Genomic DNA, 56,491 nt, shown 5'->3' with positions numbered 1-56,491 from the left:
CGACGCGGTGCAGTACGTCGACGCCGGGGGCCGGCCGGTACAGGCGGGTGTCGATGCCGTTGTGGACGACGCGCACCCTGGCCGGGTCGAGCTGCGGATAGCAGCCGAGGATGTCGGTGCGCATCCCGTGGGAGACGGCGATGACCGCGTCGGCGGACTCGATGGCGGTGCGCTCCGCCCAGCCGGACAGCGCGTAGCCGCCTCCCAGTTGTTCGGCCTTCCAGGGGCGCAGGGGCTCCAGGGAGTGGGCCGTCATCACATGGGGGACGCCGTAGAGCAGCTTGGCGAGGTGGCCGGCGAGGTTGGCGTACCAGGTGTGGGAGTGGACCAGTTCGCGCCCTTCGAGCGCGGCCGCGATGGAGAGGTCCACGGAGAAGGTGCGCAGCGCGTCGTTGGCTCCTTCGAGGCCCTCGCAGGGCCGGTGGCGCACCAGTCCGTCGGATGCGCCGTCGCCCCAGGAGTGGACTTCGAGGTCGGTGAGGGCGCGCAGTTCGCGGGCGAGGAACTCGACATGGACGCCGGCCCCGCCGTAGACGTCCGGCGGGTACTCGCGGGTCAGCAGCCCCACTTTCACGCCTGTCCCCCTGACGTCGCCCGTGACCGACCGTCCTTTGATGGTCACGTACTTGAGGCCGTGGGGGAAGAGCACGGCAGGGCACGGTCCCTTTTCGCCCGAAGGTGGGGTTTAGGTGGAGATTCGGCATGTCTGTGACGCGTGAACCGTTCCCTGATCGGGTGAGATCCCGCACCCGCAGATCGTTTCTCGCCCTGACCGCCGCCGCCTCCGCACCCGTTCCCGCAGCGCTCCCCGCGCATGCGGCCCCGGCCGCCGACCACCCCTCGTCCGCAGCCCGGGCCCTGGCCAGACTGCGTGCCGGAAACCGCCGGTACGCCGCGCTCCGCGCCCGCCATCCCCGTCAGGACGAGGAGCGGCGCCGTACGGTGGCCCTCTCCCAGCGCCCCTTCGCCGTTGTCCTCGGCTGCATCGACTCCCGCGTCCCGCCGGAACTGGTCTTCGACGTCGGCCTCGGCGATCTCCTCTGCGTACGCACCGCGGGCCCCTCCCTCGACGAAGCCGCCCTCGGCTCACTGCAGTTCGGGGTGGAGGAACTGGGGGTGCGCCTGGTGGTGGTGCTGGGGCACGAGCGGTGCGGCGCGATCTCCGCGACGGTGGAGCTCGCACGGACCGGCACCACGGTCCCCGGCCATCTGGCGCGCGTGGTCGACGAGATCGCCCCTGCGGTCTGTTCGGCGCGAGCGGCGGGCGGGGACTGGGTGGAGAACGCGGTGCGCGCCCATGTGGCCCGGGTCGGCCGCACGCTGGCCGGAGATCCGGCCTTCTCGCAGGCCGCGGTGGTCGGAGCCCGCTTCGACCTCGACACGGGGAGGATCTCGTTCTCCCCCTTCTGACCCCGAACACGTCCGGGAGGACGACTTCAGGAGTACGGCCCTACTACTAGAGCAGTACGACCGATTGCCTGCTCAGGTACGACGACTTCTCCACCGGGACGGGACATCGTGGACACCATGAGTGCCCTTGCGTTGTCCGTGCTTCTCTCGCTGGTCTCCGCTGTCGCCTACGCGGCAGCGGCGATCATGCAGGAGCGCGTCGCCGCGTCCGCACCGAGCAGTCAGTACGCACCGCTGCGCCGCGGCGTCTGGTGGGGCGCGATCGCACTGAGCGGTCTCGGTGCGGCGCTGCATGTCGCGGCTCTGGCGTACGGTCCGCTGAGCCTGGTGCAGCCGCTCGGTGCGCTGACGATCGTCTTCGCGCTGCCGATGGCCTCGCTGCTGGTCGGGCGCAGGGCGGGGTCCACCGCCTGGCGCGGGGCGATCATGGCGACCGTCGGTCTCGCCGGTCTGCTCTCGCTGACGGGTTCCGCCGACTCCGACACCCTGGCGGGCGGCGACCGGGTGCTGCTGGCGCTGGTGACCACCGGCGGGGTCGTCGCGCTCTTCCTGGCGGCGCAGCGGATGCACCGTCCTGTCGTACGCAGCGTGATGCTGGCCGCGGCCGCGGGGGTCGCGTTCGGTGTCGCGTCGGTGTTCACCAAGACCGTGGCCGTGGACTTCACTTCGCACTCCCCGACCGCCGAGTGGCCGAGTCTGCTGACGATCGCGGGACTGGCCGGCGCCGGGGTGCTGCTCTCCCAGGCCTCGTACCGCGGCGCCGGTCTCGCCGCACCGCTGGCGACCGTCACGGTGGTCAACCCCGTGCTCGCGGCGGCGATCGGGCTGACCCTCTTCGGGGAGCACTTCCGGTACGGGACCACCGGCACGCTGCTGGCCCTGGGCTGTGGGGTCGTCGCGGCGGGCGGGCTGATCCTGCTCACCACGGAGCGTCTGCACACGGCGCCGAGCCGCAAGGTCGCCGAGTCGGCGCCCGCGATCCCCGCGCAGCGCGGGCCGTCCGAGGACAGGACCGAGACCGGCGGGAGCGGTCAGACGGTGACTCCGCCCGCCCTGAGGTAGGCCAGCGGGTCGATGTCGCTGCCGTAGCCGGGCCCGGTCCGCACCTCGAAGTGCAGATGCGGGCCCGTGGCGTTGCCGGTCGATCCGGAGCGTGCGATCCGCTGCCCTTCGCCGACCTTCTGGCCGTCGCGGACGGTGAGCGCGGAGAGATGGGCGTACTGGCTGTACTTGCCGTCGGCGTGCCGGATGACGATCTGGTACCCGTACGAACCGGCCCAGCCCGCCGAGACCACGCGGCCCGCGGCGACGGCCTTCACCGAAGTGCCGGTGGGGACAGGGAAGTCGACCCCGGTGTGATAGCCGCTGGCCCAGGAGCTGCCGGAGCGGTGGTAGGGGGTGCTGGGGCGGGCGTCGACCGGGGCGGTGAAGCCGGTGGTTTTCGCCGCCTTGGTGACCTTGGTGACCTTCTTCTGCCCGGTGGAGGTCTTGGTGGTGTGCACGGTCTTCTTGGGCGTGGTCTCGTGCTTCTTCGGTGCTGTCTCATGCTTCTTCGGTGTGGTCTCGTGCTTCTGGGGCGCTGCCTCGTGAGCGCCGAGTCTGAGCCGCTGCCCGGGGAAGATCAGGTCCGGGTCCGCGCCGATGACCTGGCGGTTCGCCGAGTAGAGCTGGTGCCAGCCGCCCCTGACGTGCTCCGTCTCCGCGATCCGGGAGAGCGAGTCGCCGCTGGCCACGGTGTACGTCCCGTGGGCGGTCTGCGGCGTCGAAGCCGTGCGCGTGGCCGTGCGCTTCGTCTCCTGTTGCTTCGTCTCGCGTTTCGCGTCGTGCGCACTGGCGGTTCTGATCGCCGGGGCGTCGCCTCCCCGGGTCAGTCCAGCCCGTACCGAACAGACCGGCCAGGCCGTCGGGCCCTGCCCCTTGAGGACCTTCTCGCCGACGGCGATCTGCTGGTCCTTCGTCGCCAGGTCGGCGCGCGGGGCGTACGCCCCGCCGCCGTACGCCTTCCACGTCGACTGACTGAACTGGAGTCCGCCGTAGTACCCGTTGCCGGTGTTGATCTTCCAGTTGTTGGTCGACTCGCAGTTCGCGACCTTGTCCCAGACACCGACGGAGGCCGCCGACGCGGTGCCCGCCGACAGCAGCGGCAGGGCGATCCCGGCACCGCCCACCGTCACCGTCAGCGAAGCACGGTTGATACGGCTGGGCTGGTACCGGCGGTGACGACCTGATGCGGCCATGGCTCGGCTCCCCCACTCACACGTCGGGCACAGCGGACACGCGCAAGCGGCAAAAGTACGACTGTCGAAGAGACCATGACAAGAGCACGCACCAAAACGGACTGCCCTACAGCGACCGCCGTTCGACCACGACCCGGCGCCAACTCCCTTCCTGTGCACGGTCGGTGGCGTCACCGGCCGCCTCCTCCGCGTCGAGGCGGCGGTGCCGGCCGCCACGGGCGAAGAAGTCCGCGAGGGGCAGTGTCGCCGCGCCGACGGTGACGGCGTCGGGGCCGAGTGTCCCCAGGTCGATGGTGGTGCGTTCACCGGGGTGACGCAGGGCGTACTCGGTCGCGTAGCGGCGTACGGCAGGCAGCAGCCTCGGGCCCAGGAGCAGGCCGGCCCAGCCGCCGACGAGGATGCGCTCGGGGCGGAAGAGGTTGACCAGGTCGGCGAGGGCCGCACCGAGGAACTCCGCTGTCTCGTCGAGGAGTTCGAGGGCGGCCGGGTCAGGATCACCACCTTCACCGGGGTCGGCGGCAAGCAGCAGGGAGGCGAGTGCCGCCTCCTCCGTGTCCGCCGTGCCCTTCCCGCCGCCGGTCTCCAGCCAGCGTTCACGGATGGCCTCGGCCCCGACGTAGGCCTCCAGACAGCCCGGCGACCCGCAGCGGCAGCGGCGCCCGCGCACGCGCACCGTGGTGTGACCCCACTCGACGGCACGGCTGTCCGCACCTCCGTACGGGGCGCCGTCGACGACGATCGAGGCGCTGACGCCCGACCCGAACAGCACGATCACGGCGTCGCTCGCACCGCGGCCGCCGCCGAACCACATTTCGGCCTGACCCAGGGTCTTGGCCCCGTTGTCGATGAAGAACGGTACGTGCGGGGGCAGTTCGGCGGACTCGCGCAGCATCGCCTCCAGCGGTACGGCGTCCCAGCCGACGGTCTGCCCATGCACCACCACGCCGTCGGGCGAGCTGCGGTCGATGATCCCGGGCACACCGACGCCCACACCGATCAGCTGGTCGGCGGGGACGTCGGCCTCGCGCAGGACCTCGGCGACGGCGTCGCGGATGTGGCTGACGATGCGGTCGACGTCGTAACCGTGGTGCACCAGGGGACGTTCGGTGCGGCCGAGTTCGGTGAGCGCGAGATCGAAGAGCTCCACCCGGACCCGGGTCTCGCCGACGTCGATGCCGATGAGGTGGCCGCTGCCGGGGGCGACGCGCAGCAGGGTGCGCGGGCGGCCTCCGTCGGAGTCGACCACACCGGCCTCCTCCAGGAGGCCGTCCCCGGCGAGTTCCGCAACAACATTGCTGATGGAACCCGAACTCAGGCCGGTGGCGGAGCCCAACTCCTGCCGGCTGAGCGGACCTTCGAAATACAACCGTTGCAATACCTCTGCGCGGTTGCCTCGTCGCAGGTCACGCACGGTCCGTCTGTTCTGCTCAGCCATGTGGCTCCTTCCCAAGAGGCAACATACCCCTGCGCAAGCCCTTGACGCGACCTTCTCTCACTACTTAACTCACGCTCTGAATTAAGACGTGAAGGCCGTTCGACCACTGAACGCAGCCGTCCCCCTGGAAGGGGCCACCGAATCATGCGCAGAATCCGAGCCGCAGCAGCAGTTGTCGTCACCGTCTCCACCCTCGCCGCCGCCACGGCGTGCGGCGGCGGATCCGACTCCGGCGGCGGGGGCGGCAACGACTCCCCCAAGACGCTCACGTACTGGGCGTCCAACCAGGCGCCCGACATCGCGACCGACAAGAAGATCCTTGCGCCCGAACTGGCGAAGTTCGAGAAGCAGACGGGCATCAAGGTCAAGCTCGAGGTCGTTCCGTGGTCCGACCTGCTCAACCGGATCCTCGCCGCGACCACGTCGGGACAGGGCCCCGATGTCCTGAACATCGGCAACACCTGGTCGGCCTCGCTGCAGGCGACGGGCGCCCTGCTCCCCTGGGACGCGAAGAACTTCGACGCGATCGGCGGCAAGGACAAGTTCGTCGAATCCGCCGTCGCCTCGGCCGGCGCCGCAGGCAAGGACCCCTCGGCGGTGCCGCTGTACTCCCTGGCCTACGCGCTCTACTACAACAAGAAGATGTTCGCCGACGCGGGCATCTCCAAGCCGCCGGCCACCTGGGACGAGCTGGTCGCCGACGGCCAGAAGATCTCGAAGAACGGCACCAGCGGCAAGTGGGGCCTGGGTGCGGAGGGCGGCAACCTCTCCAACAACATCCACCAGGCGTTCGTACTCGGCAAGCAGCACGGCGCCGACTTCTTCGACGCCTCGGGCAAGCCGACCTTCACCTCCGACGGCGCCGTGGCGGCCGTGAAGCAGTACGTCGACTTCATGGCCAAGGACAAGATCATCGCCCCGGGCAACGCCGAGTACGCCCAGAACCAGTCGCTCAGCGACTTCGCCAAGGGCAAGACCGCGATGGTGCTCTGGCAGGCCGCGGCCACGACCTTCGCCGCCCAGGGCATGAAGCCCGAGGACTGGGGCACCGCCCCCGTCCCGGTCCCGTCCGGTGCGCCCGGCCAGGACAAGCAGGTCAACTCGATGGTCGCCGGCATCAACATGGCCGTCTTCAAGAACACCAAGAACACCAAGGGTGCTCTGGAGTTCGTGAAGTTCATGACCAGCACCGAGGAGCAGAAGACCCTCAACAAGGCCTTCGGTGCGATACCGCCGGTCAAGGCCGCGCAGTCGGACGCCGCGTTCTCCGCGCCCGACCTGACCGTCCTGAAGAACACGCTCACCACCAGCGCCGCCCCGCTGCCGCAGGTCGCCGCCGAGTCCCAGTTCGAGACGACCGTGGGCACCGCCATCAAGGAGCTGTGGGCGGAAGCAGCGGCGGGACACGCCATCACCGACGAGCTCGTCAAGTCCAAGCTGACCAAGGCTCAGCAGCAGATGCAGCAGTGAGGCACTGATCCATGACGTCCACCGTGACCCCTTCCAAGGTGCCATCGGCGGCCGGCGACGATGTTCTGAAGTCCGGGGGTGTGCGCGGACGTTTCCCGCACATCCCCGACCGGATCCGCCGCGGCGGCCTGCCCTACCTCCTGCTCCTCCCCGCCCTGATCCTCGAACTGCTCATCCACATCATCCCGATGGTCATGGGCATCGTGATGAGCTTCCGCGGGCTGACGCAGTTCTTCATCCGCAACTGGAACGCAGCCCCCTGGAAAGGGCTGCACAACTACGACGTAGCCGTCGACTTCAACGCCCCCATCGGCAAAGCCCTGTTGCACTCCTTCTACGTGACCTGCGGATTCACCGTCCTCGCCGTCGGCCTCTCCTGGCTGATCGGCACGGCGGCCGCGGTCCTGATGCAGGAGAACTTCCGCGGCCGGGGCCTGCTGCGGACCATCTTCCTGATCCCGTACGCACTCCCCGCGTACGCCGCGATCATCACCTGGGTGTTCATGTTCCAGCACGACAACGGGCTGGTGAACCATGTGCTCCACGACCAGCTGGGCATCACCGACAAGCAGTCGTTCTGGCTGATCGGCGACAACAGCTTCTACGCCCTGGTGACCGTCGCCGTCTGGAAGTCCTGGCCCTTCGCCTTCCTCATGGTGATGGCGGCCCTCCAGAACATCCCGCGCGAACTGTACGAGGCCGCGTCCATCGACGGCGCCGGCATCTGGCAGCAGATCCGCCGGATCACGCTGCCCTCGCTGCGGTCCGTCAACCAGGTCCTGGTCCTCGTCCTGTTCCTGTGGACGTTCAACGACTTCAACACGCCGTACGTCCTGTTCGGCAAATCGGCGCCCGAAGCCGCGGACCTGATCTCCATTCACATCTACCAGTCCTCGTTCGTCACCTGGAACTTCGGCAGCGGTGCGGCCATGTCCGTCCTGCTCCTGCTCTTCCTCCTCGTGGTGACGGCCGTGTACCTGATCTTCACCTCGCGCGGAAGGAAGAGCGCCGATGTCTAGTTCGACGGTCAACCGCCGCTCTCCCACGGCGCCCCCGCGGTCCTTCCTGTGGACCCGGCGGATCGTGCTCACCCTGATCACGCTCTTCACGCTGGTGCCCGTCTACGTGATGCTGAGCAGCTCGATGAAGTCCCTCGCGGACGTCTCGGGCAAGTTCTCCTGGATCCCGCACGAGATCACGTTCAGCCCCTACGTCGACATCTGGACCACCATCCCGCTCGCCAGGTACTTCATGAACTCGCTGATCGTGGCGGGTACGGCGAGCATCGCCTCGGTGGTGGTCGCGGTCTTCGCGGCGTACGCGGTGAGCCGCTACCGCTTCCGCGGCAAGCGGGTCTTCACCATCACGGTGCTCTCCACCCAGATGTTCCCGGGCATCCTCTTCCTGCTCCCCCTCTTCCTGATCTTCGTCAACATCGGGAACTCCACCGGCATCGCGCTCTACGGCTCGCGCGGCGGTCTGATCCTCACCTATCTGACCTTCTCGCTGCCGTTCTCGATCTGGATGCTGATCGGGTACTTCGACTCCATCCCCAAGGACCTCGACGAGGCCGCGATGGTCGACGGCTGCGGTCCGCTCGGCGCGCTCTTCCGGGTGGTGGTCCCCGCGGCCATCCCCGGCATCGTCGCCGTGGCGATGTACGCGTTCATGACCGCCTGGGGCGAGGTCCTCTTCGCCTCGGTCATGACGAACGACACCACGCGCACGCTCGCCGTCGGACTCCAGGGCTACTCCACCCTCAACGACGTCTCGTGGAACCAGATCATGGCCGCGTCGCTCGTCGTCAGCGTGCCGGTGGTCGCCGGGTTCCTGCTCCTCCAGCGCTATCTCGTCGCCGGCCTGACCGCCGGCGCCGTCAAGTGACCCTTAGAAAGGCAGTCCGTGAGCGACTTCAACTCCCTTCCCCCCGACTTCGTCTGGGGCGTGGCGACCGCCGCGTACCAGATCGAGGGAGCCGTGGCCGAGGACGGCCGTTCGCCCTCCATCTGGGACACGTTCTCGCACACCCCGGGCAAGATCGACGCCAATGAGAACGGCGACGTGGCCTGCGACCACTACCACCGCTGGCGCGAGGACATCGCGCTGATGAAGCAACTCGGCGTGGACGCCTACCGGTTCTCCGTCGCCTGGCCGCGCGTCGTCCCCGGCGGCGACGGCCCCGTCAACGAGAAGGGCCTCGCCTTCTACGACGAGCTGGTGGACGGCCTCCTGGAGGCGGGCATCACCCCGTATCCGACCCTCTACCACTGGGATCTGCCGCAGACCCTGCAGGACCGCGGCGGCTGGCCCGCGCGCGACACGGCCAAGCACTTCGCCGCGTACGCATCAGCGGTGGCCGGCCGGCTCGGCGACCGCGTGGAGAACTGGACGACGCTCAACGAGCCGCTCTGCTCCGCCTGGATCGGGCACCTCGAAGGACGGATGGCCCCGGGCCTCACCGACATCGAGGCCGCCGTCCGCACCTCGTACCACCTTCATCTGGGCCACGGCCTGGCGACCCAGGCGATCCGCGCCGCCGTGCCCGGCGCCCGGGTGGGCATCGTCAACAACCTCAGCCCCTGCGAGCCCGCGACCGAGCGCGAGGAGGACCAGGCCGCGGCGGTACGAGCCGACGGGCACACCAACCGCTGGTGGCTGGACCCGATCCACGGCCGCGGCTACCCGCAGGACATGGTCGACCTGTACGGCGTCGACCTGCCGATCCGCACCGGCGACCTGGAGACGATCGCCGCACCGCTGGACTGGCTCGGCCTGAACTACTACTTCCGCAATGTCGTCGCCGCCGACCCGGGCGGCTCCATCCCGTACGCCAAGCAGGTCTATCTGCCCGGCGCCCGGCACACCGCGATGGACTGGGAGGTGAACGCCGACGGCCTGGAGAACATGCTGGTGCGGCTCTCGGAGGAGTACGGGCCGCAGCAGATCTACATCACCGAGAACGGCTCCGCCTACCCGGACGTGCTGCGCGCCGACGGCTCGATCGACGACACGGAGCGGGTCCAGTACCTGGACGAACATCTGGCGGCCTGCGCCCGCGCCGTCCGCCGAGGTGTCCCTCTCGCCGGCTACTTCGCCTGGTCGCTGCTGGACAACTTCGAGTGGGCGTACGGCTACGACAAGCGCTTCGGCCTGGTCCACGTCGACTACCCGACGCAGCGCCGCACCATCAAGGGGAGCGGTCACCGCTACGCGGACATCATCCGCTCCTCGCGCGGCCACGGCCGCGGCCGCCGGGCGGCGTAAACACGGTGCCCGCCCGGCTGACGCGTCACCACGACACGTCAGCGGGCCGGAGCGCCGGCTGATCGCCTACGCACCGAAGGCGGGCTCCAGCTCCGGTTCCGGCGACGGTACGGGGTCGGGGCCCGGCGGCTGCGGAATCGGGTCGGGCAGCGGCGGAGGCAGCGGGCCGGGCATCGGGCCGGGATCAGGGCTGCCGGGGCCCGGCGGCGCGGGGGGCACGGGATCGGGATACGGCTGCGTCACGGTGGACACCTCCACAGTGCTGGCGGACGCGCTCCGTCCACTCTGCCCCTCCGCGCATGCCCGCGCCTCCCGGATCACCAGGTGCGCGGGTCGGCGGCCAGCTGTTCCTTGGCCGCCTGTACGAGCTCGGGCGGTGCGGCCGGGGCCTCGTCGGGATGCCGCTCGGCCCACTTGGCGGCGTACGGACAGAGCGGTACGACAGCGAGGCCCTCGCGCCCGGCCGTCGCGTAGAACTCCCTCACCAGCGAGCCGGCCACACCTTTGCCCTCGTGCGCCGGCTCCACGATCGTGTGGACGGCAACCAGCGCGGACGGGTCCGCGTCCAGCACGAAGTAGTCGATATGACCGACGCCCCGGCCGTCTTCGTAGGCTTCCATGCGGCCGTGCGGCCGGTCGTCCCGGATCTCCGTCATCGGACGGTGTCCTTCCTTGTCAGGCCCCCGCCACCACGGCGTGCGGGCTGCGTTCCTGGTCGGTGCCGGGGACCGGCGCGGAGGCGTCGGCGCCGAGGGCGACGATCCGGTTGTCCGCGTCGACGTGCACGATGCTGGGCTTCAGGGTGCGTGCCTCGGCGTCGTCGACCTGGGCGTAGCTGATGAGGATCACCAGGTCGCCGGGGTGCACGAGGTGGGCCGCCGCGCCGTTGATGCCGATGACACCGGAGCCGCGCTCGCCCTCGATGACGTACGTCTCCAGCCGGGCACCGTTGTCAATGTCGACGATATGGACCAGCTCGCCGGGCAGCAGGTCGGCGGCTTCCATCAGCTCGGCGTCGACGGTGACGGATCCGACATAGTGCAGGTCGGCCTGGGTCACGGTGGCACGGTGGATTTTGGACTTGAACATGGTTCGCAGCATCGGACTACTCCCAGAGTCGGGCTACCTGCCTGCGTTTATGCAGGTCAAGTGCACTTCCCCCACTTTACAACCAGTCCGGTGCACGAGGGGCTCGCCCGGGCGGAAGCGCGTGCCGGACCGTAGGGCGGCCGACGGCTACCCTACGGGCCATGCAAAATGCGGCATCCTGGGGCAATTCACTCCGGCAGCGGTTCGTCGGGGTCGTGCAACAGCCCTATTGGGAGCGGCCCGACCGTTCGTATCTGGTCAGGCGATGGCCCGACTTCACCGCGGTCTGTTTCGCGACCGTCTTCTTCTGGATGTCGCTGACGCCGTCATTGGTGCCGCGCCCCTGGCTGCTGCAGGGCGCCGTCGGCGGGATCTCCGCTGCGTTCGGGTACGCCGTGGGATCGGTGGTGAGCACGGTGTGCCGCGCCCTGTTCCGGTGGCGGCCGGCCCGCGCGACGCGCGCCAGACTCTGGCAGGCGTACTGGATCCTCAGCCCGGTGCTCGGCGTGCTGCTGATCGCCGAGAGCGCCCACATGCAGCGCAGGCTGCGTGAACTCCAGGGCCTGCCACCGGCGTTGACCTGGCACATCCCGGTGATCGCACTGATCGCCGTGGTGCTGTGGGCTCTGATCCTGCTGGTGGCGCGCTCGATCCGGCTGGGGTCCCGACGGCTGATCCGGCTGCTGAGCCGCATCGTGCCGCTGCCGGTCGCGATCGGTGTGGGATTCGCGCTCAGCGCCCTGATCGTCACCGTCGGGCTGCGCAACGTCGTGTTCCAGCGCGGTGTCATCGACATCGCGGACCGGATGGCGTACTCGGTCAACGGCGGGACCAGGAGCGGGATCGAGAAGCCCGTGTCGCCGCTCGTGTCCGGCGGACCCGGTTCGCTCATCGCGTGGGACGACCTCGGATTCCAGGGACGCAACTTCACCGGGTCCGTGCCGACCAAGGCGCAGATCAGCGCGTACACCGGCAGACCGGCGAAGGATCCCGTACGCGTCTACATCAGCGCGTCGGCGCCCGAGGCCTTCAGTGACGAGGACCCGTTCAAGGCCAAGGCCGCCCTTGCCGTAAGGGAGTTGGAACGGACCGGAGCGTTCGACCGGGACGTCCTGGCCGTCGCGGGGACCACCGGCACGGGCTGGATCAACTCCAACATCAGCGAGCCCCTGGAGTACATGCACGACGGGAACACCGCTTTCGTCGCGGTGCAGTACTCCTACCTCCCCAGCTGGGTCTCCTTCCTCGTTGACAAGGAGCGGGCCGCGCAGGCCACCCGCGACCTCATGGAGGCGATCCTCGCGAAATGGTCCGCGCTCCCCGAGGACCACCGCCCGAAGCTCGTCGTCACCGGCGAGAGCCTGGGCGGATTCGCCGTCGAGTCGTCGTTCGACGGTGTGAAGGACCTGCTCGCGAAGACCGACGGGGCACTGATCCTCGGCACACCCAACTTCGCCCCGATGTCGCAGGAGATCAGGGACCACAGGGACGCGGGCAGCCCGGTGTGGCGGCCCCAGTACGACGGTGGCAGGAACGTGCGTGTGGCGCAGTTCCCGGCCGAGGATCTGCGGCGGCCCGAAGCGGCCTGGGGACATCCGCGGGTCGTCTCCCTGCAGAACGCCTCCGACCCGGTGGTGTGGTGGTCCACGGACCTGCTGCTGCACCGGCCCCAGTGGCTCGACAAGCCGCTCGGCCCGGACATCACCTCGGAGATCCGCTGGTTCCCGCTCGTCACGTTCTGGCAGACGACGATCGACATAACCGTCTCGTACGGGGTGGAGCCCCCGCACGGACACCGCTACGGCGCAGGGCCGGTGGACGGCTGGGCGGCGGTGGTGCCGCGCGACGGGTGGACCGACGAGGACACCGCGCGCCTGCGCCGCCACATCGAGCAGCGGGAGTCTCCGTACTAGCGGAGCAGGAATCCGAAGATGTAGCCCAGGGCGTTGGTGGCCCAGTGCAGTCCCATCGGGGCCAGCAGGCTGTCGCTGCGGCGGCGCAGCTCGCAGAAGACGCAGCCGGAGACGGCCGTGAACAGTACGGCCCCGGCGTCGACCAGAACCGTGCCGAGGAGCGTGCCCCCGAAGCCCGGGTCGAGCGCGGGTTTCGCGGTGGCGAGGGAGAGGCTCGGAAGGATGTGCCACAGGCCGAACAGCGCCGAGGAGATCAGGGTCGCGCCGAGCGGGCCCCGGATGCGCAGGAGGAGCCCGTACAGCACGCCGCGGAACGCGACTTCCTCCAGCAGTACGGTGCCGAACGGTACGTCCACCAGCGCGCGCCACGCGACGTCACCTGCGCCGAGCTCGCTGTAGCGCTGGTCGGAGAACAGGTCGCTGGTCCAGGGCAGCGCCGCCGCACACGCATAGCCCGCGGCGACGACAGCGATGATGGCGGCCGCCCAGCGCAGTCCCCGCCCCAGGCTGCTCCGCGCGAGCCCGACGTCGCGCCACCCGCCGCCGGCCCAGTACATGATGCCCAGCAGCACACCGGTGGCGAGGAGCGAGACGGGCAGGCTCCAGGACCGGGCCCACCGGTTGTTCGCCAGATTGGTGAGGACCAGCACGGCCACGGTGACCCCGACGGCGGTCCCGGCCGGGACCGGGCGGCGCAGCCGGAGGGACCACGCTCTCTCTGACGTCGGCACGAGGCCATCCTGCGGCAGGGAGCCGGCGGCGGCCATTCGGGCGCCTCCGACGGTGTCGGGACTCGAATGCGACATTTGACGCGATTCATTTGATAAAAGGCCATTTGTGTACGAGATCCGAAGCCTGCCCCCGTTGCGGAAGCGCGACCTCGCGCTCGCGCCCCTCGCCCTCGCGGCCGTGCTCGCCCTGTCCGGCGCCGGAGTCCTGCCGGCCGCCGCCGCGGACCCGACCGTGGTTCATCCCGGCGGTCTCGGTGCCGCAGGGCCCTGGTTCAGACTCCAGGACGACCCGGGTAACGCCGGGATCGCCCACGGGACCCAGGAGGTCGCCGCCTTCGCCGATGCCACCTGGCTCGACGGCAGTCTCCATCTGGGCATCGGGGGCGACGAGACGTCCCAGGCGGCCCATGCTTTCGCCGCCCCGGTCACGCTGACCTCCCTGCTGACCTCGGGGGTCTCCTACTCCACCTACCAGAACTCGGCGCGTTCCACGGCCGGCAACGTCGGCGCCAACCTGCAGTTCCCCATGATCTGCGGCGGAGTCTTCACGACGATCAGCTTCGAACCCGGGCGCCATACGGACACCGAGGGCAGGCCCGGTGTCGTCCCTGACACCTGGCAGACCTTCGAGTCCCCGGGGACGACGCTGTGGCGCACCTCGCGCGCCGTGGCGGGCGTCCCGGCGCAGGGCGACGCATCGCTCGCGACCTTCGCCGCGGCCTGCAACGCCCCCGGGGACGGCGCGCTCGGCGTCATCGCCCGGGTGGGCCGGCTGGGGTCGCCGACGGCCACGCTCGACACCTATGTGGACGGCATCACGGTGGCCGGGAACACCTACAACTTCGCCGTCGAGGGCCGGGCCGCAGCGAAGGTCACCGCTCCGGCGCGCATCGTCGCAGGTGCGGCGCCGGCTGCCGCTTCGGTGACGTACACGAATCCGGCGGACGGACCGGAGTACCCGGACACGGGTACGGAACTGACGCTCAAGGGACCGCAGGGACTGCGCGCCGCGGACGTGACGGTGATGGCGCAGGGCAAGAGGATCGCGCTGACCGCCCACCCCGACGGCACACTGACCGGAACGCTCCCGAAGGGGACAGTCCTGGCGCCGTCGGGCTCTTCGGCAACGCAGTTCACCATTGCGGTGGCCGAGGGGGCGCCGGCGGGACCGCTGACGGTGAGCGCCGAACTGACAGCGGCCGCGAACGGCGGCGAGCGGACACCGACCGGCGTCGAGGCCCTGGCCGCACTGCGGATCGAGCCGAAGCCGGCGGAGACGCCCCCGCCGACTCCGCCGACCACCGCCCCCGACGAGCCCTCGAAGCCGACCCCCACGACCTCGCCGAGCACCGTGCCGCCCGCCCCGGGTCCGGCCGCACCGACCGGCCCGAGTCTCGCCGAGACCGGGGCGGGGAAGTACGACCTCCGGCTGGGGATCGGCGCGGTGTCGCTGGTGGTGCTGGGGTCGGGCATCGTGCTCTGGGCGCGGCGCAGGTCCAGCTGACGACCGTCGTACGGCATCGGGGCAGCCCGGTGCCGTACGGGACGGTCAGGCCCCGGACAGTGTCTTCCGCAGCACCTCGGCGAACTCCGCCGGGTGACCGATGAACCCTCCGTGGTCGCCGGGGAACTCGACCGGCGGGCGGCCGAGGAGGTCGGCGAGTGCCGTGGACGTACGGACCGTCTCCAGGCCGCCCGAGTCGGCTCCGATCCCGACCTCGACACGGGTGGGACCGGACTTCAGCGCGTCGATGTCGGCCCGGTAGAGGCTGGTGGCGCGCAGCTCGTGGCCGAAGAACCGGGCGCTGTTGGCGAGGTCCTGGAGCGAGGGCTCCTGCGGCGCCGCCGCGGGGGCGCCGTCGTCGCCGTCGTCGAATCCCGCGCCCGCCATGAACTTCTTCCATGCCGCTTCCAGCCCCTCGCGGTGGAAGGTGGCGACCAGGTCCTCGACCTTGGCGCGCTGCTCGGCCGCGTCGGGCAGCAGCTCCAGCAGCGGCGGCTCGTGTGCGACGAGGGTACGGACCCGGCCGGGGTGCCGGGCGACCAGTGCGAGCCCCGTCACCGCGCCGCCGCTGCTGCCGAACACGTCCGCGGACTCGGCGCCGAGCGCGTCCAGGAGCGCGGCCGCGTCGTCCGCGCGCAGCTCGGGTGTCGAGTCCTGCTCCGGGTCGTCGAGGACGCTGCCCGAGATGCCGCGCGGGTCGTGCGTGACGACCGTGTGGTCTCCGGCCAGCGCATCGGCCAGCGGCGCGAAGGCACCGGCGCCCATCGGCGCTCCCATGACGAGCAGGAGCGGACCCTTGCCGCGGATCTCGTAGTGCAGGCGGACGCCGGAGGCCTCGAGGGTGTGGACGGAAGTCATGGCAGGTGGTCCCTTCGTGCAGGGTCGTCCGCGGTGGCGGTCTTGGAGGAGGGACTCCGGACGGCCCGGAAACTCATCGCCCTCCCGTCATCCCGTCAGCTCCGCGGTCTCCCTGCCCGGGCGCTCGAACTGGGTCCGGTACAGCTCCGCGTACCTGCCGCCCGCGGCGAGGAGGTCGGTGTGGGTGCCGCGCTCCACGACCCGGCCTTCCTCGACGACGAGGATCAGGTCGGCGGCCCGTACGGTCGAGAGCCGGTGGGCGATGACGACCGCGGTCCGGCCCTCCAGGGCCTCCCCCAGCGCTTCCTGCACGGCCGCCTCGGACGTCGAGTCCAGGTGTGCCGTGGCCTCGTCGAGGATGACGACGCGCTGGCGGGCGAGGAGGAGGCGGGCGATGGTCAGGCGCTGGCGCTCGCCGCCGGAGAGCCGGTAGCCGCGTTCGCCGACGACGGTGTCGAGGCCGTCGGGCAGCGAGGTGACGAGAGCGTCGAGGCGCGAGCGGCGCAGGGCGTCCCAGATGTCGTCCTCGCTCGCCTCCGGCCGGGCGAGCAGCAGGTTCGCGCGTACCGACTCGTGGAAGAGGTGGCCGTCCTGGGTGACCATGCCGAGGGTGGCGCGGATGGAGTCGGCGGTGAGGTCGCGTACGTCGACACCTCCCAGCCGTACGGCGCCCTCGTCGGTGTCGTAGAGGCGGGGCAGCAGTTGGGCGATGGTCGACTTGCCCGCGCCCGAGGAGCCGACGAGGGCGATCATCTGGCCGGGTTCGGCGCGGAAGGAGACTCCGTGGAGGACTTCCGTGCCGCCCCGGGAGTCGAGCGTGGCGACTTCTTCGAGGGAGGCGAGGGAGACCTTGTCGGCGGCCGGGTAGCCGAAGCGGACGTTGTCGAACTCCACGGCGACGGGCCCCTCGGGGACCGTGCGCGCGTCCGGCTTCTGGGCGATCAGCGGCTTGAGGTCGAGGATCTCGAAGACCCGCTCGAAGCTGACGAGTGCGCTCATGACCTCGACGCGGGCGCCGGCCAGTGCGGTGAGCGGGGCGTACATCCGGGTCAGCAGCAGGGCCAGTGCGACGACGGCGCCGGGTTCCAACTGGCCGCGCAGCGCGTAGAAACCGCCCAGCCCGTAGACCAGGGCGAGCGCCAGGGCGGAGACGAGGGTGAGCGCGGTGACGAACACGGACTGCGCCATGGCCGTACGGACCCCGATGTCGCGGACTCTGCGGGCGCGGGCGGCGAACTCGGCGGACTCGTCCGCGGGCCGGCCGAAGAGCTTCACCAGGGTCGCGCCGGGGGCCGAGAACCGCTCCGTCATCTGTGTGCCCATGGCCGCGTTGTGACCTGCGGCCTCGCGCTGGAGGCGGGCCATGCGGGAGCCGGTGCGGCGGGCAGGGAGCACGAAGAGCGGCAGCAGAACCAGCGCGAGCAGGGTGATCTGCCAGGAGATGGAGAGCATCACGGCGACCGTCAGGACGAGCGTGACGACATTGCCCACGACCCCCGACAGCGTGCTGCTGAAGGCGCGTTGGGCCCCGATCACATCATTGTTGAGCCGGCTCACGAGCGCCCCGGTGCGGGTCCGGGTGAAGAATGCGACCGGCATGCGCTGCACGTGGTCGAAGACCGCGGTCCGCAGATCGAGGATCAGTCCCTCGCCGAGCGTCGAGGACAGCCAGCGGGTCAGCAGCCCGAGCGCCGCCTCCGCGAGGGCGATCCCGGCGATCAGCAGAGCGAGGGCGGTGACCGTGCCGGATGCCTTGCCCTTGACGATCGCATCCACAACCCTCCCCGACAGTACGGGAGTTGCGACGGCGAGCAGGGCGGTGACAACGCTCAGGAGAAGGAACTGCACGAGCTGCGTGCGGTGCGGGCGGGCGAACGCGGCGATCCGGCGCAGCGTCGCGCGGGAGAAGGGCCGCTTGTCCTGTTGCGCGTTCATCACGCTGTGCAGTGATGTCCACGCGGTGACTTCCATGCTCACGTAGTGCCTCCGAGGGTGCTGTTGAGGGACAACGTGAACGCTAAAACCCCAACCAAGATAGAGGTCAAGCAGATACCTCTGGGCGCAGCTGTGCGATAGGTTTTGCGCTTCCTTGACTTGATCACCCTTCACGTGCGGAGACAGCCCTCACCATGAACGACATCGTCAACGGACTTGGCCGCGCCGCCGCCTACGGAGCCCTGGGCGTCGTGCTGTTGATCCTCGGCATCTTCCTGGTGGATGCCCTCACACCGGGCAAGCTCGGCCGTCAGATCTGGGAGGAACGCAACCGCAACGCGGCGCTGCTGCTGAGCTCCGCGCTGCTCTCCATAGGCGGGATCGTCTTCACGTCGATCTGGACGACGTACGACGACTTCGGCAAGGGCCTCGCCTCGACGACGGCGTTCGGGCTGCTGGGCCTGGTGATGATGGCCCTCGCGTTCTTCGTCGTCGATCTCGTCACGCCGGGCAAGCTCGGCGCGACCCTCGTCGACCCCGAGCCGCACCCCGCGGTATGGGTGACGGCCTCCTGCAACCTCGCGGTGGCAGCCGTCATTTCGGCCTCCATCGCCTGAGACCGCCTGCCGCTACTCCTCGTCCTGGGCGGCGTTCTGCGCCCTGTTGCGGCGGCCGACCACGGCCGCTGCCGCGAGCGCGCTGCCGACGAAGGCGACCGCGACCGTCCACGGCTGGTCGAAGACATGGTCCGTCGCATGGTCGAGGGAGTAGCGGCCCGCACCGGCCACGCCGATGGCGGCCGCGGTGAAGCCGAGGAAGGCGGGGTACTCGAAACCGCCGCCCTGGGCGAAGAACCCGGCGGGCGCGTGGACGGCCACCGCCCCGCCATCGTCCCTGCGGCCGCGGCCCCCGCGGCCGGAGTGGCGAGGCCGAGCACCAGCAGCGCTCCGCCTCCCGCCTCACCGAGCCCGGAGGCGATCGCGCTCTGCCTGCCGGGCCGGAAGCCCATGTGCTCCATCGCCGCGCTGGTGCCTTCGATACCGCCGCCGCCGAACCAGCCCAGCAGTTTCTGCGCGCCGTGCGCCATCAGCACCCCGCCCGTTCCCGCCCTCAGGACGAGCAGACCGAGGTCACGCCGGTTCATACAGGTCATCGCGGTCTCCAGGTGAGGGGCTACGGGGGTACCCCTCCACTCTCCCTGCGCTCCGCGCCCGCCCACATCGGTGCTGGGCCATTCGGGCGAGGACGATTTTGGGCCTCCGGTACGTTGGCCCATCGTCAGTACCAACCGACGAAGGGACATCTGCCATGCCTCTCGAGGGCGAGTACGCACCGAGCCCGACCGCGTGGGTACGCGAGCAGGTCGAGCGGATCGAGAAGTCCGGCGGCACCGAGGGCATGACCATGCGCGGCATGTCCGTGATCCTGCTGACCACCCGCGGCGCGAAGACCGGCAAGCTCCGCAAGTCGCCCCTGATGCGCGTCGAGCACGAGGGTGCGTACGCCGCGGTGGCCTCGCTGGGCGGCGCACCCAAGCATCCCGTCTGGTACCACAACGTCGTGGCCGACCCCCGCGTCGAGCTCCAGGACGGCACCGAGCACCAGGACATGACGGCCCGTGAGGTCACCGGCGAGGAGAAGGCCGTGTGGTGGGAGCGTGCCGTAGCGGCGTTCCCCAACTACGCCGACTACCAGGAGAAGACGGACCGGCAGATCCCCGTCTTCGTACTCGAACCTGCGGAGCACCCGCACTCGTAAGCTGTTGGTCATGGACACCCCCATCAACGAAGCGGCGGCCCGCGCGATCCAGGACGAACTCCGCACCCGGGTGGTGCTGGACGAGCCGGGACCGCCTCCCGGGACGGGTCTCGTCACGGGTGTCGACGTGGCGTACGACGACGAGCGGAACATCGTCGCCGCAGCGGCGGTCGTCCTCGACGCGGCCACCCTGGCCGTCGTCGAGGAGGCCACGGCGGTGGGTCCGGTGGCCTTCCCGTACGTCCCCGGGCTGCTCGCCTTCCGCGAGATCCCCACGGTCCTGGCCGCCCTGGAGAAGCTCTCGCACGGTCCCGGGCTCGTGATCTGCGACGGTTACGGCCAGGCGCATCCGCGCCGCTTCGGCCTCGCAAGCCATCTGGGCGTGCTCACCGGACTGCCGGTGATCGGCGTCGCCAAGAATCCCTTCACGTTCACGTACGAGCAGCCCGGCAATCGGCGGGGTGACTCCTCGCCGCTGGTCGCCGACGGCGGTGACGTCGTCGGCCGCGCGCTGCGCACCCAGGAGTCGGTGAAGCCGGTCTACGTCTCGGTCGGCCACCGGGTGAGCCTCGACAACGCCTGCGCCCACACGCTGCATCTGGCCCCCGGCTACCGCCAGCCGGAGACCACCCGTCGCGCCGACGCGCTCTGCCGCAGGGCGCTGCGCGAGGCGACGTCGGTGACCCTCGACGCGTAGGCGGTCACGCGCGTCCGCCGCGGCGGAAGCCCGCCCAGAACCGCCCGCCGGCCGGGGCGAGCACCTCGTCGGCGAGCGCGACCAGCGCGTCCGTACGGCCGCCGAGCGCCTCGCCCACCGCCTGCGCCAACTGCCCCGAGAATCCGGGGCGTACGGCGTCCGTACGCCGGGCGAGCCACTTGCCGCCGCCCAGCCAGGCGCCGTGTGTCAGCAGCAGAAGCCGACCGGTTTCGCGCGCGATGTCGGTGGCGACGCAGAGGCGTTCGCCGGGGTCGGTGCAGCCCGCGAGGTCGTCGAGGAGGTCGGTCAGCCGGTAGCGCTCGGCCTCCAGTTCCTCCGCCGTCACCGGTGGCGGGCCCGCCGCCACGAGGCGCGCCGCCTCCGCCGCCAGGAGCGCACCGCTCCCGTCGCGGTCCAGGAGCAGTTCGCCCTCGGCGCACATGAAGAGCAACGGCGAACGGCGCTGGGCCAGTTCGCGGTCCACGTAACCGTGCCAGCTGGCCTCGGTGTGGACGAACATCTCCACCGGCCAGGGCTCGTGGCGGAAGCTGTCGCGGTACACGCGCGGATCGCCGTCCGGCAGCAGCACCACGATGTCCAGGTCCGAATGGGCCGTGCGCCGCGCGGTCAGCACGCTCCCCCCGAGGAAGGCCGCACGGGCCTCGGGATGGCGTTCGGCGACGACGGCGCGTGCTGCATCACTGGGGTTCATGATCCGCAGGCTACGACGCGGCCGGCACGGGTCGCCGCTCAATTTCCCGGTCGATTCCCTTGACGGCACTCGGCGGTGGGCCTGACGATCATCCGGACCTTCCGGATCGAGGACCCCCAGGTGAACGGCACACGCCGCACGGCAATCCCCGCGATGGCCGTGTCCCTGGTGGCCCTGCTGGCGGGCACATGGCTGCTGTCGGGCGCGCTGGTCGCGGGCACCGCACCCCTCGGGGTCGCGGCGGGCCGTACCGCGGTCTGCTGTCTGGCGCTCACGGCCGTCGCGGCCTCGACCGCGTCCGGCCGCGCGGATCTCCGCCGGGCCGCGGCCCGCCCCGGCACGGTGTGGCTCCTGGGGCTGCTCGGCTTCGCCGGGTACGCGGCGGGCACCCTGCTCGCGATCCCGCGCATCGGCACCTCGCTCACCAATCTCGTGGTGGCGCTGATGCCGTGCTTCTCGATGGTGATCGGCGGGCTCTTCTTCGGCGAGCGCTCCGGCGTCCGGAAGGTGAGCGGGGCCGCGCTGGCCGCCGCCGCGGGCGCCGGATATGCGGCGCTCGGCGCGGAGGCGGGCGACTTCGACCCGATGGGACTGCTCCTGGCGGCTGCTGCAACCGCCGGGTTCGCCGTCTACGGCTTCCTCTACCGGGCCAGGCTCTCCGGACTGCCGCCGCTCGCCGTCCTGCCCGTACTGCTCGGCGCGGCGAGTGCGGTGCTGGTGCCGATGGCGCTGCCCGCGCTCCTGTCGGATCCGCCGTCCGCGGCGCAGGGCTGGGGCATCGTCCTGCTCGGCGCGGTGGTCTATGCCCCGGCCTATCTCGTCCAGCACCGGTTGATCCTGCTGACAGGCCCCGTCTTCACGGCAGCGGTGCAGCTGGCCGTCCCCTTCACCGTACGGCTGGGCGACTGGGCGCTGGGCACGGCTCCCGCGCCGTCGTCCGCCGAGGTGGCGCTGCTCGCGGTGTGCTGCGGCGGCATCGCACTGGTGACGCTCCCGGCCCGTCGTGCGGGGAATCCCGTACGGGCCCAGGATGGTCTTGCCGAAAACCGATGAGTTACGGCGGCGGGGCCGGTCCACCCATCGAAAGCATCCGCACGCCGCCTCTCCAGGAGGACAAGCCATGCAGAAGATCACGACGCACCTGTGGTTCGACAACCAGGCCGAGGAAGCAGCGAACTTCTACGTCTCCGTCTTCAAGAACTCCCGCATCGTCGAGGTGATCAACTACGGCGAGGGCGAGCCCGGCAAGCCGGGCGGTTCCGTCACCGTGGTCACCTTCGAGCTCGACGGGCAGCAGTACTTCGCCCTCAACGCCGGCCCCATGTTCCACTTCTCCGAGGCCATCTCGCTGTATGTCGACTGCGATTCCCAGGAGGAGGTCGACGAGCTGTGGTCCAAGCTGACCGCCGACGGCGGCGAGGAGAGCCAGTGCGGCTGGCTCAAGGACAAGTACGGGCTGTCCTGGCAGATCATCCCCAGGGAGCTGACCGACCTGATGAAGGACCCGGACGGCGCGAAGGCCGGCCGGGTCATGGCGGCCATGATGGGCATGCAGAAGATCGACGTACAGGCGCTCAGGGACGCGGCGGCGGGCTCGTGACGCGATAGCGGTGTTTTCCGGGGCCGGGGTGCGCGTCGGGCTCCGGCCCGAGGCAACGCAGGACCGCCGCGGACGGCCCGAAGAGCTCGGCCGGGATCTCGTCCCGTGCGAACCATTCCCAGCGCTCGATCTTGTCCGGCTCCGTGACGCGGGCGCTCCCGCGGGCGGCGGCGGTCCGGGCGGCCGCGGTCACCAGGGTCACCCCGTTGAGGTTGCTGAGGAGTACGGCGAGGACCTCGACGTCGGCGGCGTCGGCCCGCAGTCCGGTCTCCTCGGCGAGCTCCCGTACGGCCGCCTCCTCGAAGCCCTCGCCCGGATCGACCTTGCCGCCGGGGAGCTCCCAGCGCCCGTCGTGGCCGAGGCCCAGCAGGATCCGGCCGTCGTCGCGGGTGACGATCAGCCCGACGCCGGTGAGGCTGTTCGGCAGGGGAAAGCGCCGCTCGGCGCGCTCGGCGGTCACTCCGCGGCTCCGCTCGTCTCGCTGCGGACGAGCGCGGCCAGGGCTTCGGCCAGCGGTTGGAGGCCGGGGCCCGGTTGTCCGCCGGGCTCCGCCATGTAGAGGTCGCGCCGGATCTCGATCATGAGGGCGCTGACCCGCCGGTCCATGCCGTAGTGCTTCAGCGGCACATAGGCGCCGGCGAAGGGGGTGTTCACGGCGGTCGTACCCAGCGGTGCGAAGGCCGCTCGGGCGCGGGCGAGCAGTCCGGCGGGGGTGTGGAAGCCGTCGGTGCCCAGGCAGACGGGCGGGCGGGGGCCTTCGCCGTGCAGTTCGTACGGCAGCGGGTCGGTCGGGTACGAGTGGACGTCGATCACCACCACCCTGCCGGCGGCCTGCAGCCGGTCGTCGACCGCCTCGGTCATCGCGGCCGCGTAGGGGTGGAAGTAGGCCTCGATCAGGGGGAGTTCGGCGGTATCGGGGGCGCGCAGCCGTTCGCGGTGGGTGGTGTGGGTGTAGACCGCGCCCATGCCTACCGCCCGCATCTCCTCGCGTTCGTCGGGGAACCGCTCGGGGTCGACGACCAGGCGCGAGAGCCGGTTGACGAACTGCCAGGGAGGGAGGGGCGCCGACGCGGCTGCCGCCTTCGCGATCTCGGCAGTGTGCGCGTCGGTGATGTGGTCGAGTTCGCGGCCGAGCGCCGCGTCGTCCAGCACGATGTCGCGCCGCACCTCGGCAGGCACGGTGCGCGCGGAGTGCGGCACATGCAGGATGACGGGCGATGCGGCCGCGCCCGCGATCAGTTCGAAGGGTGGGTGGGACGCCTCGCCCATCAGGTGCTCCTCTGCTCCGTCGAGAAGATCACTGTGCCACCTCGGGGATCGGCTCTGTCCACCCAGTTCCCGCTGATGGTGAGGGAGCGGTTCGGTACGACGGTGCGCGGCAGTCTCTGGTGGTGGAGGATCCGGCCGTCCTGGCGTACGACCAGGTGAGCTCTTGTGAGGAACTGCGCGGTGCGCAGGAGGAAGTGGTGGGGCGAGCCCGGGGAGATGCGCTGGGGTGCGACCCAGAGCAGCGGGTCCTCGGCCCGTACCGGAATCTGTTCCGCGGGCCAGGGCGCGCCGTCGAGGTGCCGCAGTACGGCGGCTGCGGCGCGTGCACCCTCCCGGGCTGCGGACAGGGCCGGTTCGGCGCCGTGGAGCAGATTGCCGGCGGCGAAGACGCCCGGTCCGGTGGTTCGGAAGGCGGGGTCGACGGTCGGTCCTCGTGTGCCGGGGTCGAGCAACAGGCCGCCGCGCCGGGGCAGTTCGTTCTCGGGTACGAAGTCCCCGGTGAAGACAACGGTGTCGCAGGCGATCACCGCCTCCCTGCCGTCGGCGTGGCGTATCGCGACGCCCGACAGCCGTCCGCGGCCCAGGAGTTCGGCGACGGTGGTGCGCGTGAGCAGGGGTACGCCGCGCCGAAGCCGTGTGTCCGCCGCATCCGTGGGCGGCGCCTGGTGGTGCGGCAGGTCGGTGACCATGGCGGCGACCTCGACGCCCGCGCCCAGCAGGGTGCGCACGGCCGAGTGGGCCACCGGTTCCGCTCCGACCACGACTGCCCGGGTGCCGGGGCGGCGGCCGTGGAGGTGGACGGTCTGCTGGAGCTCGCCGGTGGTGAGGACTCCGGCGGGTCTGGTGCCGGGCACCAGGCGTGCGCTGCGCGGGCGTTCGCGGGCGCCGGTGGCGAGGACGACGGCGCGGGCGGTGATGCGTTCGAGGCCGTGGGGTCCTGTGGTGTCGAGGGTGCGCGGGCCTGCCCAGTCGGTGACGGTGACCGAGGTACGCAGCCGGGCGCCGGCCCGAGCCGCTTCGCCGGTGAGCCTGCGGGCGTACTGCGGTCCGGTGCGCAGGCCGAAGCCGCCGAGGTGGCAGTGGCGCGGAATGCCGCCGGTCTGCGCCTCGCGCTCCAGGACCTCCACGGCGCCGACGCCGGCCAGCCGGGAGGCGGCGGTGAGGCCCGCAGGTCCGGCGCCGACGATCAGGACGTCGACGGTGCGCTCGCTCCTCGTCATCCTCTCAACTCCGCGCGTCGTACGAAGAGTTCGCGGACCGCGGCCCCGCAGTAGAAGCCCTGGCAGCGGCCTCCCCGGGCTCGGGTGCGCCGTCGCAGTCCGTCGAGCGAGGCGGGTGGGACCGGCCCGGCGAGGGCGTCACGGATCTCGCCGCGCGACACGCGTTCGCAGTGGCAGACGAGGACGCCGTACTCGGGGTCGGCGGCGATGAGTTCGGCCCGCTGGTAGGGGCGCGGGAACGCCTCTCCGAGGTTGGGCATGCGGACGGGATCGAGGTCCCGCGCCTCACCCAGGTCGAGGCCTGCTCCGGCGAGCAGTTCGGTGACGTACGCGGCGATCGCCATGGAGGCGGTCAGGCCGGTGGAGCGGATTCCGCCGACGGTCACGTAACGCTGTTCCGGGTGGGCGTGGATCTGGAAGTCGTCGTGCTCGGTGGCGGCGCGGAGCCCGGCGTAGACCGTGGTCACCTCCTCGTCGAGGAGTGCGGGGACGATCCGGCGGCCCTTCTCCCTCAGGAGCGCGATGCCCTCGGCCGTCGTGTGGGTCGCGGTCCGGTCGTCTCGGTTCTCGGCGGTGGGGCCGAGCAGGACGTTGCCGTACACGGTCGGCGCCACCAGGACGCCTTTACCGAGCGCCGTGGGCACCGGGAGAAGGATGTGGTGGACCAGCTCGCGCGCGAATTTGTCGAAGACGAGGAGCTGGCCCCGGCGCGGGGTGACGGTGAAGTCGTGATGGCCGAGCGCCCGGTCGACGGTGTCGGAGTGGAGTCCTGCCGCGTTGACCAGGTACCGGGCGCGGACCGTTCCACGGGCAGTGTGCAGCCGGTGCAGCTCCTCCGCCCGGCCGAAGCCCTCCACACGGCAGTTGAGGTGCAGGTCGACGCCTGCGCGGACCGCTTGGGTGGCGTACGCGAGCGTGGTCGTCCAGGGGCAGATGATGCTCTCGCCCGGGACGTCGAGGGCGGCGAGGGCGCCGGGGCCCAGGTGGGGTTCCCGGCGGTAGACCTCGTCGGCGCCGATGATCCGCGCGTCGCGGTATCCGTTGCGTTCGGCCTTGTCCGCCAGTGCGGGGAGCGCGGCGAGTTGTTCGTCGTCCCAGGCGACGAGCAGCGCGCCGACGGGTTCGACGGGGATGCCCGACTCGGCTGCATACGCGGCCAGGCGTTGCTGCCCTTCCCGTACGAGACGGGACTCCAGGGATCCCGGGACGGCGTCGAAACCGGTGTGCAGGATCGCCGTGTTGGCCTTGGACGTGGCGTCGCCGACGTCGTCCGACGCCTCGACGACGGCAGTGCGCAGGGGGTGACGGGCGAGCTCGCGGGCGATGGCGCTGCCCACGACTCCGGCTCCTACGACCACGACGTCGTAGATCTCCTCCGGCAGTGCGCCGGCGGTGGTGACGGTCACGGGGCGGTGGGCGTGCGGGCGAGCAGGGCGGCCACCTCCGCGCGGAAGACGCCCAGCCGCTCGGCGGCCTGGTCTGCGCTGATCTGCGGTTCGTAGACGGCGGACGGCTTCCCGGGGGCCACCACCTCTCGCAGGCTCAGTCCCGGGTTCAGGCCGAGCCGGGTGACCGCGGCCACCCCGAGGGCGGTGGCATCGGGCAACTCGGCGACCTCCACCGGGAGTTGCAGCAGATCCGCCTGTGTCTGCATCAGCAGGGCCGAGCGGGTCAGTCCGCCGTCGACCCGCAGTACGGACAGGGGCGCCCCCAGGTCACCTGCGGCTGCGGCGGCCACTTCGGCGACCTGGGCGGCGATGCCCTCGCAGAGGGCGCGCACCAGATGCCCGGGGGTCGTGTCGAGCCCGAGGCCGGTCACCGAGCCGCGCAGGTCGCCGCGCCACCAGGGGGCGGCGAGCCCGGCGAGCGCGGGGACGAAGGTGACGCCGCCGGAGTCGGGCACGGCGGAGCCGACGGGGTCGATGTCGCGGGCGCCGGAGATGACCCCGAGGTCGGCGAGCCAGCGGACGGCGGAGGCGACGGTGTAGACCTGCCCGTCGAGGCAGTAGCTGGTCTCACCGGCGAGCCGCCAGGCGACGCAGCCGACCAGACCGTTGGTGGAGCGGCGCGGCCTGTTGCCTGTCTGCGCGAGGAGGAATGCCCCTGTTCCGTAAGTGCACTTGGCCGTCGAGGGGGCTGTGACGTTCTGGGCCAGGAGCGCGGCCTGCTGGTCCACGAGAAGCCCTGTGAGCGGGATCTCGGGGCCGAAGGCCGTGGTGGTTCCGACCGGCCCTGCCGCGTCGACGATGCGCGGCAGCAGCTCCGCTCCGAGCCCGAAGAGATCGAGGGCGCGCTCGGACCAGGACACACGGTCGAGGTCGAGGAGCTGGGTGCGTCCCGCGGTGGACGCGTCGGTGACGTACGCGCCGGTCAGCTGGTGGATCAGCCACACGTCGCTCGTGGTGACGGTGCCTTCCTGCGTGAGGAAGCGGCGGATCCAGGCCATCTTGGGGGCGGCGAAGTACGGGTCGAGCGGCAGCCCGGTCAGCTCGCGCAACTCCTCGTCGTACGCGGCCAGTTCGGTGCAGAGCGGTTCGGCACGGCGGTCCTGCCAGACGATCGCGTCGGTCAGCGGCCGCCCGGTCGCGGGATCCCAGGCGAGGACGGTCTCCCCCTGGTTGGCCAGTCCCACGGCGGCGACCGCCTCGCCGGCCGCTGCGAGCGCCTGCCGTCCGGCGTCGACGACGGAGGAGAGCAGGGCGGCCGGATCGACCTCGACGAGTCCGCCGGGGAGGTAACGCGGGCGGACGTCTGCCGCACCGCTGCCGATCACCCCGCGTTCGGGACAGACGACGAGCGCCTTCGTACCGGAGGTGCCTTGGTCGATCGCCAGTACGGGGCCGTCGTTCGTGATCACTGCGGCAGCCTGCTACACCGACCGCGGAGACGTCAAGGTTCTCTGACAGGCCGTCAATTTCCCACATTTTCCTTCCAGTTGCATAAGATCAGCTCCGCCCCGGGAGAACCGGAGCCTCCGCCTCTGTCGCTTCCCCCCACAAGGAGCCAGGTGTTAGCACGCCCGGTGTATCACCCGGCCGGCCATGACGACGGATTGCGCATCGCACTTCAGGACCTCAGGACGGGGCGCTGGCGGTCCATGCGCGATCTGCTCGCCGACACCCCCGACTGGTCGCGGTGGACACAGCGCACCCAGGTGCTCGCGGCCGCGGCGGCGGGCACGGACGTGGTGCAGACGTGGCGGGCCGAGGAGCCGCGCAGCGCGACAGCGGCCGTCATGCACACGCGGGTCCTGGTGGAACGGACCCTGCGCGCCCACCGTGCGGGCCACCGGTCGACCAACGATCTGTGGCGCGAGGCGTGGGAGGCGTGCCAGATCGCCGCCCACGCGTCGCCGCAGGATCCCGTGCCGTGGATCTGCCAACTGGCTCTCTCCCGGCTCGACGAGCGCCAGCAGTGGGAGGAGCACCGGCAGCCGGCGCCGGAGCAGATGCTCTTCCCCGGCCCGTGGGGGCTGCTGGCCGAGGCCGACAAGCGCGACCCGTACAACCGCGAGGCCTATCACCGGATGCTGCAGTTCGCCTACGCGCGGAGACCGGGCGGGCATCTGTCGGAAGCGGTCGGTTTCGTTCAGTGGGCGGCCGCCCTGGCCCCCGAGGGTTCCGCGCTGCTGGCGCTGCCTCTGTACGTACGCGTGGAGCGCTATTTGCGGGAGGGCGGCCGCGAAAAGGCGCTGGACCTGCACTGGGTCGCGGAGGACTCCACCCGGGAGGCCCTGCGCGCCCTGCACGGATGGTTCGACCGCTCGTCCCCGTCCGCGCACTCGCAGCTCGACCTCAACCACCTCGCGCACGCCCTGTGGGGATCGCTTCAATTCCACGACGCGGTACGGGTGTTCGACGCGCTCGGCCCGTACTTCACCCCCACTCCCTGGTCGTACCGCACGCACGATCCCGGCGACCAGGACCTGGCCGCGGAGACCTTCGTGCAGGCGCGCACCCGCTGTCTGGCCGCGGCGCACGGCCCGGCCTCCGGCCCCCGGAACTGAACCACCCCCGTCCCTGTCCCCCCGCCCCTGGAGGCACTTCCGTGTCGCGTACCACCTGGTCGAGCACCGGTCACCCACCGCAGCAGCAGGATGAGGAGCAGCGCCTGCGGGAACTCGGCTACCAGCCCGTACTCGCCCGCCGCATGGGTAGTTTCGGCAACTTCGCCATCAGCTTCTCCGTCATATCTGTGCTCTCCGGATGCATGACCCTGTACGGCTTCGGGCTCGGCACCGGCGGCCCCGCCGTGATGCTGTGGGGCTGGGCGGGCGTCGGTCTCTTCGTCCTGTGCGTCGGTCTGGCACTGGCCGAGGTCACCAGCGCGTACCCCACCTCGGGTGCGCTGTACTACATGGCCGACCGGCTCGGCGGCCGCCGTTGGGGCTGGTACACCGGCTGGCTGAATCTGCTCGGCCTGCTGGGCGCGATCGCCGGGATCGACTACGGCGCCGCCCTGTTCACCGGCGCCTTCCTCAACCTGCAGTTCGGCTTCACCCCCACGGCCGGCTCGACGATGCTGATCTTCATGGGCATCCTGCTGCTGCACGCGGTGCTGAACCTCTTCGGCGTACGGCTGGTCAGCGTGCTCAACTCGGTCAGCGTCTGGTGGCACCTGGCGGGTGTCGCCGTGATCGTGGGCGTCCTGGCGATCGTCCCCGACCACCACCAGTCGCCGTCCTTCGTCTTCACCCACTTCGTGAACGACACGGGCTGGTCGAACCCGCTCTACGTGGCCGCGATCGGCCTCCTGCTCGCCCAGTACACCTTCTGCGGCTACGACGCCTCCGCCCACCTCTCGGAGGAGACGTCCAACGCCTCGGTGTCGGCGGCGAAGGGCATCGTCCGCTCCATATGGGTGTCGTGGATAGCCGGCTTCGTCCTCCTCGCCGGACTGACCTTCGCCATCCAGAACTACTCGGGCACCCAGAACAGCGACACCGGCGTTCCGCCCGCCCAGATCTTCATCGACGCGCTCGGCAACGGCGGTGCCACCGCCCTGCTGCTGGTCGTGATCGTGGCGCAGCTCTTCTGCGGCAACGCCGAGGTGGCCGCGGCGAGCCGGATGGTGTTCGCCTTCAGCCGCGACAACGCGCTGCCGGGCTCCAAGCTGTGGCGGAAGGTCAGCGGCCGCACACAGACCCCGGTCAACGCGGTCTGGCTCTCGGTCGCGTTCGCCTGCCTGCTCGCGGTCCCCTCGCTGTACTCGGCGACGGCGTACGGCGCGGTGACGGCGATCAACGTCATCGGCATCACGCCCGCGTACGCCATCCCGATCTATCTCCGTCTGCGCGCGGGCAGCCGCTTCCAGCCGGGCCCGTGGAACCTGGGCCGCTGGAGCAGGCCGATCGGCTGGGTGGCCGTGGTGTGGGTGGCGCTGGTCACCGTGCTGTTCTGCCTCCCCCAGAAGTCACCGGTGAACATCGACTCGATGAACTACGCCGTGATCGCGCTGGCAGCGGTCCTCGTGCTCGCCAGCATCTGGTGGTACGTCGCCCGCCGCACATACAGCACTCCGGCCGCGTACGGCTCGGACCGCGAGCAGGCGGAGATCGCGGAGGGAATTGTCTGAAACTCCGTCAGGGGCAGTTCTGTGAACGGCCCCTGACGGTACGTCTGTGGTCAGCGCGACTTGGCGCGGTCCAGTCCGGCGACGCCGACGGCGGCGAGACCGATCTGGATCAGCCACTCGATCCAGTCGACGCCCTTGGTGTCGTCGACTCCGACGGCATGGGCGATGAAGGCACCGATCAGCGCGGCCACGATGCCGATCAGGATGGTCCAGAGAATGCCGATCCGCTGGCGGCCGGGGACCACGAGCCGTCCCAGTACGCCGATGATGATGCCGATGACTATCGCGCTCAAAAGGCCGGAAATCTCCATGATCGCCTCTTTCGGCAGGAATGTGTACCGCACCTACGCGTCTGACCGGTACCCCCGGAATCGGGCGCTACTCCACCGCCCGGGGCGTAGATGCGTTCAGAGGATCTTCAGCTGCCGTATAGCGAGTTGAAAGAGGCCGCCCGTAGCCTGGTCGGCATGTCCCACTCCGTACCTCCCGCCGACTCCGCGCGTCCCGCATCCGCGGTGAACGCGGAGATCCGTGCGCTCTGGTCGCGCACCCGCGGGACCTTGTCGGAGGTGGAGGCCGCCCGATACGAACGGCTGCTGGTGGAGTGGGCCGCGGCGGTCCGGACCGACGCGCAAGAGGCTGCCTGAGCACCACGGCCGTCACACGGCCCTCCGCCTCCCGACCTCGGGGAGCAGGGCGGGATTGACGATCGCGACGATCGATTCGACCTGTGCGAGGTCGGCGGCCGCCCAGAGGACGTCGCGCGCGGCACGGTATTTCGCGGCGAGCCGGTCGCGCTCCGCCTCCGTAAGGCGCGCGGCACGCTCCGGGATGCTGTTGTGCGCGTTGTCGGCGATCTTCACCAGGGTGGCGTCCCGGCTGCGGGTGATGCGGCGGATCTTCTCCTCGTACGCCATGCCGGGCTGGTTGGTGACGGCTTCGACGATACCGACGACGCGGTCGGGGATCCCGGCGGTGCGAAGCTTCTCGGGCGTCCAGTCCGTGTCCTCGACGATGTCGTGCAGCAGCCCGGCCATTTCGAGTTCGGGGCCGAGGTGCGCCAGTCCGGCGGCGACCCCCCGCACATGGTCCACATAGGGCACACCGACCTTGTCGAGCTGCCCTTCATGGGCAGTGGCGACGAGCGCGTCCACTTCCTTCACCGACTTCACGGACTTCACCGGTTGCCTCCTCGGCTCTCTCATCCCACGGCCTTCACCGTAAACGCCGCGGTGCGGACCTTCCCCTCGTGCTGGAAGTCGAGAAACAGCCGGTAGGTGCCCGCACTTGGGGCGGTCGCAGTGAACGACACCACCGGGCCCGGCCCTCCCGCGTTGGGGTGGACGTGCAGATACGCGAGGTCGCCGGAGCGCAGGGCGACCAGGTGCCCGTACGCCCCCAGATAGGGCTGGAGGTCGGTGACGGGCTTGCCGTCCTTCCGTACGGTCAGCCTCAACTCGCCCGCGCTGCCGGAGTGCAGGGCGCCCGAGAGAGCAACCTGATAGCCGTCGACCTCGGCCGTGGCGCGGACGGGCGGCAGAGGTGCCGGACTCCCCGTGCCCGAGACCGTGAGGCCGGCGCCCAGCGTGTGCCCCTCGGCGCCCTCGGCAGCGGGCGTGAAGTCGGCGAAGACCCGGTACGCACCGGCCTTCGGCAACCGTACCGGCGTCGACCAGGTACTGTCGGCAGCGCGCACCGGATGCAGATGGCGGTACTCGGTCAGGTCGCGCGAGGCGACGATGAAGTGCAGCTCCTTGCCGTGCTCGCGGCGGTAGGCGGTGACATTGCGGCCGTCCTCGCCCTTGACGGCGAACCGGATCTCGGCGGACGCGCCCGCGGCGACCTCGGGCGTCTCCAGCGCCAGGGTGTAGCCGCCCTCCGAGCTCCTGAGCCCGGTGGCCGCAGCGCCTCCCCCGGCGGCCGGCTCCTCATGTCCCCCGTGCTCACCGCCGGCGTCGTGGCTGTCCTGCGCGCCGTGCCCCCGGTCGACGGCGACCACCGGGTCGACCGCCTGGCCCACTCCGTAGGCGGTGCCGAAGGTGGCGGCGATCGCGGCTGCGAAAGCGGTGATCTTCAGTCCGGTGTTCATGACGCGTCCCCTGCTCCTCGGAGTGGCTTCCGATACGCCACACTATACCCCTAGGGGGTATCCGGTCCACGGTTCGCAGCTCAGGAAAACGCACGGCGGCGGGCCCGCCGCATCCCTTGCGAAACACAGCAGACCCGCCGCCACCCCCGGCTCAGTGGCCGTGCGTCCCCCCGCCCGACGCCCCCGTGAGCCGGATGTCGCGCGAGGACGCGCCCACGTACACCGGGCGCTCCCCCCGGGCGCGTACCCAACGGCCGCGGCCCGTGTCCCAGTAGGAGAGCTGCCGTGCGTCGATGCGCACGGTCACCCGGCGGGACTCCCCCGGGTCCAGTTCGACGCGCTCGAAGCCGGAGAGGGACTTCACCGCCATCTCCACGGGCGCTCCGTGCGCCGCGCCCAGGTACACCTGCGCCACCTCGGCACCGGAGCGGCGGCCGCGGTTGGTGACGGTGAAGCTCACCGCGAGACCGTCGCCGTCCTGGCGCACGGAGAGCCGCCCGTACCCGAACTCCGTGTAGGACAAGCCGTGTCCGAACGGGAAGAGCGGTTCGGTGCCCGCCTTGTCGAACCCCCGGTAGCCGGTGAAGATGCCTTCGCTGTACGTCACGACCTCGTCCACGCCCAGGTAGCGCTCGGGGTGGCCGGGCGCGTGCGCGGGGTGGTCGGTGAGCTGCTTCGGGTACGTGACCGCGAGCCGCCCGCTCGGGCTGACGCGACCGAGCAACAGGTCCGCCGTGGCCCAGCCGCCCTCCTGGCCCACGTATCCGGCCCGCAGGATCGTGCCGACCTGCCGGCGCCAGGGCATGGTGTTGGGGGTGCCGGTGTTCAGGACCAGGACCGTGCGCGGGTTGGCCGCCGCGACGGCGGAGATCAGCTCGTCCTGGTGGTCGGGGAGGGCGAGCGAGCCGGTCTCGGTCGCGCCGCCGAAGGAGCCGCCCGCGCCGTTGTACGCGAAGACCACCGGGGTGTGCACGCTGCGGGCCAGGGCGGCAGCCTCCCGGATGTTGGCCGCGCGCTGCTCGGGGGTGACCCAGGCGAAGCGGACCTGGACGGGGCCGCGGTCGGCGATGTTCTCCGCCCAGCCCGTCGCGGTGATCTTCAGTGCGTAGGTCTTTCCGGCGGTGAGCGTCAGTGACGTGCGCCCGTTGTCGAGCCCGTCGGTGGTGGGCACGATGCTGCTCCACTTGCGGACGAAACTGTCGCGCGAGGTGGCCGCGGAGACGAGCTGGGTCCCGTCGAGCGCGAGGCTGACGGCGGCGCCCCAGCCCTGGATGTGCAGGGCGTACTCACCGGTGGTCGGCGGAGTGAAGCTGCCGGTCCAGGTCTGGGTGGATCCGGTGGCGAAGGCCTTGGAGCCGGTGAAGTCGACGGTCCTGTCGCTGATTTGGGCCCCGGTGGCGGAGGTGCGGGTGAGTCCGCCGGGGAACGCGGAGGCGGGCACAGCGGTCCCCGTGAGGTCGAGTCCGGCCGCGTAACGGATGTGCGCGTCGCGTCCCGCGGTCCGCCGCAGCGCGTCGAGCGGGCCCACCATGCGGTCCTCGAACCCGTACGCCCGCTCCCCGGAAGCGGAGATCGCGACCTGGGCCCCGGTCGGTCCGATGAGGGCGAGATCGCGGAGTGCGGAGCGGCTCAGCGGGAGGCCGCCGTCGTTGGCGAGCAGCACCGCACCCTGCGCGGCCACTTCGCGGGCGACGCGCGCCCCTGCCTCGACGTCGATGCGGCGGCGTGCGGGCACCCGGGTGGAGTCGAGCATGCCGAAGGCGTCGTACTGGCCGAGGATGCGGGCGACCGCGGTGTCGAGCGCCTCCTGCGGGATCGATCCTGCGGCGATCGCGGCCTTGAGCGCGGCGCCGAAGTAGCCGCCGTCGGGCATCTGCATGTCGAGACCGGCCCCGATGGAGGCGCTGCTGTGGGTGGCGCCCCAGTCGGAGGTGACGAAGCCGTCGAAGCCGAGTTCGCCGCGGAGGATGCCGGTGAGCGTGGTGCTGTTCTCGGAGTTCCACCGGCCGTTGAGGTGGTTATACGCGGCCATCACCGAGGCGACGCCTGCGCGGACCACCGCTTCCCAGGCGGGCAGGTAGATCTCGTGGAGGGTGCGGTCGTCGACCCGGAAGTCGTAGGCACCCTCGCCGGTGGTGAAGTCGCCGTTCTGGCCGACGGACTGGTTGTTGGCGAGGAAGTGCTTGGCCTGGGCGAGCATGCCCTGCGCCTGTACGCCCTCGACCTGCGCGACACCGATGAGCGCGTTGAGGTACGGGTCCTCGCCCGCCTGGTCCTTGTTGCGGCTGAAGAGCGGGGTGCGGGAGAGCTCGATCTGCGGGGCGAGGAGCACGTCCATGCCGAGCGTGCGGCCCTCGCGTCCCATGACGGCCCCGTACTCGCGGGCGAGGCCGGGGTTGAAAGTCGAGCCGAGAGTGGAGACCGGGGGAAGTCCGGTGGCCGATCGGGCGACATTGACGCCGGCCGGGCCGTCGGTCAGCCGCAGTTCAGGGATGCCCAGGCGCTCGACGCCGGGCAGATAGCCGGCCTGACCGAGTCTCTGAGGGTCGGTCGCGCCGTGGACCAGGGATATCTTCTCGTCGAGCGTGAGACGGGCGAGCAGTGTGCGCACCCGCTTCGAGCCGAACGCCGAGGCGGGGGCTGCGGCAGCGGCGGGCGCCGCTGCGGCGAGGGGGCCGGCGGCGGCCAGGAAGGCGAAGGCAGCTGCGGTACCACCGAGTTGTTTGAAGAGATCGCGTCGGCTGGTACCTGAAGTGGTGTTGTTCGGTGCGGCGGACATGACGAAACAACCTCCGGAGAAGGAGTCGCCGCGCAGCACGCGGTGCGGGCTCCATCGCCCGCGCGGCTTGGGGTCCGGATCCCGCAACCCGGACAGAACTTGAACTGCTCACACGTGTAAGTGCGGTGTTACGAGGAGCGAGTCTTGGTCGCGCGCAACGTCTCGTCAAGACATGTGACAGAAGAACTTGTCCGAGGATGCGATGCGTTCAGGAAATGAACACATCGTTCAGAGGCGTTCGGCCACCACCAGCCGCCAGTTGGGGCTGCCGTCCTCGCGGCGCCCGAACTCCTCCATCGGCAGCAGCCGCACCGCGAAACCGGCCCTCTCCAGATCCTCGGACACTCCCCGGAGCGGGAAGGTCCGGTAGTACATGACGAACGAAGGACGCCACAGCGCGTTGCGGACCCGCATCACGGAGTCGAAGCCGAGCATCGCCCAGTAGAGCGGGGAACTCAGGGGCTGGGGCGCCCCGATAGGGAAGGCGAACACACCGCCGGGCCGCAGCGCCCGGTGCACGCCGGCGAACACCGCGGGCCGCTCGGAGGGCAGGAAATGTCCGAACGCCCCGAAGCTCACGGCAAGATCGAAGTCCCCCTCGAACGGCAGCTCGCGCGCATCGGCCCGCACCCAGTCCACCGCGGGCGCCCCCTCGGCCGGTACGGATTCCCGCGCGGCCTCCAGCATCCCGGCGCTGAAGTCGACTCCCACGACGCGCTTGCGGCAGACCGGCTTCAGCATGCCGACACCCGCGCCCGTCCCGCAGCAGACGTCGAGTCCCGCGTCGAAGGGTCCCAGCGCCTCCAGCATCTCGCCCGTGGCGTCGAGGAACCGCTCCGGGGTACGGAACGGGGTGTGGTCGAACTTCGGAGCCAGCAGGTCGTAGCCGCGCTCGATGGAGGAGAGCGCCTGTACGGTGAGCTCGCGGAATGTGGGTCCCTCAGTGGTGAACACCGGCCCCAGCGTACCCAGTGATCCAGCCCCCGCCCCGTAGATCCGCACCACGATTCCACAAGTCGTGCTATGGTGCGTACAGCACTTGTGTACGCCGCGATGACGGCGCCGGTGCTTGTTCCTCTTCACCCCGCTGATGCGCCCGTCGTTTCCGACCCGCGATCCAGCACCTCTGCACTACCTCTTCCTTCCCGGCCCAGGGCTTCTCTGCCCGTCGTCCGGGGCGTGATGTCACCGCCCCCACCCCCGCCGGGACTCACTTCATCCTGTCCGCGAAAGGACATCCATCATGACCACCACACTCGAACACCCGCCTGTCCAGACCCCTTTGACCCAGGTCACCGGCGTCCTGGACGTCACACGCCAGGGGAACGGTTTCCTCCGTTCCGCCAACTGCCTTCCCTCGTCCGGCGACACCCAGGTGTCCGCCGCCCTGATCCGCCAACACGCCCTGCGTACGGGCGATGTCGTCGAAGGCGCCTGCGCCAAGCAGCGCATCCTCAGCCGAGTCGAGCGCGTCAACGGCCGTGAGCCCGGAGCGCTGCGCGGCCGGCCGCACTTCCGCGACCTCACCCCGCTCCACCCCGACCAGCGGCTCCGGCTCGAAAGCCCCGCCGGGGGCGTGACGACCCGGCTGGTCGATCTCGTCGCACCGGTCGGCAAGGGCCAGCGCGGACTCATCGTCGCGCCGCCCAAGACCGGCAAGACCGTACTGCTGCAGCAGCTCGCCGCCTCCATCGCCGCCAACCACCCGGAGTGCCACCTGATGGTGGTGCTGCTGGACGAGCGGCCCGAGGAGGTCACCGACATGCGCCGTTCCGTACGGGGCGAGGTCCTCGCCTCCACCTTCGACCGGCCGGCGAAGGAACACATCGCCCTGGCCGAACTCGCCGTGGAGCGTGCCAAGCGCCTCGTCGAGCAGGGCCAGGACGTCGTGATCCTGCTCGACTCCCTCACCCGGCTCTGCCGGGCCCACAACAACGCGGCCTCGACCGGTGGCCGCACCCTCAGCGGCGGCGTCGACGCGGCCGCCGTGAACGGCCCCAAGCGCCTGTTCGGTGCCGCGCGCAACACCGAGGAGGCCGGTTCCCTCACGATCCTCGCCACGGCGCTCGTCGACACCGGCTCCCGGGCCGACAACTACTTCTTCGAAGAGCTGAAGAGCACCGGCAACATGGAGCTGCGCCTGGACCGCGCTCTCGCGGACAACCGGGTCTTCCCCGCCGTCGACATCACCCCGTCCGGCACCCGCCGCGAGGAACTCCTGGTTCCCGCCGCCGAGTTGAACGCCGTACGCGGACTGCGCCGCGTCCTGCACACCCGGGACAACCAGGCCACCCTGGAGACGCTCCTGAGCAAGCTCCGCGCCACGCCGGACAACGCGACCTTCCTCCGGCAGATCCACCAGACCGTCCCCGGCGCCTGACCCTCAGTCCGCCGCTTTGACGACCCGGCCGTGGTCGTCGGGACCGTCACGCTGGACAGGAACCCGCGTGTCGGAATACCCGCCACCGCCGGCCAGCGCGGCATCGAGACGCCGCCGCAGATTCTGGTTCTCGGCGTAGAGGTCGGCCAGCACCCGGACCTTGGCCCGTACGGCCCAGGGATCGACGGGCTTGACCAGGAAGTCCGCGACACCGAGGTGGTAGGCGCGGGCCGCGAGATCGTCGTCCCGGCCCAGACCGGTCATCAGGATGACCGGCAGATCCCGCGTGTGATCCAGCTTCTTCAGGTACGCGAGCACCTCGAGGCCGTCCATCTGCGGCATGATCACATCGAGAACGATCACCGCTATCCCGCCACGCATGACCGTCTTGAGCGCTTCGTCCCCACTGCGCGCACAGATCACCGGGCGACCCACGGGGCGCAGCACGCTTTCGACCGCGAAGAGGTTGTCCTCGCGGTCGTCCACCACAAGGATCTTCCAAGCAGTGTCCACGCCGCCACACTCCCCCCGACCGGAAGTCCCACGGTAAACCGCACCCGGCAGCGGCGGCAGTCTCGCACCAGGAAAGATGGGTCGTTATGCCGCGTTATGCATGAATCATCCCGGAAATACCGCCTCCGGATCGGAGTCCAGCACCCCTCCACCCACCAAGGTCGCCGGGTGCCCGCCGCGTTCCGCCCGTGCCAGCGCCGCCCGCAGCAGGCGCGCCGCGAACGGGTCGACGCCCGTGACGGCCGTCAGGTCGAGCACCAGTCGGCCACCCGGCTCCGGCGCCCCGGGCGCCAGGCCGTGGAGGAGCCGCTCCACGGCGGTGAAGTCGAGGAATCCCCGTGCCACCAGGCGCAGTTCGCGATCGCCGTCCGCGGTGGCGCGCGTCAGCGTCGGGGAGAACTGCACGGGACGGCGCATCAGATGCAGTCCGTACCGCTCGGACAGGTCCCGCAGCGCGGCAACCCCGCGGACCGAGTTGCCGTGCACGTCGAGCAGCGGGCTGAAGACGGCGACTCCGAAGCGGCCGGGGCCGGCCGCGACCAGTCCGCCGGAGACTCCGCTCTTCGCGGGAAGCCCCACGTGCAGCAGCCAGTCGCCGGACGCGTCGTACATGCCGCACGAGGCCATCACGGAGAGCACCTGCACCGCGACCTCCTCGGCCACCACCGTGTCGCCGTTCACCGGGTTGACCCCGCCGTTGGCCAGGGTCGCGGTCATCACGGCGAGGTCGGCCGTGGTCACCCGTACCGAACACTGCTGGAAGTAGGTGTCCACCACCTCGGCCGGATCGCCGGGCAGCGACCCCGCGCTGCTCATCAGGAAGGCCAGGGCGCGATTGCGGTCCCCAGTCTTCGCCTCCGACGCGTACACGGCTTCGTCGACGTCGAGGGGGCGTCCCGCGAACCGGCTCAGACAGTCCAGGATGTGGCCGAACCGCTCCTTCTGGGTGGCTCCGGACACCAGGCCCGTGGTGGCGATCGCCCCCGCGTTGATCATCGCGTTCGCCGGCCTGCCGGTACGCGGCTCCAGGCTGATGGCGTTGAACGCGTCGCCGCTCGGCTCCGTACCGACCCAGCGGGTCACCTCGTCCAGGCCGAGGCAGGACAGGGCGAGGGCGTAGACGAAGGGTTTTGACACCGACTGGACGGTGAACGGGGTCTGCGCCGTTCCTGCCTGGTAGCAGTGGCCCTCCATGCTCACCAGGGCGATCCCGAAGGCTTCCGGGTCGGCCAGTGCCAGCTGGGGGATGTAGTCGGCGAGGCTGCCCTCGCGCAGCGGTGCGAAGCGCTCGTGGAGCTCTGCCAGCGAGTCGGTCACCACTCCGGGCATGGGGCGGTACGTCACCATTTCGTCATCGTAGGCATGAAAAGGGCTGGTGCGCCTGCGCCCGGGTCGCCACCGCGGTGCAGCAGGCACAGCATGGATCCATGGGTCTGCCAGCCTCTGTCCTGAGGGTGCTCCGCCCGGTCCTGTGTGTGCTCGCCGTCCTGTGCGTCGTCGCCGTGGCCGGGGCGGCCACCGCGCGCAGCACCGTCCTCAGCGCCGGTTTCTACCGCTCCGCGCTCGACGACGAGCACGCCTGGGACCGGGTCTACGACGAGGTGCTGGTCGACCCGCAGATCACCCCGGTGACCAGGAACCTGCTGGGGCAGCTGCCCGTGCCCGAGGCGATCCTGACCTCCAACCTCAAGATCGTGCTGCCGCCGGAGACCCTGCGCTCCGTGGCCGACCAGCAGATCTCGGAGGTGATCGGCTATCTGCGGGGCGAACACGACACCCTGCGGCTGACGGTCGACGTGCGGCGGCTGAGCACCAATGTGGGCACTCTCGCGCAGATCTACTTCGGCGACCTGGTCGCCTCCCTGCAGCAGCAGCCCGAGCCCGACTTCCAGGCCTTCGTCCAGGGTCTCGACCAGGCCACCCGCGACATCGCCGCCGGCCGGGCGCCTGCCGGGCTGCCCAAGCTGGCCCTGTCCCGCGAAGAGGCCGCAACGGCCACCGACGCCCTGCTCAGAGCCGTACCGGCGGCCGACCGTGCGGCGCTGCGCCCCGAGGTCGAGGTGGCGCTGGAGAGCGGCGACGTCGGTACGGCACTGGCGGCCGTCGGGCCCGCCGCGTTCTCGGGCCGTACGCAGGATGCCGCCGCACAGCTCCGGGAGGCGGCGGACGGCGGCAACTGGAACATCACGGCGGACCTCGACACCTCCGAGGGGGGCCTCGCCACGGTGCACCAGGTGCGGTCCGCGACCCGCCTGGCGCTGGGCGTGGTGGAGCCCGTCGCCGCCGCCCTGGGGCTCGCGGCGCTGGCGGCGCTCTGGCTGACCGGGCCCGCCTCGCTCTCGCGCCGCCTGACGCTGCTGGGCTGGACGCTCGCCGCGGGCGGGCTGCTGTACGCGCTCGCTGTCGCGGTCGTCCGGTGGAGTACGGGCGGGTCGGTCGTCGAGCCCTCCGCGTCCTGGCCGGAGTCGGTGGCCCGGCTGGTGGACGACGTCCAGCGGACGGCGGTGAACCGGGCGCTGACCGTCGCGCTGGTGACGGCTGTGATTCCGGTCGTGGCCGGTGCCCTGCTGGTCACGCTGGCCTGGGTGCTGCGCACGCGCCCTGCGCTCGGTGCCGCTCCGCGCCGGCCGGTCCGGGCCGCGGCCGGAGCGACGGCGTTCGCGCTGGCCGGGATCGCCCTGGTGCCCGTCGCCTTCTCCGGGCAGGGTCCTCGTATCTGCCAGGGCAGCAGCCGACTGTGCGACCGGCCGTACGACGAGGTCGCCCAGGTCACCTCCCACAACGCGATGTCGACGACCGCCGACAAGTTCATCGGTCCCCTGCAGGACCCGCTGATCGTCGGGCAGTTGAACGGCGGCGTGCGCGCCCTGCAGATCGACACCTACCACTGGGAGAGCCCCGAGGACGTCACCGAGCGGCTCCAGGACTCGGGGCTGCCCGAGGAGCAGCAGCGCCAACTCGCCGCCGCCATCAACCGGTTCAACCCGCCGCGCGAGGGAACCTGGCTCTGCCACGCGGTCTGCCGGGCGGGTGCGATCCCGCTCGTCCCGACGCTGGAGCAGATCGGCGGCTGGCTGCGCGCACACCCCTCGGAGATCCTGACACTGATCGTCCAGGACGCCATCAGCGGCGAAGAGACCGAGCGCGCCTTCGACCAGGCGGGGCTGAAGGATCTTCTGTACGTACCGGACGAGGACCCCGACCGCCCGTGGCCGACGCTCGGCGAGATGATCGACAGCGGCAAGCGGCTGGTGGTCTTCGCCGAGCAGGCGGACGGGCCCGCGCCCTGGTACCGGAACTTCTACCGCTACGGGATGGAGACGCCCTTCTCCTTCCAGAGCCCGGAGGAGCTGAGCTGCGTCCCGCACCGCGGGGGCACCGGCAAGCGGCTCTTCCTGCTCAATCACTTCATCACCGTCGCCGGCGGCAGCCGCCTGGACGCGGGGAAGATCAACACCAAGGCGCAGGTGCTGGAGCGCGCGCACGCCTGCGAGCGGGAGCGCGGCCGGCCGGTGAACTTCGTCGCCGTCGACTACACGACGATCGGGAACACCCGAGGCGCGGTCGACGCGCTCAACGCCGAGCGGGGCTAGGACTGCGGCTGGGATGCGCCCAGGAGCGAACTGCGGGCCACCAGAGCCGCGTTGAGGTGCTGGAGGTCGGTGGGGCGGGACGGTGAGAGGCCGGTGAGCCGGGCGATGCGGCGGATGCGGTAGTCGACCGTGTTGGGGTGGATGTGCAGGGCTGCCGCCGCTGACCTGCGGTCGAGGCCGCAGCCCAGGTACGTCTCCAGGGTGTGCAGCAGCTCCGGTCTGCTCTCCAGCGGGGCGACCAGCCGGGCCAGCCCGTCGCGGGCCACGCTCGGCCGGCTCAGCTGGTAGTCGAGGAGGACGTCCGAGAGCCGGTAGAGGCCCGGACCGCGCCCGGTCGACCGTACGACGTCGACGATCTCCGCGGTGTGCGCCACCGCGCCGGGGACGGCAGCAGGCTCGACGACATCACCTGCCGCCGTGACCGGTACGGAGGCCGAGCGCGCGGCCCCGTCGATCAGCACGCAGAGCTCCTCCCAGGGCGGCGGGGCGGCCACCGGCAGCAGGACGGTGCCGCCCTCGCTGTCGAGCGCGGTCAGGGCCGGCTCGCCCGCGTACCGGTCGAGTGCCGCCCGTACGCGTCGGATCTTGCGGCGGGTGGCGATGCGCGCGCCAGGCCCTGGCTCCGCCTCGTCGGGGTGCGCGCCGAAGGAGACGGTGAGGGCGGCGTAGAGCGCTGCGGGGCGGGGTCCTGCCCGCAGCAGTCCCGGTGCGTCGCCGGTGAGCAGCGCGGCCATCAGGGCGTGGCGCCCGCCGTGCTCCTGGCTGTCGAGGATCTGCCGCGCCTCCAGGTAGGCGGCGCTGACGGCCGAGGTCAACTGCCGCTGCAGCACCATGATGTGGGCGACGGCCTCCTGTACGTCGGCGAGTTCGCCCGGGCCCGCTTCCGCGGAGATCTCGTCCCAGCACATCGCCGTGCCGAGGTGGTACGCGGTGAGAATGGCGTCCAGCGGCACCCCCTCCTCGGCGCGCTGGGCTGCGGAGTCGCGCTGCTGGTCGAGTTCGGCGTCGGTGGCGGGGCGCCGGTGTTCGACCACGTCGGCGAAGAGCCGCAGATTGTGCTGGACGATGTCGGCGATGTCGCCCGCGACCTCCTCGCTCGGCAGGCCCGCGTAGACGGGCAGTTCGGCGAGGAGCCGGTCGACGACCCGGCGGGCGAGGACGGGAACCCGGGCCCTGAGGTACGGAGCGACCGGGCGGCCGCCGATCCACAGCGCCCTCCCCGGCCCGGGCGGTCCCGCTTCTTTGTCATGCGTCACAAAGGCCCCCGCCGAAGTCTGCGTTACCCACCAGTTAAAGAGCGTCACTTGAGTCTGCAAGATAACCGGCGGCACAGTCCATCACCGCAGTGACAGCAGCCGGGAGCCGCAGTGAACTCTCCGTACAGCAAAGGGAATTGCCCGAGACTCCGCCGACTGGCCAGGACGGCCCTGGGCGTGGCCGCACTGGCGGGCACCGCGCTGGGTGTCGGCGCGTCCCCCGCGTCGGCCGACACCGCGGCGCGACAGGTCTATGTGGCGCTCGGCGACTCGATGGCCTCGGGTCCGCTGGTGCCGCCCATCACCGGGCCGCTCGCCTGCGGCCGCTCGACGCGCAACTACGCGCACCTGCTGGCCGCCCGGCTGAACGTCGACGAGTTCCGAGACGTGACGTGCAGCGGCGCGGACACCGGTGACATGACGCAGCCGCAGAAGCTCTCCCTGCTGGGGGTGGACGCGGGCACCGCCCCGCCGCAGTTCGACGCGCTGAGCGCGGACACCACCCTGGTCTCGCTCACCATCGGCGGCAATGATGCCGGTCTGGTGGGCGTCGCACAGAACTGTATGCAGCTCAACCCGTTCGGCGACCACTGCAAGGACTCGTACGTCCAGGACGGGGTCGACCAGGAGGCGCTGCGCATCGACGCGCTGGGGCCGAAGCTCGCCGCCGTACTGGACACCATTCACCAGCGCTCCCCGCAGGCCCGGGTCCTGGTCACGGGGTACGGCGACTACATCAAGAAGGGCGGCTGCTGGCCGGTCGTGCCGGTGCTCGGCAGTGACGCCGACTGGCTGCAGGGCAGCGTCGACCGGATGAACGGGGTGATAGCCGCGCAGTCGGCCGACCACGGCGCCGAGTACGTCGACGTACGGACGCCGAGCAAGGGGCACGACGCCTGCCAGGTGCCGGGCGTGAAGTGGCTGGAGGGCTTCGTGCCGACCAACCTGGCGGCACCGCTGCACCCCAACGCGCTCGGCGAGGCGGCGTACGCGAACTTCGTCGCCGCCCGGATCGGCGGCTGACCGAACTCATGCGCATCCGTGTTCTCACGGTGCTGGCGGCGGCGCTCGGCGCCGCCGCCGCACTGCTGTCGCCCACCACGTCCCAGGCCGCCGCCACTCACGCACAGGTGCGCGGCTGCGACCCTCTCGCCCCCGCCGAGTGCCTGCTGCCGTTCCCCAACGACTGGTTCACGCGCGCCGATTCCTCCACTGCCACCGGGCGGCGGGTGGACTTCACCTCCGCCACGCTCCCCACGAACGCGGCGGGCGTCCCCGCGGACCCCACCGCCTGGAACCGCTCCGACGGCTTCTCACCGGGTTCGGCGTTGATCGTGCAGGTGCCCGGGCTCGATCTGAACGCCACCGGCGCCGCACCGCTCACCGACATCGGCCGCTCGCTCGACGCGAACGCCCCCATCGTGCTGATGGACGCCGCGACGGGCGAACGGTGGCCGTACTGGGCGGAGTTGGACTCCAATGCCACGAGCCCCGACCGCCAGGCGCTGCTCGTCCACCCGGCCCGCAACTTCCGCGAGGGCCACCGCTATGTGGTGGCCCTGCGCTCCCTCAAGGGCTCCGACGGCCGTACGCTGCCGGCCTCCGAGGCGTTCAGGGCGGTGTCCGGCCACCGGCTCCCCCGCAGCAACCCGCTGTACGAGCGTCAGCGCGCTCTGCGGCCCGCGCTCGACGCGCTGCAGCGCCGCCATGTGACGACCAGGGGTCTCTACCTGGCCTGGGACTTCACCGTGGCCAGCGCCCGCAGCCTCACCGGCGATCTCTTCTCGCTGCGCGACGACGCGTTCCGCCGTCTCGGCTCCGGAGCACCGGAGTTCAAGGTCACCGGCGTGAAGGACTTCACCGCCGCACAGGATCCGTCCATCGCCCGCGAGGTCTCCGGCCAGGTCACCGTCCCCAGCTATCTCTCGCTGCCTGGCGGACTCCCCGGATCCACCCTCCACCGCGGCCGCGACGGCCGACCGGACCGGTTGCCGGGCAACACCCAACTCGCCCTGTTCCGCTGCGAGATACCCCGCTCGGCCTTCACCTCGCCGTCCCGCCCCTCGCTGTACGGGCACGGACTGCTCGGCAGCCGCAACGAGGTCGGAGCGGGCAACGTCAAGGCGATGGCCGCCGAGCACAACTTCACCTTCTGCTCGACCGACTGGATCGGCATGGCCCAGGAGGACATCCCCGTCGTCCTCGGCGCCCTGGCCGACCTGAGTCTCTTCCCCGCCGTCCCCGAGCGCTCGGAGCAGGGCATGCTCAACGCCCTCTTCCTGGGACGCGATCTGATCCATCCGCACGGGCTGACCGCCGACGCCTCCTTCCGCACTCCCGACGGGCGCCCGCTGCTCGACACCGCGCACGGTCTCGCGTACGACGGGAACAGCCAGGGCGGCATCCTGGGCGGCGCACTCGTCGCCGCGTCGAAGGACATCCGCCGCGGGGTCCTCGGCGTCACCGGGATGAATTACGGACTGCTCCTCAACCGCAGCGCCGACTTCGCCCCCTTCCAGCAGGTCCTGGACGTCGCCTACCCGGACAAGCTCCGGCAGCAGGTGGTCCTGCAGCTGTTCCAGATGGTGTGGGACCGAGGCGAGACGAACGGTTACGCCGCCCAACTCACCGACCACCACCAGGTATTGATGCACATCGCGTACGGCGACCACCAGGTGGCCAATGCCGCCGCCGAGGTCGAGGCCCGTACGATCGGCGCCCGGATCGTCACGCCCGCACTGGCCCCCGGCCGCAGTCCCGACCGGGTGCCGTACTGGGGCATCCGTACAGTCTCCGCCGCTCAACTCCCTTATCAGGGCTCGGCGATGGTGGTCTGGGACAGCGGCACACCGAGCCCGCCGGTCACCAACACCCCTCCCACGGAACCCGCCTACGGTCACGACCCGCACTCGGACCCCCGCAACTCGTCAGCCGCCCGTCAGCAGAAGGCCACCTTCCTGACCACCGGGCAGGTCATAGATGTCTGCGGCACCCTCCCCTGCACCGCCATCCCCACACCCTGACCGGAGGATCACCGTCATGCGTACGCAACGGAAGGTGACCGGCGCCGCCCTCGCCACACTCCTGCTCATCGGCGCCGGCCCGGCCCTGGCGGCCCCCGCGGCCGCCGCACCCCTGTCCGCCGCAGCTCTGTCCGCCGCTCCCGCGCCGTTCACCGCGGCCGAGGCCCACCTCACCGCCGACGGCGGCTACACCCTCGCCTGGGCGTCGCCCGCCGCCTCGGTCACCGTCACGGCCGTCACCGACCCGGCGGCCACCACCGGGACAACCCTCGGCACGGCGGCGGGTTCGGGCTCGCTCACCGTCCCTGCGGGGACGCTGCCGGCCGCGGAACGCTGGTACTTCCGCCTCACCCCCGACGGCGGCACCCCGCTCGTCGTCGCCGAGCGTTCCCTCTCCATCGCGTCGGCGAAGAACTTCCGGGACGTCGGCGGCTACCGTACGACCGACGGCCGCTGGGTGCGCACCGGCCTCGCCTACCGCTCCAACAAGCTGTCCTCGCTCACCCCCGCCGAGCAGCAGAAGCTCCTCTCCCAGCACATCACGCTCGACGTCGACCTGCGCAACTCCTCGGAGCGCAAGGACGATCCGGACGCGCTCCCTGCCGGAATCCGCTACCAGGTCGCCGACGTCGTCTCGCTCAGCCACGGCATCGGCTTCCACAGCTCGGCCCTCCTCACTCTCGCCGGCGCCCTGGCCGCAGGCCTCTTCTCCGGCTCCTCGGACCTCGGCCAGTCCATCGGCTACCCCTTCATGGTCGACTTCAAGGGCGCCGACTACGCCTTCCACGATCTGCTGACCGCCGTGGCCACCAACGACGGCGCCACCGTCTACCACTGCTCAGCGGGCAAGGACCGCACCGGCTGGAGCACCGCCGTCCTCCTCACGCTCCTCGGCGTCCCGCGCGCCACCGTCGAGGCGGACTTCCTCGCCAGCAATACGTACACGGGCGACCCCAAGGCGGTGGAACTGTCCTGGCTGCGCGCCGCGTTCGCGGAGGTCGACCACATCTACGGCAGCTTCGACGCGTATCTGCACCAGGGGCTCAAGCTCGATGACGCCACGATCGCCACGCTGCGCGCCAAGCTGCTCACCTGACGAGAAGGCGAGGGCCCCGACCGATGAACCGCATCCGCACGACACTCACCTGCACCGCACTGGCCGTGGCGCTCGCCCTGCTGCCGCAGTCGGCTAGCGCCGCCACCTGGTCCCGTACGCCCGACTACCAGCGATGGACGGCCCTGACCGCTCTCACGCGCGGTCAGGGCATCGCGACGGACAACACGTCCTTCTACTACTCGGGCACCTACAGCCTGGTCAGAACGACGGTCTCCGGCGACCACGAGACCGCGTCGAACCCCTTCGCGATCCCGCCGGCGCTCAGCAGCAAGTACGGAACCGACCACATCGGCGACATCGACTACGCGGACGGCCGGATCGTCGCACCCCTGGAGGACGGCAAGAACTACCAGCACCCGCTCCTCGCCCTCTTCACCACCGACCTCGCCTACACCGGCAGTTACGTCCAGCTCCCGCACGACCTCTTCCCCGACGGCGTCCCCTGGGTGGCCGTCGACGCGGCGGCCGGACTCGTCTATGCCGCCGCCTGGAACCAGGACTCCGCCCACTCCACCGACCAGCTCGTCGTCTTCGGCCTGAACGACCTGCGGACACTGCCGGCCGGTTCGGCGCTCCCCGTGCTGCGTACGGTGAAGCTGTCGCGCCCGCTGAGCAGGATCCAGGGCGCCACGCTCTTCCGGGGCAGGCTCTACGCCTCGGTGGACATCTCCGGCGACAAGTCCGTGTACGCGATCGATCCCGTCACGGGCGCGGTCACCCGGGAGTTCGCCCAGGACGTCGAGGCGGACGACGAGACCGAGGGCATCACCGCGCTCGATCTCGGGCCGTCCGGAGGCCAGCTCCACATCCTCAATGTGGGCTCCGGCTGGAAGTCGGTCTTCCTCTATCTGCAGCACTACGCCACGGCCGGCTGACGTCCGTCTTCCACCACCGGATTCCATACTGTATACAAAAGGAGGTAGGTGGCGGCCCCTCACCGGGCCGCCGCCAGGAGTCCGCCCTGCCCAGGAGGCGATCCATCAGCATGCCCCCAACTGCCACCACCCGGAGCGGCGTTGCACCGACGGCTCCACCACCGTGGTACCGGAGCAAGGCCCCGTCGCGCATGCCGACCCGGTCGCTCCTGATCGCCACCGCGTCGTCGGTCGGCGCGCTCGTCCTCCTGGTCGTGGTGGGTGTCTGGTGGGGTCAGACGCTGCTGATTCCCCCGCTCGCGGCGAGCATGTCCCTGGTGACGGCAGCATCGGCGACGCCGCTCGGGCAGCCGCGCAATGTGATCGGCGGTCAACTCGCTTCCGCGGTAACGGGCTTCCTGGTCCTGTACGCCGGCGGTGCCAACAAGTGGAGCGCCGCGGTCGCGGGAGGCCTGTCGGTGGGCGTGATGCTGGTCCTGCGGATGACACATTCGCCCGCGGCGGCCACCGCCGTCATCGTGGCGCTCACCGATCCTGCCCCGGCCCCTTTTCTGGGTCTGCTCGCGGTGGGTTCGCTGCTGCTGGTGACCGTGGGAGTGGTAGCCGCCCGCGCGGCCCGTCAGCCGTACCCCGTCTACTGGTGGTGAGTGCCGCGCTCGAGCTCAAGTCACGCTCCGCCGGGGCTGTGTGACGCCCTCTCAGACTGATGCGGTTCCGGTACACCCCTGAGGCCACACCAACCCCGGAGGCACCCCTTGAACCGTCAGCTCGTCAGAGGCATCGGCGTGTCGGCCACCGCCCTGCTCGCCGTCACGGCACTCAGCTCGACCGCCACCGCAGCCCCCGCCGACAAGCCGCAGGTGCTCTCGTCCTGGACCCAGACCACCGCCTCCAGCTACAACGCGTTCATCGCCGCCCGCAACAACCAGGGGGCCTGGTCCGCGTACGGATTCAACTGGACCACCGACTACTGCTCGACCTCTCCGGACAACCCGCTCGGCTTCAAGTTCGAACTCCCCTGTGCGCGGCACGACTTCGGCTACCGCAACTACAAGGCGATAGGCACCTTCGACGCCAACAAGGCACGCCTCGACAGCGCCCTCTACGAGGACCTCAAGCGGGTCTGCGCGCCCATGAGCACCGTGCCGAAGGCCGCGTGCAACTCGCTGGCGTGGACGTACTACCAGGCGGTCAAGGCCCTCGGCTGATCGTTTCCGGTCACGAGCGCCCCGCCGGACGGCGGGGCGCTCGGCTCAGGAGCAGGTCGTGCCGCGTTCGGGGAGCCGGCCGTCGAAGAGGTACGTGTCGATGGCCTTGGCCGCGCACCGGACTTGGGGATACGACCCGTGCCCCTCGGCCCGCACGGTCAGCAGCACGCCGACACCCGTCCCCAGCTCGTTCACCATGTGCGGTCCGCCCTCGTACGGGGTCGTCGGGTCGCCGGTGTTGGCGACGACGAGGATCGGGGCGGCGCCGGGCGCGCTGACGTCGGGGGTGGCGCTCTCGCCTGCGAACGGCCAGTCGAAGCAGAGGTAGACGTTTCCGGAGAGTGCCTTGCCGAAGACCGGTGAGGCCTCGGTGACCCGCTCGGCCATGTCGTCGTACTGCGTGAATCCGGGGCGCAGGTTGGAGTCGGCGCAGGTGATGGCGACGAGGGCGGACGTGCCGTTGCCGCCCGATGACGAGCCCTGCCGGGCCCGCGCGCCCGGCTCGTGGTCGTAGGCCTTGCGCATCAACTGGCTGCCGGATCCCTGCTCGACGACCTGCTTGAGTGCCTTGATCAAGGACGCCCAGCTGTCCTCGCCGAGGTCCAGAAAGTTCGCGATGGCGAGCGCGGTGAGTTCGCCGTTCAGCTTCTCCTTGCCGCCCGTGGGGGCGGGTGTCTTGTCGAGCTTGTCCATCAGCTCGATGACGCGCCGGTCGGCCTGCCCGGGGTCGCTGCCGGTGGGGCAGTCGTCGTCGCTGCTCGCGCAGTGCTGTGCGAAGCGCTCGAAAGCGCGCTGGACAGCCTTGGCCTGGCTGACGTCCGCCTGCGCGCGGTCCTGCGTGGGGTCGACGGGCGCATCGAGCACGAGTCTGCCCACGTTCTTCGGGTAGAGGTGGGCGTAGACGGCGCCCAGCTTGGTGCCGTAGGACACGCCGAAGTAGTTCAGCTTCTTGTCACCGAGGAGATAGCGCATCAGGTCCAGATCGCGCGCGGTGTGCGAAGTCCCCACGTACGGCAGGAACTTGCCGGAATACCGCTTGCAGGCGTCGCTGCCCTCGTACGCCTTCGCACCGCAGTTGACGGGAATGGTCCCACCGACCCCTCGCGGATCGAAGCTGACCAGGTCGTACCGCTCGCCCAACGACCTGTACATCCCCTCGAACTCGGGGAGCTCCATGACGCCCGACACTCCGGGTCCTCCGAAGTTGAGCAGCAACGACCCGAGGCGCTTGTTCTCCGGACCGGTGGCCCGCTTCCGTATCAGCGCGACGCCGATCGTTTCGCGGGCGGGCTTCCGGTAGTCCAGCGGCGCCTTCATCGTGGCGCATTCCCAGCCGGCGCCCGGGGCGTCGCCGTTGCCCTGTGCAGCGGTCGGTGCCGGGCAGGCGGACCAGTGGAGCCGCTGACCGGCGGTCAGGGCGGCGGGCAGCCCCGGTGGCGGATTCGACGCCTTCGCCTCGACCCGGCGTCCCGTCCCGCCGCCTCCACCCGGCCCCGCGTGCTTGCCGGGGTCGCACCCGGCGCCTGCGGCCGTCACGACGGCCGCCAGCAGGGTCGCGGCAGCACGGCGACGGAACATCCGGGCCGAATCCCCTGCATTCCAGACCCACTTGTACATACGGAGCCCCCTGCTCTTCACACGTTCCACTCGCGTACCGTACGGTCCTTGCCGCCGCACTCGGCGGCACCCTGGGGAGGAAGGCACGATGACGGATCCGGCGGCGCAGCCGTGGGAATCGAAGCTGACGTCGGTGGTGGTGTACGCACGCGGCGCGGTCTGCCGGCGGCTGGCCCGTGGAGTCGTGCCGTCGGACGGCCGGGTACGGGTGAGCGGACTGCCGCGGTCGCTGGACCGGGACTCCCTGCGCGCCCGCGTCGTGGACACGCCGGGCGTCCGGGTCAGCGAGGTGCGGCCGGCCGTCGAGGCCGAACCGGTGGCGCCCGGCACCCATCACGAGCTGTACCTCGAGGTGGAGCGGCTGCACGAGGCGCAGCGCGTCGCGCAGGTACGGCGGGACCGGCAGGCAGGGCGCATCGAAGCGGTCTCGGCGCTGCGCCCGGTCCCGCCGCCGCGCAAGCGTGAGGATCCGCACCGGCGCACTCCCGTCGACGCATGGCTGGATCTCGCGGGCTTCGTCGACGGGCGGCTGACGGCTCTGCACGACGGGCTCGCGGAACTGGACGCGGAGCTCCGCCGGATCGAGCACGAACTCGGCCTCGCCACGGACCGGCTCGCGCGCGCGTCCACGGACGCTCCGCACACGCCTGTGCATACGACCGTCCTGGCCGAACTCACCGTGGACGGAGCCGAGTCGGACGCCGACGGGACCGCAGTGGAGGTGGAGCTGGAGTACCGCGTGCCGGGCGCGGTCTGGGTTCCGGCCTATCGATTGACGCATCGTCAGGGGGAGGGCGACGCACAGCTGGTGCTCCGCGCCACCGTCGCGCAGCGCACCGGGGAGGACTGGTCGGATGTGCAGCTCGGTCTGTCCACCGCCGATCTGCTGCGCCCCACCGGCGTCCCGAAACTCCGCTCGCTGCGGATCGGGCGCCGGCAGGCCGTCCCCGAGCCGTCCGGCTGGCGCGAGCCTCCGGCGGGGCTCGCCGACCTGTTCACCGGGTACGTCGCGGCGGGGCCGCGCCCTGCCCCTGCCCCTGTCCGGAAAGCTGTGGCGTCCGTCGGCTACGCGGAGGAGCCCGCGGGGTTCGGCGCGCCGTACTCCCTCGCACCACCCGCGCCCGGCGCAGCGGCCGACACCGCACCGCAGGGCTACGGGGGTGCCGCGCCCCTGCCACCGCCATCGGCTCGTCCTCGTACGGGCGGCGGCGCCAGACCCGCCGCGCCCGCTCCCCCCGGCCAGGCCTCGGCACCGCCCCCTCCCCCGCCGCTGGGGCCGCCGCAGCCCAGCGCCTCGGAACTCGACTACTCCGACCTCGTCCTGTCCGGACCCGATGAGCACGGCGGCCGGCGCGGTCTCCTACTGCCGGGCTCCCCCACCGACGCGGTGGCCTCCGAGTACCGGCGCCGCGCGGAGCTGCCGAGCTCGCTGCCGCTGCCCAGTCATGCGGTGCGCCCCCGCGAGTCGGCAGGGTCGTTCGACCACCGCTACGACGCCTCGGACCCCACGGACATCCCTTCCGACGGCACCTGGCACACCGTCACCGTCGCCCGGCTCCCGATGGGCCTGCGCACCGAGTACGTGTGCGTGCCGTCCGTCGACGAGACCGTGTACGCGACCCTGCTGGTCTCCAACACCACCGACCAGGCGCTTCTGGCGGGCCCCGTGGACATCACGGTCGACGGCGAACATCTGCCGACCACGGCACTTCCGACCCTGGCGCCCGGCGCCACCGGCCGGGTGGGACTCGGACCGGCCGAGGCAGTCCGGGCCGCCCGCCGTACGGAGCTGCGCGAATCCACCGCGGGGCTGCGCAACACGACCGCGGTGTTCGACCACCGCGTCCATGTGGAGCTGGCCAACCGCCTCGCCCGGCAGGTCACCGTGGAGGTGCGCGAGCGCGTCCCTGTGACGTCCGAGCCCGACGTACGCATCGAGGAACGAGGCAACTGGCAACACCCGGTGGACGGTGAGGACGGGCCCGAGCATCACGTGCCCGGCACGCGCCTGTGGCGGGTGGACGTGCCCGCGGGCGGCACCACCGTGCTCGACGGCGGCTACGAGATCCGCATCCCGGCCGCCAAGGCCCTCACCGGCGGCAACCGGAGGAGCTGACACCCGCCATGTACGAATCACCGACATCTCCGACCCCGACTCCCCTGCCCGTGACCGCGGTGACCTGCCTGGAGGACCGCGCCCACGTCGAGCGCACCACCACCGTGGAGGTGGCGGCCGGAGTCCAGCGGCTGCTCCTCGGCCCCGTCAGCGCGCTTGCCGTCGACCGCAGCCTGCACGCGGAACTCACCGGCGCCCCGGACGCCGCCGTCGTCGACGTACGGCTGGTGCGGGCCTGGACACCGCGCAGTCCGCAGCCGCCGACGGACGAGGACTCCCGGCTGCGTCGCCACGCCCACGCCCTGGAGGAGGAGCGCCGTCCGCTGGAGCAGCGGCGCGACAGGCTCCGGACCCGCCTCGACGTGCTCGGGAAGCTGTCCGCCGATCTGCTGCGGGACATCGGTGAGGGCGCCGGTTCGGGCGAGACCGAGGCGGAGCGCTGGGAGCGCGAGCTGGACCGGGTGGATGCCGAGATCGACACCCACGACGACGAACTCCGGTCCACAGAAGCCCAGTCGGCGAGGCTCGCGGCCGAGCTGAAGCAGACCTGGCAGGCGCTGGACCTCGCCGAGGAGGAACCCCCGGCGCTGACCGCCCACATCGAACTGACGGTGCGCGCACGATCCGCCGGTACGGCCCACCTGCGCCTGAGCCATCTCACGCCCTGCGCCGCGTGGCGCCCCGCCTACCGCGCCGCGCTCGGCGACGGCGAACTGACGCTGCAGACCGACGCGGTGGTGTGGCAGCGCACCGGCGAGGACTGGACCGACGTACGGCTGACGCTGTCGACGGCCCGGTCGGCCCACGCCACCGCCCCGCCCCGGCTGGTGGCGGACCGGCTCACCCTCCGGGACCGGTCCACGGCCGAACGCCGCACGGTCGACGTGGAGTTGCGCGAAGAAGACATCACGGATCTCGGTCCGACTCCGGTCGCCGGTCTGCCGGGCGTGGACGACGGCGGCGAGGCACGCGTCCTGCACGCATCCGCACCGGTCAGCGTGCCCAGCGACGGACGCGCCCACCGCACACCGCTGACCTCCGCCGTCTCGGCGGCACGGAGCGAGTACGCCTGCGCGCCCGAACTCTCCCCGCTGGTCACCGAGGTGGTGCGGTTCGCCAACACCTCGGGCCATGCGCTGCTCGCCGGTCCCGTGGACCTCGTCCGCGGCAGCGGGTTCACCGGCCGCGGCACGCTGGCCTTCACCGCCCAGGGCGCCCCCGCCGAGCTGGCGTTCGGCAGTTCGGACACCTTCCGCGTGATCCGTGAGACCGACGAGTCCCGCGACACCACCGGACTCACCCACCGTACGGTCGTCACCCGTACGGTCCGGCTGCATCTCTCGCGGTTCTCCGCGCCGGACGAGACCGGAGAACGCGTGGTCGGCCTACGGGAGCGGATCCCGGTCTCCGAGGTGTCGGAGGTCGAGGTCCGGCTCCGCAAAGAGGCCTGCTCCCCCGCCCCGGACTCGCTCGACGCCGAGGGCATCGCCCGCTGGAACGTCGCGCTGCCGCCCGGGGGCCGGCGCACGGTGACGCTCGTCTACGAACTGTCGTCGAGCGGAAAGGTGACGGGGGTATGAGGGCGGGGTTACGGAAGGACGTGCCCGGCCGCGCGGAAGAGGCGGTACCACTCCTCACGCGTGAGCGGGAGGTCCGAGCCCGCCGCGGACTCCGCGACCCGGCCCGGGTTGGTGGTACCGAGCACCACCTGCATGTGTGCCGGGTGCCGGGTGATCCATGCGACCGCGATGCCGGTCGGGGTCACCTCGTACTTCGCGGCCAACTCCTCGAGGGCGGTGTTCAGTTCGGCGAAGTTCTCCCGGTCGCCGATGAAGACCCCGTCGAAGAAGCCCTTCTGGAACGGCGACCACGCCTGCAGGGTCATGCCGTGCAGCCGCGAGTAGTCGAGGAGGCCGTTGTCGCGGTCGACCGACTGGTCGAGGCCGCCCATGTTCGCGGCGATGCCCGAGGCGATCATCGGGCAGTGGGTGATGCTCAACTGCACCTGGTTGGCCACCAGCGGCCGGCGCACCGCGGTCTTCAGCAGTTCGATCTGGCCCGGGGTGTGGTTGGAGACGCCGAAGTTCACGACCTTCCCCGCGGCGTGCAGCTCGTCGAAGGCCGCGGCCACCTCCTCGGGCTCCACGAGGGTGTCGGGCCGGTGCAGCAGGAGCATGTCGAGGTAGTCGGTGCGCAGGGCCGCGAGCGACTCGTCGACGGTGCGCAGGATGTGCTCTTTGGAGAAGTCGAAGAAGCCGGGCCGGATACCGACCTTGCTCTGGATGACGATCGATTCGCGCTCCGCGGCGGAGAGTTTGACGGCCTCGCCGAAGCGCTGCTCGCAGGCGTGCCGCGACGGGCCGTAGATGTCCGCGTGGTCGAAGGTGTTGATCCCGGCGTCACGGGCGCTGCCGTACAGGGTGCGGATGTCGTCATCGGCCATTTCGGCGATGCGCATCAGGCCCAGGACGACGTTCGAGGACTGCAGTTCGGTGTCGGGGAAGGTGATCGTCTTCATGGGTCCATCCTCGTCGAGCGGGCGGCCGCGGCGCCAGTCACCGAGTGCCGCCGTCGAACATCTCAAGGAGTACGTCGACGACCTCGTCCGTCTCCGCGTCGGCCAGGTCGTCGAACGCCCCGGAGTGACGTGCGAGCAGGACCCCGGCGACGGCCGCCACCAGGACATCGGCCCGCAGCCCGGGACGGTCGCGGCCCTCGCGTTCGAAGCGTGCGCGCAGCGGTTCCACGAGGCGGGCCGTCAGCGCGGCACGGGTGGCGTCCTGCGCGGCCGGGTCGCTCAACGGCTGGACGGCCACGCGCAGCAGCGGCACCGGGCCGCGCCGCTGCGCACGCTCGGCGATCTCCCGCAGCCGGGGCTCGGTGAGCAGATCGTCCGGCGCGGCGTCCCCGTGCTCGGCGCGCAGCACCTCCACGTACAGCAGGGGCTTGCTGCCGAAGTAGCGGGCGATGAGCGCCGGGTCCACCCCGGCCCGCTCGCCGATCTCGCGGATCGTGGTGCGGTCGTAGCCGTGCTCGGAGAACAGTTCGGTCGCGGCGCGCAGCAGCGCTTCGCGGCTGCGGGCGGAGTTGCGGCGCGGGCCGGCGGAGTCGCTCGCGTTCACGGGCGGCCGGCCTCGGTACGTACCTCGGCACCCGACGAGGCGGGCGTGCCCCTGTGCACGGTGACGACGGACGGACGCTTCACCCCCGCGCGGGTGAGCACCACGGCGAGGATGCCGGTGAGCAGGA

At 71.0% G+C, this 56,491-nt stretch carries 52 protein-coding genes and 2 pseudogenes (2 of these 54 only partly in view); 26 read left to right on the top strand and 28 right to left on the bottom strand.

Annotated elements, in window-relative coordinates:
• Positions 1-574, bottom strand: partial view of a glycogen synthase gene (gene glgA, locus OG707_RS38135; RefSeq protein WP_329128194.1) — the 5' end (the start) only. Its footprint begins 593 nt before the window's first position; the window shows 574 of its 1,167 coding nt (coding positions 1-574); it begins with the start codon at positions 572-574; its stop codon lies off the left edge, out of view.
• 161 nt (positions 575-735) lie between these two features.
• Here glgA and OG707_RS38130 point away from each other — a divergent pair, with 161 nt between their 5' ends.
• A complete protein-coding gene (locus OG707_RS38130; protein WP_329126456.1) occupies positions 736-1,410 on the top strand; it encodes a carbonic anhydrase in 675 nt (224 codons plus the stop codon).
• A 117-nt stretch (positions 1,411-1,527) separates the two neighbouring features.
• Positions 1,528-2,472, top strand: coding sequence for a DMT family transporter (locus OG707_RS38125; RefSeq protein ID WP_329126455.1), 945 nt, complete (start codon positions 1,528-1,530; stop codon positions 2,470-2,472).
• Here OG707_RS38125 and OG707_RS38120 read toward each other — a convergent pair.
• On the bottom strand, positions 2,442-3,647 hold the full coding sequence (locus tag OG707_RS38120) for a transglycosylase family protein (RefSeq protein WP_329126454.1): 1,206 nt from the start codon (positions 3,645-3,647) through the stop codon (positions 2,442-2,444). The genes OG707_RS38125 and OG707_RS38120 overlap by 31 nt on opposite strands.
• 106 nt (positions 3,648-3,753) lie before the next feature.
• Positions 3,754-5,082 carry an ROK family transcriptional regulator gene (locus OG707_RS38115; protein ID WP_329126453.1) on the bottom strand — a complete coding sequence of 443 codons (1,329 nt, stop codon included), beginning with the start codon at positions 5,080-5,082 and terminating at the stop codon, positions 3,754-3,756.
• Between the two features lie 144 nt (positions 5,083-5,226).
• Between OG707_RS38115 and OG707_RS38110 the strand changes: the two genes are divergently transcribed.
• The 4 genes from OG707_RS38110 to OG707_RS38095 are packed head-to-tail and all read left to right on the top strand — an operon-like array spanning position 5,227 to position 9,816.
• Positions 5,227-6,552 carry an ABC transporter substrate-binding protein gene (locus tag OG707_RS38110; protein ID WP_329126452.1) on the top strand — a complete coding sequence of 442 codons (1,326 nt, stop codon included), beginning with the start codon at positions 5,227-5,229 and terminating at the stop codon, positions 6,550-6,552.
• Between the two features lie 11 nt (positions 6,553-6,563).
• Positions 6,564-7,571, top strand: a complete 1,008-nt coding sequence (locus OG707_RS38105; RefSeq protein WP_329126451.1) for a carbohydrate ABC transporter permease — start codon at positions 6,564-6,566, stop codon at positions 7,569-7,571.
• Positions 7,564-8,436: a carbohydrate ABC transporter permease gene (locus OG707_RS38100; protein WP_329126450.1), complete on the top strand. Its 873-nt coding sequence runs from the start codon at positions 7,564-7,566 to the stop codon at positions 8,434-8,436. The genes OG707_RS38105 and OG707_RS38100 overlap by 8 nt, the downstream gene beginning before the upstream one ends.
• Positions 8,437-8,454: 18 nt before the next feature.
• Positions 8,455-9,816 carry a GH1 family beta-glucosidase gene (locus OG707_RS38095; protein WP_329126449.1) on the top strand — a complete coding sequence of 454 codons (1,362 nt, stop codon included), beginning with the start codon at positions 8,455-8,457 and terminating at the stop codon, positions 9,814-9,816.
• Positions 9,817-9,882: 66 nt separating this feature from the next.
• On the opposite strand, the gene OG707_RS38090 is transcribed toward OG707_RS38095, so the two are convergent.
• The 3 genes and pseudogenes from OG707_RS38090 to panD all read right to left on the bottom strand — a co-directional run bounded on the left by OG707_RS38090 (position 9,883) and on the right by panD (position 10,917).
• The gene (locus OG707_RS38090) at positions 9,883-10,059 is read right to left on the bottom strand and encodes a hypothetical protein (RefSeq protein ID WP_329126448.1); all 177 of its coding nucleotides are present in this window, start codon (positions 10,057-10,059) and stop codon (positions 9,883-9,885) included.
• A gap of 74 nt (positions 10,060-10,133) precedes the next feature.
• A pseudogene (locus OG707_RS38085) lies at positions 10,134-10,481 on the bottom strand (GNAT family N-acetyltransferase); the annotation flags it as partial.
• Between the two features lie 10 nt (positions 10,482-10,491).
• Positions 10,492-10,917: an aspartate 1-decarboxylase gene (gene panD / locus OG707_RS38080; protein WP_329126446.1), complete on the bottom strand. Its 426-nt coding sequence runs from the start codon at positions 10,915-10,917 to the stop codon at positions 10,492-10,494.
• 149 nt (positions 10,918-11,066) lie between these two features.
• On the opposite strand from panD, the gene OG707_RS38075 reads away from it, so the two are divergent.
• Positions 11,067-12,818 carry an alpha/beta hydrolase gene (locus OG707_RS38075; RefSeq protein ID WP_329126445.1) on the top strand — a complete coding sequence of 584 codons (1,752 nt, stop codon included), beginning with the start codon at positions 11,067-11,069 and terminating at the stop codon, positions 12,816-12,818.
• On the opposite strand, the gene OG707_RS38070 is transcribed toward OG707_RS38075, so the two are convergent.
• Positions 12,815-13,549 carry a CPBP family intramembrane glutamic endopeptidase gene (locus OG707_RS38070; RefSeq protein ID WP_329126444.1) on the bottom strand — a complete coding sequence of 245 codons (735 nt, stop codon included), beginning with the start codon at positions 13,547-13,549 and terminating at the stop codon, positions 12,815-12,817. The two genes, OG707_RS38075 and OG707_RS38070, sit on opposite strands and share 4 nt — an antisense overlap.
• 133 nt (positions 13,550-13,682) lie before the next feature.
• Between OG707_RS38070 and OG707_RS38065 the strand changes: the two genes are divergently transcribed.
• Positions 13,683-15,053, top strand: a complete 1,371-nt coding sequence (locus OG707_RS38065) for a hypothetical protein (protein ID WP_329126443.1) — start codon at positions 13,683-13,685, stop codon at positions 15,051-15,053.
• Between the two features lie 45 nt (positions 15,054-15,098).
• On the opposite strand, the gene OG707_RS38060 is transcribed toward OG707_RS38065, so the two are convergent.
• Positions 15,099-15,911, bottom strand: a complete 813-nt coding sequence (locus tag OG707_RS38060; protein WP_329126442.1) for an alpha/beta fold hydrolase — start codon at positions 15,909-15,911, stop codon at positions 15,099-15,101.
• 87 nt (positions 15,912-15,998) lie between these two features.
• Complete coding sequence (locus OG707_RS38055; protein WP_329126441.1) at positions 15,999-17,888, bottom strand: ABC transporter ATP-binding protein; 1,890 nt, start codon at positions 17,886-17,888, stop codon at positions 15,999-16,001.
• A 152-nt stretch (positions 17,889-18,040) separates the two neighbouring features.
• Here OG707_RS38055 and OG707_RS38050 point away from each other — a divergent pair, with 152 nt between their 5' ends.
• Entirely contained in the window at positions 18,041-18,463 is a 423-nt protein-coding gene (locus OG707_RS38050; RefSeq protein ID WP_329126440.1) for a DUF350 domain-containing protein, read from the top strand.
• Positions 18,464-18,475: 12 nt separating this feature from the next.
• Here OG707_RS38050 and OG707_RS38045 read toward each other — a convergent pair.
• Positions 18,476-18,999: pseudogene (locus tag OG707_RS38045) on the bottom strand (DoxX family membrane protein).
• 155 nt (positions 19,000-19,154) lie between these two features.
• On the opposite strand from OG707_RS38045, the gene OG707_RS38040 reads away from it, so the two are divergent.
• Together OG707_RS38040 and OG707_RS38035 are read left to right on the top strand one after the other, a co-directional pair.
• Positions 19,155-19,604 (top strand): nitroreductase family deazaflavin-dependent oxidoreductase, encoded by a 450-nt coding sequence (locus tag OG707_RS38040; protein WP_329126439.1) that lies wholly within the window; start codon positions 19,155-19,157, stop codon positions 19,602-19,604.
• Positions 19,605-19,614: 10 nt separating this feature from the next.
• On the top strand, positions 19,615-20,301 hold the full coding sequence (locus tag OG707_RS38035) for an endonuclease V (RefSeq protein ID WP_329126438.1): 687 nt from the start codon (positions 19,615-19,617) through the stop codon (positions 20,299-20,301).
• 4 nt (positions 20,302-20,305) lie between these two features.
• On the opposite strand, the gene OG707_RS38030 is transcribed toward OG707_RS38035, so the two are convergent.
• Positions 20,306-21,013, bottom strand: a complete 708-nt coding sequence (locus tag OG707_RS38030) for a nucleotidyltransferase domain-containing protein (RefSeq protein WP_329126437.1) — start codon at positions 21,011-21,013, stop codon at positions 20,306-20,308.
• 120 nt (positions 21,014-21,133) lie between these two features.
• Between OG707_RS38030 and OG707_RS38025 the strand changes: the two genes are divergently transcribed.
• Together OG707_RS38025 and OG707_RS38020 are read left to right on the top strand one after the other, a co-directional pair.
• Positions 21,134-22,066: a DMT family transporter gene (locus OG707_RS38025; RefSeq protein ID WP_329126436.1), complete on the top strand. Its 933-nt coding sequence runs from the start codon at positions 21,134-21,136 to the stop codon at positions 22,064-22,066.
• 67 nt (positions 22,067-22,133) lie between these two features.
• Entirely contained in the window at positions 22,134-22,613 is a 480-nt protein-coding gene (locus OG707_RS38020; RefSeq protein ID WP_329126435.1) for a VOC family protein, read from the top strand.
• On the opposite strand, the gene OG707_RS38015 is transcribed toward OG707_RS38020, so the two are convergent.
• Genes OG707_RS38015 through OG707_RS37995 form a run of 5 tightly spaced genes read right to left on the bottom strand, consistent with a single transcriptional unit; the run spans position 22,588 to position 27,959 of the window.
• Positions 22,588-23,073, bottom strand: coding sequence for a nucleotide triphosphate diphosphatase NUDT15 (locus OG707_RS38015; protein WP_329126434.1), 486 nt, complete (start codon positions 23,071-23,073; stop codon positions 22,588-22,590). The two genes, OG707_RS38020 and OG707_RS38015, sit on opposite strands and share 26 nt — an antisense overlap.
• Positions 23,070-23,882, bottom strand: a complete 813-nt coding sequence (locus tag OG707_RS38010; protein WP_329126433.1) for an N-formylglutamate amidohydrolase — start codon at positions 23,880-23,882, stop codon at positions 23,070-23,072. The genes OG707_RS38015 and OG707_RS38010 overlap by 4 nt, the downstream gene beginning before the upstream one ends.
• On the bottom strand, positions 23,882-25,102 hold the full coding sequence (locus OG707_RS38005) for an NAD(P)/FAD-dependent oxidoreductase (RefSeq protein WP_329126432.1): 1,221 nt from the start codon (positions 25,100-25,102) through the stop codon (positions 23,882-23,884). Before OG707_RS38005 ends, OG707_RS38010 begins: the two co-directional genes overlap by 1 nt.
• A complete protein-coding gene (locus OG707_RS38000; protein WP_329126431.1) occupies positions 25,099-26,508 on the bottom strand; it encodes an FAD-dependent oxidoreductase in 1,410 nt (469 codons plus the stop codon). Before OG707_RS38000 ends, OG707_RS38005 begins: the two co-directional genes overlap by 4 nt.
• Entirely contained in the window at positions 26,505-27,959 is a 1,455-nt protein-coding gene (locus OG707_RS37995; RefSeq protein WP_329126430.1) for an FGGY family carbohydrate kinase, read from the bottom strand. The genes OG707_RS38000 and OG707_RS37995 overlap by 4 nt, the downstream gene beginning before the upstream one ends.
• Before the next feature lie 240 nt (positions 27,960-28,199).
• Here OG707_RS37995 and OG707_RS37990 point away from each other — a divergent pair, with 240 nt between their 5' ends.
• Both OG707_RS37990 and OG707_RS37985 read left to right on the top strand, forming a co-directional pair.
• Complete coding sequence (locus tag OG707_RS37990) at positions 28,200-29,108, top strand: hypothetical protein (protein ID WP_329126429.1); 909 nt, start codon at positions 28,200-28,202, stop codon at positions 29,106-29,108.
• Positions 29,109-29,251: 143 nt separating this feature from the next.
• A complete protein-coding gene (locus OG707_RS37985) occupies positions 29,252-30,676 on the top strand; it encodes an amino acid permease (RefSeq protein ID WP_443071514.1) in 1,425 nt (474 codons plus the stop codon).
• A 50-nt stretch (positions 30,677-30,726) separates the two neighbouring features.
• On the opposite strand, the gene OG707_RS37980 is transcribed toward OG707_RS37985, so the two are convergent.
• Positions 30,727-30,987, bottom strand: a complete 261-nt coding sequence (locus OG707_RS37980) for a GlsB/YeaQ/YmgE family stress response membrane protein (RefSeq protein ID WP_329126427.1) — start codon at positions 30,985-30,987, stop codon at positions 30,727-30,729.
• 156 nt (positions 30,988-31,143) lie between these two features.
• On the opposite strand from OG707_RS37980, the gene OG707_RS37975 reads away from it, so the two are divergent.
• Positions 31,144-31,323 carry a hypothetical protein gene (locus OG707_RS37975; protein WP_329126426.1) on the top strand — a complete coding sequence of 60 codons (180 nt, stop codon included), beginning with the start codon at positions 31,144-31,146 and terminating at the stop codon, positions 31,321-31,323.
• A 12-nt stretch (positions 31,324-31,335) separates the two neighbouring features.
• Here OG707_RS37975 and OG707_RS37970 read toward each other — a convergent pair whose 3' ends face one another.
• The 4 genes from OG707_RS37970 to OG707_RS37955 form a co-directional block, all read right to left on the bottom strand.
• Positions 31,336-31,848, bottom strand: a complete 513-nt coding sequence (locus OG707_RS37970; protein WP_329128193.1) for an HD domain-containing protein — start codon at positions 31,846-31,848, stop codon at positions 31,336-31,338.
• Positions 31,849-31,877: 29 nt separating this feature from the next.
• Positions 31,878-32,765, bottom strand: a complete 888-nt coding sequence (locus OG707_RS37965) for a hypothetical protein (protein WP_329126425.1) — start codon at positions 32,763-32,765, stop codon at positions 31,878-31,880.
• Between the two features lie 151 nt (positions 32,766-32,916).
• Complete coding sequence (locus OG707_RS37960; RefSeq protein ID WP_329126424.1) at positions 32,917-35,544, bottom strand: glycoside hydrolase family 3 protein; 2,628 nt, start codon at positions 35,542-35,544, stop codon at positions 32,917-32,919.
• A gap of 228 nt (positions 35,545-35,772) precedes the next feature.
• Positions 35,773-36,498 (bottom strand): class I SAM-dependent methyltransferase, encoded by a 726-nt coding sequence (locus OG707_RS37955; protein WP_329126423.1) that lies wholly within the window; start codon positions 36,496-36,498, stop codon positions 35,773-35,775.
• Positions 36,499-36,787: 289 nt separating this feature from the next.
• Here OG707_RS37955 and rho point away from each other — a divergent pair, with 289 nt between their 5' ends.
• On the top strand, positions 36,788-37,924 hold the full coding sequence (gene rho, locus OG707_RS37950) for a transcription termination factor Rho (protein WP_329126422.1): 1,137 nt from the start codon (positions 36,788-36,790) through the stop codon (positions 37,922-37,924).
• A gap of 3 nt (positions 37,925-37,927) precedes the next feature.
• On the opposite strand, the gene OG707_RS37945 is transcribed toward rho, so the two are convergent.
• Both OG707_RS37945 and glsA read right to left on the bottom strand, forming a co-directional pair.
• Positions 37,928-38,437 (bottom strand): response regulator, encoded by a 510-nt coding sequence (locus tag OG707_RS37945; RefSeq protein WP_329126421.1) that lies wholly within the window; start codon positions 38,435-38,437, stop codon positions 37,928-37,930.
• A gap of 105 nt (positions 38,438-38,542) precedes the next feature.
• On the bottom strand, positions 38,543-39,784 hold the full coding sequence (gene glsA / locus OG707_RS37940; RefSeq protein ID WP_329126420.1) for a glutaminase A: 1,242 nt from the start codon (positions 39,782-39,784) through the stop codon (positions 38,543-38,545).
• A gap of 80 nt (positions 39,785-39,864) precedes the next feature.
• On the opposite strand from glsA, the gene OG707_RS37935 reads away from it, so the two are divergent.
• Positions 39,865-42,030: a PI-PLC domain-containing protein gene (locus tag OG707_RS37935; protein WP_329126419.1), complete on the top strand. Its 2,166-nt coding sequence runs from the start codon at positions 39,865-39,867 to the stop codon at positions 42,028-42,030.
• Here the strand turns inward: OG707_RS37935 and OG707_RS37930 are convergent.
• Complete coding sequence (locus OG707_RS37930; protein WP_443071445.1) at positions 42,027-43,286, bottom strand: PucR family transcriptional regulator; 1,260 nt, start codon at positions 43,284-43,286, stop codon at positions 42,027-42,029. The genes OG707_RS37935 and OG707_RS37930 overlap by 4 nt on opposite strands.
• Positions 43,287-43,397: 111 nt before the next feature.
• On the opposite strand from OG707_RS37930, the gene OG707_RS37925 reads away from it, so the two are divergent.
• From OG707_RS37925 to OG707_RS37900, 6 genes are all read left to right on the top strand, one after another.
• The gene (locus tag OG707_RS37925; protein ID WP_443071444.1) at positions 43,398-44,309 is read left to right on the top strand and encodes an SGNH/GDSL hydrolase family protein; all 912 of its coding nucleotides are present in this window, start codon (positions 43,398-43,400) and stop codon (positions 44,307-44,309) included.
• 8 nt (positions 44,310-44,317) lie between these two features.
• Positions 44,318-46,309: a hypothetical protein gene (locus OG707_RS37920; RefSeq protein ID WP_329126418.1), complete on the top strand. Its 1,992-nt coding sequence runs from the start codon at positions 44,318-44,320 to the stop codon at positions 46,307-46,309.
• A gap of 16 nt (positions 46,310-46,325) precedes the next feature.
• Positions 46,326-47,405 carry a tyrosine-protein phosphatase gene (locus tag OG707_RS37915; RefSeq protein WP_329126417.1) on the top strand — a complete coding sequence of 360 codons (1,080 nt, stop codon included), beginning with the start codon at positions 46,326-46,328 and terminating at the stop codon, positions 47,403-47,405.
• Between the two features lie 23 nt (positions 47,406-47,428).
• Positions 47,429-48,301 (top strand): hypothetical protein, encoded by an 873-nt coding sequence (locus OG707_RS37910; protein WP_329126416.1) that lies wholly within the window; start codon positions 47,429-47,431, stop codon positions 48,299-48,301.
• Positions 48,302-48,492: 191 nt separating this feature from the next.
• A complete protein-coding gene (locus OG707_RS37905; RefSeq protein ID WP_329126415.1) occupies positions 48,493-48,948 on the top strand; it encodes an HPP family protein in 456 nt (151 codons plus the stop codon).
• A 132-nt stretch (positions 48,949-49,080) separates the two neighbouring features.
• Positions 49,081-49,509, top strand: a complete 429-nt coding sequence (locus OG707_RS37900) for a phospholipase (RefSeq protein ID WP_443071513.1) — start codon at positions 49,081-49,083, stop codon at positions 49,507-49,509.
• Positions 49,510-49,554: 45 nt separating this feature from the next.
• On the opposite strand, the gene OG707_RS37895 is transcribed toward OG707_RS37900, so the two are convergent.
• Positions 49,555-51,087, bottom strand: coding sequence for an alpha/beta hydrolase (locus OG707_RS37895; protein ID WP_329126413.1), 1,533 nt, complete (start codon positions 51,085-51,087; stop codon positions 49,555-49,557).
• 127 nt (positions 51,088-51,214) lie between these two features.
• Between OG707_RS37895 and OG707_RS37890 the strand changes: the two genes are divergently transcribed.
• A complete protein-coding gene (locus OG707_RS37890) occupies positions 51,215-53,242 on the top strand; it encodes a DUF4139 domain-containing protein (protein WP_329126412.1) in 2,028 nt (675 codons plus the stop codon).
• Between the two features lie 8 nt (positions 53,243-53,250).
• On the top strand, positions 53,251-54,822 hold the full coding sequence (locus OG707_RS37885) for a mucoidy inhibitor MuiA family protein (RefSeq protein ID WP_329126411.1): 1,572 nt from the start codon (positions 53,251-53,253) through the stop codon (positions 54,820-54,822).
• A gap of 8 nt (positions 54,823-54,830) precedes the next feature.
• On the opposite strand, the gene OG707_RS37880 is transcribed toward OG707_RS37885, so the two are convergent.
• The 3 genes in view from OG707_RS37880 to OG707_RS37870 are tightly spaced (at most 37 nt apart) and all read right to left on the bottom strand, a layout consistent with a single transcriptional unit that may run on beyond the window.
• Positions 54,831-55,760, bottom strand: a complete 930-nt coding sequence (locus OG707_RS37880; RefSeq protein WP_329126410.1) for an aldo/keto reductase — start codon at positions 55,758-55,760, stop codon at positions 54,831-54,833.
• A 37-nt stretch (positions 55,761-55,797) separates the two neighbouring features.
• A complete protein-coding gene (locus tag OG707_RS37875) occupies positions 55,798-56,364 on the bottom strand; it encodes a TetR/AcrR family transcriptional regulator (RefSeq protein ID WP_329126409.1) in 567 nt (188 codons plus the stop codon).
• Positions 56,361-56,491 carry the 3' portion of an MFS transporter gene (locus OG707_RS37870; protein ID WP_329126408.1) on the bottom strand. 1,345 nt of this gene lie beyond the right edge of the window, so only the last 131 of its 1,476 coding nucleotides appear in the window; its start codon lies beyond the right edge, outside the window — the gene reads right to left on this strand; the stop codon is at positions 56,361-56,363. The genes OG707_RS37875 and OG707_RS37870 overlap by 4 nt, the downstream gene beginning before the upstream one ends.

The sequence above is a fragment of the Streptomyces sp. NBC_01465 genome (assembly GCF_036227325.1).
Lineage (GTDB): Bacteria > Actinomycetota > Actinomycetes > Streptomycetales > Streptomycetaceae > Streptomyces.
Note: the sequence above shows the minus strand (reverse complement) of the source record. Positions and strands in the feature narration are given on the sequence as shown.

What these genes read in the sequence shown, in the direction of transcription:
- OG707_RS38125 (WP_329126455.1), top strand. Translation starts at nt 1,528, where the DNA reads ATGAGTGCCCTTGCGTTGTCCGTGCTTCTCTCGCTGGTCTCCGCTGTC.
- OG707_RS38120 (WP_329126454.1), bottom strand. Translation starts at nt 3,647, where the DNA reads ATGGCCGCATCAGGTCGTCACCGCCGGTACCAGCCCAGCCGTATCAAC.
- OG707_RS38115 (WP_329126453.1), bottom strand. Translation starts at nt 5,082, where the DNA reads ATGGCTGAGCAGAACAGACGGACCGTGCGTGACCTGCGACGAGGCAAC.
- OG707_RS38110 (WP_329126452.1), top strand. Translation starts at nt 5,227, where the DNA reads ATGCGCAGAATCCGAGCCGCAGCAGCAGTTGTCGTCACCGTCTCCACC.
- OG707_RS38105 (WP_329126451.1), top strand. Translation starts at nt 6,564, where the DNA reads ATGACGTCCACCGTGACCCCTTCCAAGGTGCCATCGGCGGCCGGCGAC.
- OG707_RS38100 (WP_329126450.1), top strand. Translation starts at nt 7,564, where the DNA reads ATGTCTAGTTCGACGGTCAACCGCCGCTCTCCCACGGCGCCCCCGCGG.
- panD (WP_329126446.1), bottom strand. Translation starts at nt 10,917, where the DNA reads ATGCTGCGAACCATGTTCAAGTCCAAAATCCACCGTGCCACCGTGACC.
- OG707_RS38075 (WP_329126445.1), top strand. Translation starts at nt 11,067, where the DNA reads ATGCAAAATGCGGCATCCTGGGGCAATTCACTCCGGCAGCGGTTCGTC.
- OG707_RS38060 (WP_329126442.1), bottom strand. Translation starts at nt 15,911, where the DNA reads ATGACTTCCGTCCACACCCTCGAGGCCTCCGGCGTCCGCCTGCACTAC.
- OG707_RS38050 (WP_329126440.1), top strand. Translation starts at nt 18,041, where the DNA reads ATGAACGACATCGTCAACGGACTTGGCCGCGCCGCCGCCTACGGAGCC.
- OG707_RS38040 (WP_329126439.1), top strand. Translation starts at nt 19,155, where the DNA reads ATGCCTCTCGAGGGCGAGTACGCACCGAGCCCGACCGCGTGGGTACGC.
- OG707_RS38035 (WP_329126438.1), top strand. Translation starts at nt 19,615, where the DNA reads ATGGACACCCCCATCAACGAAGCGGCGGCCCGCGCGATCCAGGACGAA.
- OG707_RS38030 (WP_329126437.1), bottom strand. Translation starts at nt 21,013, where the DNA reads ATGAACCCCAGTGATGCAGCACGCGCCGTCGTCGCCGAACGCCATCCC.
- OG707_RS38020 (WP_329126435.1), top strand. Translation starts at nt 22,134, where the DNA reads ATGCAGAAGATCACGACGCACCTGTGGTTCGACAACCAGGCCGAGGAA.
- OG707_RS38010 (WP_329126433.1), bottom strand. Translation starts at nt 23,882, where the DNA reads ATGGGCGAGGCGTCCCACCCACCCTTCGAACTGATCGCGGGCGCGGCC.
- OG707_RS38005 (WP_329126432.1), bottom strand. Translation starts at nt 25,102, where the DNA reads ATGACGAGGAGCGAGCGCACCGTCGACGTCCTGATCGTCGGCGCCGGA.
- OG707_RS37990 (WP_329126429.1), top strand. Translation starts at nt 28,200, where the DNA reads ATGCGCGATCTGCTCGCCGACACCCCCGACTGGTCGCGGTGGACACAG.
- OG707_RS37985 (WP_443071514.1), top strand. Translation starts at nt 29,252, where the DNA reads ATGGGTAGTTTCGGCAACTTCGCCATCAGCTTCTCCGTCATATCTGTG.
- OG707_RS37980 (WP_329126427.1), bottom strand. Translation starts at nt 30,987, where the DNA reads ATGGAGATTTCCGGCCTTTTGAGCGCGATAGTCATCGGCATCATCATC.
- OG707_RS37975 (WP_329126426.1), top strand. Translation starts at nt 31,144, where the DNA reads ATGTCCCACTCCGTACCTCCCGCCGACTCCGCGCGTCCCGCATCCGCG.
- OG707_RS37965 (WP_329126425.1), bottom strand. Translation starts at nt 32,765, where the DNA reads ATGAACACCGGACTGAAGATCACCGCTTTCGCAGCCGCGATCGCCGCC.
- OG707_RS37960 (WP_329126424.1), bottom strand. Translation starts at nt 35,544, where the DNA reads ATGTCCGCCGCACCGAACAACACCACTTCAGGTACCAGCCGACGCGAT.
- rho (WP_329126422.1), top strand. Translation starts at nt 36,788, where the DNA reads ATGACCACCACACTCGAACACCCGCCTGTCCAGACCCCTTTGACCCAG.
- glsA (WP_329126420.1), bottom strand. Translation starts at nt 39,784, where the DNA reads ATGGTGACGTACCGCCCCATGCCCGGAGTGGTGACCGACTCGCTGGCA.
- OG707_RS37935 (WP_329126419.1), top strand. Translation starts at nt 39,865, where the DNA reads ATGGGTCTGCCAGCCTCTGTCCTGAGGGTGCTCCGCCCGGTCCTGTGT.
- OG707_RS37920 (WP_329126418.1), top strand. Translation starts at nt 44,318, where the DNA reads ATGCGCATCCGTGTTCTCACGGTGCTGGCGGCGGCGCTCGGCGCCGCC.
- OG707_RS37915 (WP_329126417.1), top strand. Translation starts at nt 46,326, where the DNA reads ATGCGTACGCAACGGAAGGTGACCGGCGCCGCCCTCGCCACACTCCTG.
- OG707_RS37910 (WP_329126416.1), top strand. Translation starts at nt 47,429, where the DNA reads ATGAACCGCATCCGCACGACACTCACCTGCACCGCACTGGCCGTGGCG.
- OG707_RS37905 (WP_329126415.1), top strand. Translation starts at nt 48,493, where the DNA reads ATGCCGACCCGGTCGCTCCTGATCGCCACCGCGTCGTCGGTCGGCGCG.
- OG707_RS37895 (WP_329126413.1), bottom strand. Translation starts at nt 51,087, where the DNA reads ATGTTCCGTCGCCGTGCTGCCGCGACCCTGCTGGCGGCCGTCGTGACG.
- OG707_RS37890 (WP_329126412.1), top strand. Translation starts at nt 51,215, where the DNA reads ATGACGGATCCGGCGGCGCAGCCGTGGGAATCGAAGCTGACGTCGGTG.
- OG707_RS37885 (WP_329126411.1), top strand. Translation starts at nt 53,251, where the DNA reads ATGTACGAATCACCGACATCTCCGACCCCGACTCCCCTGCCCGTGACC.
- OG707_RS37880 (WP_329126410.1), bottom strand. Translation starts at nt 55,760, where the DNA reads ATGAAGACGATCACCTTCCCCGACACCGAACTGCAGTCCTCGAACGTC.